Here is a 55,269-nt window from a genome sequence, read left to right on the forward strand (position 1 = left end):
CCCACGCGATGCACCTGAAGCATGTCGAGCGTGGCCAGTGCCCAGTCCTGTCGCTGGAAAAACACGTCGGCGTCGATCACGGCCAGATACTTCGCGTCGGCCGGCAGGCGGCTGACGCCATAGCGGATCAGCCCTTCCTTCAGCCAGTTCTCCTGCCGACTGTCGCCGCGGACCTGGAACAGGCGCACCCCGGCCAAGTCCGGGTCATCAGGATCCAGCACGAAATCGCGCTCGCCCATCACATGCTCGACCATCGTCAGGGTCACGCCCGACGCCTGCATATGGGGAATGAACCTGCGCAGCAGACGCTCACGCGAGCGCCAGCGCCGGTTGTTGGAGAAAACGGAGACAACGTGCAGGTCGGAAGGCTTGAGCATGTCAGAGATACCAGGAAGAGAGGACCATGAAAGCGGCGGCACCGAATACGGCACCCCCGACGAACGCCGCCAGCGCGACGCAGGCGATCAGCAACGTCAGCCCTTGACGGCGACCGGCGGCAGGCCATGCCGCGCAAGGATGCCGTTGACCTGCAGCATGCGGGCCTGCGTCGGGGTCAGCGTGCTCGCCTGCGCGCCCAGCGACAGTCCCGCCGTTGTCCGGACGATGCTGGAGACGATCGCCGCAAGCGACGCGATGTCCGACGATACGGAGGTGATTTTGGACGTCAGGGTGGTGCCGAGGGTGGCCGCCTCCGACGTCGCGACGTTTCCGATGGTCGTGGCGGCATTCTGCAGCGCTGCGATCACGCTGGACGCTTCCGTCGGGACGCTGGTGGCGTCAAAAACGACCGTCTGCTTGCCGCTGCAATATTTGTCCCAGGTGGCCAATGCCGCCTCGACACCGTCGATCGCATCATCCACGACATCAGCAACGGCCAGCGGCAGACCGGTGAACGCGAGAACGGTTTTGAGGATATTCAATGCGGCCGTGCCGTCGGTATCGATCTCGGACACGTTGACGGTGATGGTGGTGACGTTGCCATCCTTACTGGACGAGCACCCGGGCAGCGCCGCAAGGGAGGCGACGGCCAGGCCGGACAGGAACGCGAAGCCGAGAAAATTGCGGCGTGTGCCGCGCACGGCTTCGATTTTGACGAGATCGGGCATGATGCGGCCTCATGACGATGATGGGAACGGGATGCCCCAGCCTATCGTCACGATCCGCCGTTTACCGGCGATAACTGTTATTCTCGCCGGTTTTTATCAAAGGGTTATCTGTTTCGTCTTGAGATACCGGTCAATGTGGTTCCGTATCAGATCCAGTGCATGCGCTTCGCTCTCGGTCGTGCTTCCGCTTTTAATAGGTTTCGCGGCAGCACCCGTCCCGTTGTAGGCCGTCCATTCCCAGTAACTGCGTCTTATTTTCCTGATCGAATAATCACATTCCCTGTACTGCGGTGGCATCATTTCGTCCTTTCAGCCTGGGCAAGAAGCGCCGCGCGTTGCCCTTCATCCAGCATCTCCCAGACGATTATAATTGCCCGGAGATAGGCCGGAACACCTTTCTCCCACTCCCCGCGCAACCCGCGCGACACCGAGTTCGGCGCAAGGCCAGTCAGTGCCGCGAGTGTCTTCTGGTCAAGGCCTGCGTCGCGTGCGCGACGTCCCCACGGTGATGTCGGTGCTCGTCCCATTCCTCAACTCTATGGGCCAATAATAATCAACGCAACGTGTTTTATTTTCCTTGCCTTTTTAATATACGTCACGTATATAATGAGTATGCGGCGGACAGGAAATACCCTGATCCCCGGTTCTTCCGGAAATCATCGCCGCACCCCATTACCGACAATCGAAGAGGGGCAGAAAATGACCCAACAACTTGCCATCAAGGCCTCTGTCGATGAGCTGTGCGCGAACCGGGCGAAGGCGATCCAAGGCTTTCTGTCTGGCGTGGAACAGATCCGGCAGGCGCGTGCGGACATGCAGGGCGCCTGCGTGGGCACAAATGCCGTGGGCAGTAAGATCGACCAGGTGATCGAACGATCCCTGAAAGGCTGGTCGGACAACAAGTGCTTACCAGAGCAGGTCCGCATCGAGGTGGACCGGGCCATGTGGCGGTCATTCGTGATCGGCACCCCACTGTGGGGCATGATGGACGCAACCGCACGCGCCCAGTTCGAAAAAGACATGGAGGGCGTGCCGCCGGAGGCCAGTCCCGACAACCTGCGGGTCACGATGGAAGGGCTGTTTGCAGAGTCCGACATGATTTTCCGGCGTGGTCTGGTTGAGGTATTCCGGGGGCTCTGCCGGGAATACCGGTCCAACAACGGGTTCCGGCTGGCCAAGCGGATCGTCATGACCGGCGTCCAGACCTCCTACGGGTTGCTTAACTCCTACCGGGACGATTCAATTCGTGATCTGGACCGGATTTTCTATGTCCTGGACGGCCGGGAGCCACCCACCAGCTATAATGAAGGTCTGCGTGGCGCGCTGGCAGCAGCTATACAGACGTCTTCTTCCTTCTCTCCCGGTGCTGGCACTGTCGAGACCGACTATTTCCGGGTGAAGTTCTTCAAGAACGGCAATGCGCAGTTCTATTTCCTCCGGCCCGACCTCGTGGAAAAGGCCAACAGGATTATCGCTGAATTTTACGGTGAGACGATTGGTGCCGGACCGGATGCCGCAGGTGCCAGGCGAAAGGCGGACCCGACCGCCGGGCGCAAGGATACATGGTCGGAGGATTTCTACCCTACCCCGGTCGATACGGCCGAACGCATGGTCGATCTGGCGGATATAGACGATGGCATGTTCAAGGCGGCGGGCACGATGATCAGCACCCGGATCGTGGTGCTGGATAAGCCGACAAGCTCCGCATAGGGGCTTCTATCCGCGATAAGAGAGTTTCCCGTCGGCTGACATTCGATCAGCCGCGCTTCGACTTCATGATCAGAAACCATGGATATGTGAGAGATGCGATAAGCATACAGAGGCAACCGGCCGCCTGCACAATATACTCCCGACCTATGAAATCCGGCCGGCAGGCCAGTTCGTTCATTTTCTCACGCATGCCCATCTGGAATTTCTTTCTTGAAACCAGATACATGCCGAACGCCCAATACAGAGCAAATATGGTGGTGACATAGGGAGGACTGGTCATTTCCGTTCCTGCCATATTTTCATGACGTTTTCTGAGGAAAATAGCGCGACAGCAAAACATGCTGCGGTATTGACGTAGAAATACATCGCAATCCAAGGTCTCGAAAGCAAAATACTATTGGCTGCACACAGATCAAAGCTTCCGACCCATGCAGAAATTAAAACAAGCCACAAATAGAGGAATATTTTGTCAAACATCCCCGTTCTCCGCGTTCATGGCGGCGTCAATGGCGGCACGTAAGGTGTCGCCAGTTCCTATCGTTTCCGCCGTGTCGCCGCTCATAGATAGAATTTCCCATTGCCCATTTACCTTCATGGCATCGATCTGCGTATGTTCCATGAAGTCCAACCGGCAGGTATCATCCGTTTTTCTCTCCGCGCGCTCCTGTTCACGCCCGCGCTGGAAGGCTTCGTCTACCTGCTTGCGTGCATATTCCCGCACTTCCGATGGGCCGTTCCATATGGCGCCTCCTGCACCACTACCGGATAGACGCCGGTAGCATGGGAGGCATTCCGGATTGTTGTCACGAAAAACAAACTGACTGGTGAGTGTGGATGCAACCCCACAACGAGAACAGACCATGAGAGTGATCATCCCGCTGCTCCTTCGTCGCGAGTTGCGCGGGCGATCTCTGTCATTTTAGCACCAATCCCGTACCCGTCTTCGGGGCTGATTCCGCCGTCGTCGGGGACCGCCATGATCCGCGTTAATCCGTCTCGCAACCGCGCAATCTCCGCATCCTTCTCAGCCGCCACACGGGCAACCTGCGCCTCCATGTCGGTGCGGCGGACTAATTCATTTATTGGATAGTCAACCGGGTAAGACATTCCGGTCATCTCATCGACTTCAATACACGTTTTCATTTCATGGGTTATTGTCTCCACATCCGCGCACGGCTGGATGGGGGTGGCGATGGCCGTCATGTAGGCATGGAACTCGGGCCACGTAATTTGGTGCCCATACCTGTCAATTACGACTGTTTCCGCCCGATGTTCCTGCTCGGGCGTTGCTTGATCCGGCACGAGATACATCTTCACTTCGTTTGCCATGGTCATTACCTTCGGGAATATGAATTATCGTTGCCAGTCGGCGTTTATTCACACAGACCATATTGAGAGGAGCATTCGGATCTGGGCATAAAATGTTCGAGGTCGAACTGCTGACCACCGCGGCTTGTCTGCGACCAAGCGACCGCCTGCCGAATATTGTTGGCCTGATAATGCTCGATGTCGGTCCGTCCTTCTTTAGAGTCAAAGAAAAAGAAGGTTGCAAGCTGCCTTTTCGAGCATTTTCTAACAATAAACTCCCATTTTTCTATCTTTTCGATTACGAATGGCCAGCGTGACTGAACATTAGAAATTTCAGATTTGCTTGTATTGATGCACATCATGCATCCAACACGTGTACATCCAAACGAATAGAGTGGATTGCTCTTGATTCCGTGGCGGCGCGCAATATCAAACGTGTCCTGAGCTGTCCACGTCGCAATCGGCCGGTGAATCCAGAGACCACAATCCCCGTCCTCCCAGACCAGCGCATTTTTCCGGGCAGATGATTCGTCACGGCGCACGCCCTGCCAGTTTTCGACGTAGAGATTTGTGCTCCGGGCGATATCGAACAATGCGCGCGTGAGCGGCCTGGTTTTCAGTTCCTGTGTGCAAAACTGGGCACGGCGGGAGGGAAACCTCCCTTTCCATACGCACAGATCAAGAAAAGGAATGCCTGTTGGGACAAGAAATTCGAGCGCTGTTTTGATGGTATCTTCGGCGACACCTTCATCGCGCCAGACCGTATCAATGTATGTGCGTTTCCGTTCGATTTCCTTTGAAAAATCAGCACGCACCGTCTCGATTGTTACACCCAGTGCATCAGGCAGATATTCGTAAACATACTCCTCGACCAAGGGATGTTCGTTTCCTGTGTCCGCATACTGCAATCGCACCCGATCCCGGCCGTGCCGTTCGATCGCCAGCAATGCGGTCGCGAGGCTATCTTTCCAGCCAGATAGCGATACGACCGGCAGGGCCAGTTCACGGGGGTAAGAGGGGACTGGATTACCGTCATTATCGGCTGGTTTCATCGTATTTCCCTCACCTGGGCAATCTCCCGCTCCACGCGCGTCAAGATCCAGTGCAACACCGGCACGGGCATTGAATTGCCCAGTGCCTTGTATCGTGGGCCGTCTGCCGCCGGCCTGTTGCCATTGGGCACGTCGGTATGGTCGTCGGCGAAACCCTGCAGGCGTTCGCACTCGACGGGCATCAGGCGTCGTACGGCACTGGTCAGGACGTGCGGTTTGTCCGACCCGCCCTGACTGGCGCGCAGGGTGTGTGCCACATCGTCGCCAACCTCGATCTGGCTGCCACCGTCCCGGCCACGCAATGCGACGGAAAGCGGCTGCATGACCGCCAGATGACCGCCGCCGTTGGAATAGCTGCCTGCGTGCCCCATCGCGCGCATCGTGCTGGCAATATCGCCTACGCCAAAACCGTTTTGTCCCGACGCTTTGCAGTCGAACGCAACCGGGACCAGAGGTGTCCCGCGTCCGGTACCGTCTTCACTGGCGTCAAATCCTTCGCCGCGCAGGGTATGGGTGATGAACGTTTCAGTTTCAAAATCCTGATGAAGGCCACTCGTTAAAAGCGATCTCGCCACATCGATCGGACCCGAGCAGTTTCCGCCACCGAATGCGACCGGGTGTACCTGCAGGCTCTCTACCGTGTCGGCATCTAACCCGTAGACGCGACCGCCTGGAGAGCCGCGTGCAACTGTCGGGGCAATGTTTTCCCCCGTGCCGCGGCGCGGCGCAGGATTCCCCGGCAGGCTTTCGGGCTCAAAAAGTATCGCTGTGGGATCTGCCCCCCCCACAGCACCTGCCACAACGAACACACGCTCGCGTCGTTGGGCCAGGCCGAAATATTGAGCGTCCAGCACACGCCATGTGACTGTTCGTCGGGGTCCAGCAACCACACCCGCGCGGGTCCAGTGCAGTCCTGATGGCGGAACGATGGGGGTCTCGCATCCTGCAAGCGCTGCAATGATATTTCCGAACGCGTTGGTTTTGTCCGACAGGACGCCGGGAACGTTTTCCCAGACGTAGAGGGGCTCAGGGCGTCCAGCAGATCGGGCTGCATCACAGTGGTCCTCGTATATCTGGATTGCGCGCAGGCTCAGGTTCCCGCGCATGCCATCCAGCCCGTCGCGTGGGCCTGCCACGCTGAAATCCTGACAGGGTGTGCCGGCGACCACTACGTCGAGAGGCCCCAGCGCGCACGACCGGGCGCTGAAATCTTCTGCCATCAGGTCGCCCATGTTGACCGACCCGGGAAACCTGCGGGCGAGGACACGCGCAGGGAATGGCTCGATCTCGGCACACCAGCGCCAGTCCCAGCCGGGCATGGCCGCTTCTGGCGCGCCGATACCACTGCACATTGTCGCGGCATGGATCATCAGACGCGCATTGGCATGACAACGAACAGTTTGTTCGCATCATCCACGTCGCGCACCACGGCTGGCGCCGTTTCATTGTGCAGATGAAATTCAACGGTTTCGCCGACATGCTGCAGGACATCCAGCACATAGCGCGCCTGGAAACCGATTTCCGTCCGGCGGCCGCGCAGGGAATATCCTTCCTCCACGACGTCAACAGCGCTGCCGCGCTCGTCCTGCGACGCCACGGTCAGCGTATCGGAAAACGTCATCTTGACCGGTTTGCTGCGCTCCTGAATGACAGAGGACGCGGCCTGCACGCAGTGTTCCAGAGCACGCGCAGGCATCCGGGCCGTATTGGGGTGATCTGTCGGGATCACCCGCGCGTATTCGGGATATGTGCCGTCAATGACTGTCGAGGTCAGATAGTAATTCCCGATCCAGATCCCGACGCGGCGTCCCCAGATTTCCAGCGTAACGCTATCATCGCTTTTGTCATCCAGATGCGCCAGCATCTCGGTCACGAGCCGTGTCGGCAGGATCACCGGATCGGGCGCACTGGCCATCTTCTCGGGCACGTCCTGACACCACGCCAGGCGATGGCCATCGGTGGCGACGGTACGGACCATGGCCACGCCATCCGGACCGTCAACCGGGTGCAGGTACACGCCGCACAGGTAGTACCGTGTTTCTTCCGTAGACGCGGCAAACCGGACTGTTTTCAGCAGACGCACCAGCCGCGACTGGGGCAATGCGATGCCGATGGCTTTCTCCTGACCAACTGCTCCTGCCAGACTGGGGAAATCATCCGGCTCATAGGCGCTCAGGTGGCTGGAAAATTTCCCGCTGCGGACTGTGACACGGCCCGTCTGGTCCTCAATGCCAACGGATACCGTGCGATCGCGCGGCTGGGATTTCAGGGCCTCCAGGAGCGCCCCGAGCGGCACGGCCACGCTGCCATCCTGCGTCCTGTCCGCCTGGATGCGGATTTCCGCGCGGATCATCATGTCCGTAGCCGTCAGCACCACGCCCGACGGACGCACGGCGATCAGGACGCATTCCAACACCGGGATGGTGTGCGCCTTCGATATCGCCCCCCTGATCGCGGACAGCGCCCCGATCAGGGTGTCATTGCGCGCCTCAAGAAACATCGTCGCTCTCCTGCGCCTTTGACGCGAGCAACTGCTCCATCGCGACGCGCGACAACGTCGATACCTGCACACCCGAAGGGATCAGGCAAACGGATACGGAAAGCAGCCCGTGGGCCTGCAACTGCTTGGCGAACTGCCTGGCGAGGTATTCCATATCCTCCGGCTCCAGAGGACTGGGGGGCGTGACCAAAATGGCTCCGGCAAAATCCGTCGGGATCTGGTCAATGACCTTGAGGACGCTCCGCAGATCATCCTGTTTTTTACCGGCGAGAAGTTCACTTATCACCGCATTCCCGGAAACCGGTTTTGTCCGTGAGGACGCAAGGGCACTTCCGAACCTCCAGAGGAGGGGCCGGTTTACCTCCAGCGCATTGGTTAAACGAGATCGCAACATCCCATGCGACAACAACCAGTCCGTGGCACCCCTGAAATGCCCACAGATGCTGAGGACGTCCGATTTCGTAAGCACTGTCAGCGGGCACCGCAGTAGGTCAGCCAACATGGCAATTTCCGGCCAGCCGAACATGACGTCCGCCATCGGGCAGCTCATGGGATTTTCATCGGAATTTCGCGCCGGCTTCCCATCCTCGCCATTCCCATGCGCTTTCCCATTTTCCCATTCTGGATGGGAACCGTTCCCATTGCTCATGCTTTTGCGCCTGTTTTCAGTTGTTTACGTGCTATTTGAGTTGGGAATTGATGAAGGTCTGCGCCCGGCCATTCCTGCACGGCGGCCCACTCGTCCGAGTGCGGTCCAGCCATCAGATCGCGGTAGATCAGGGGCTCATTGTTCTCCAGCCAGACAAGCCAGATACGAGCAGAGCGGATTTCCTGCGGGCGCAGTTCTTCCGGTCCCCGCTGGATGGCGACACGTCGCCTCTCCATGACCCGCAGCCAGTAATTCCTCTTGCCGTCATCCGGCGCGGTCGCCGGGTCCAGTTCAAGCTGGTATTCCCGCAGGCGCTGCGCGATCACCTCGCACGCCGGGAAATATCCACGCCCCTCTCCAATGGCCGCCCGTTGCAGGGCAGCGTCCGTGAAGATATGGTCTCCGAACTCCGCTCCGAGTACCTTCGCGTAGAGGCGCAGCCGCTCCGGCGTCACAGCGCCATCCGCAATGAACAGGAGCGCCAGCTGCATCAGCCACTCGATCACGACACGACTGACGGTGGTTTTCTCTGCCACACTGTTCACGCGACACCCTCCAGACACTGGCGGCGCCACTCCTCGTTGCCCAGCGTGCGTGCAGTTTTCAGGGCAGGCGTCCGGTCTGCGTACGCGCCTTCCATCAGGCGCGTGAAGCGATCAGGCGTCAGCAGATCGTCCAGCGTGATTTTCCAGCCGTTGGCCCCGCCCCCTTTCAGGAATGCGCTGCCCGCGACCTTCTCCAGCGCTGCGTTCCATCCGGACAGGCCGCCGGCATCTGCCAACCGGGCGCGGATGGACCTGCTGCGCCGCGTCGTCAGGCGCTGTGCCACCGGCAGGCCTTCCCGTTCCGCCAGCGCGTTCCAAGCGGCAACGGCCTGCCGAACAGCATCGCCTACCTGACCTGTCAGGTTAATAACGTCGGCATCCACGCGCTCTCGGCCGGGAGAAGTATCTTCTATTCTGTTCTTATTCTTATCTTCTCTGGGGTTAACCCCCTTATTTAAGGCTTCGCGCACAGACTGAAGGTCATGCTTCTCAGTGAGGTCGAGTTCTTCCTGCGCCGCATGCGCGGCGCGCGCGCGACGACGGCCAAGCAGTGCCGGATTGCCGCCCGTGCGGCCGTTCGCCCGATCGCGCTCCAGGCGCTCACGGTCACGGACCATGCGGCGACTGTAGATCACGCCTTCTGCATCACGTGCGAGGACGCCCTGGTCCTCCAGTTCATGCAGCAGGGGCATAACCTCGTCCGCTGTGCCACCCACCACGCGTAGGAGGCGGTCAATCGGCAGGGCACGCCCCTTGTGAATCAGGTATCCATGCCGTTCCGCACGGGCCATGAAACACAGCATTCGCATCCAGAGCCCCTGCGCCGCGAACGAACACACGAGCAGATCGGGATCACGCTCGTAATCTGCCCAGTGGAATTTCGACCAGGGCAGTTGCTCCCCCAGGTCTGTATGTCCTGTCATAGATCAGGCTCCTTTCGGCACGGGCGCTGGCAGCGCCAGGCGCGCGGGGCCAAGGGATTGGTGAGGCTCGGGAGGATGTGGGACGGCAATGACACCGCATCCGTCGCATGCGTGGCAGATCGCGAGGGCTGGCACCGTCTTACGCGACAGGAGATCACCACCAGTCCATGTAGTGTGGTACCAGCCGTTACCTGCGCATGGCGCGCAGGTATTCATGACCGGGACCTCCCCGTCGCGCGGCACGCCAGCAGCAGCATGATCCCGTTCCCGGCGCGTTTCTGAGAGGTCAGATAGAGTCCCATTTCGCGCTGTACCGCCAGAACCGGCCCCAGACCCCGGAATGTGTGGGTCCATTTGTTGGTTTCCGGATCCAGAGCGCCAACAGCGACCCATGTTGGCCCGATCTGGTCGAAGCTATAGGCGGCCGGAAATGGACTGAAACCAGAAACCAGACTTTCAAAGGATGCAACCATTTGTTTCCCCATCAATAAAACCATTATGAACGTGGTTTTGACGTGATTTTCACGTCAGGGAGGTTCGTCACGGTCCGGATAGACCATTTCCTCGATCAGGATCTCTGTCCGCGCAGTCTGCTGGCTGCTGCGAAATCCGAGAGCAATCTGGAAACAATGGCGGGGGCTGTCGTCGCGGATAAAGCCGAGACCATACGGATTGCGCATTTTCACCGCTGTCGCACCTTTTTTCATGCGCATCGGTATGGGCGTCGTCAGGCAGTCGATCACCGGCTTCGCGCCGCCCTCCACTCCATCCTTGTCGGCGGTTCCAGGGGAGTAGCGGTGGATCGTGACACGGGCATAATCGAATGGCTGCGCATGGTCTGGCGGCGTCACGGTCGCCATTTTGATGTCCCACACCAGCGAGCGCATATATTTCCGCCGTGCTGACCAGTGCAGGCGCAGGTATGGGTTCAGCAGCAGGTAGGGCCGGGGCAATGTAAAGCGGAGGGATCGCGCTGGAATCCGACCCTCCAGCATCTGTTCGGCCTCGCTTTTCTCGTTGAGCTTGCGCTGACGAAATGCGTCCATGAACGCCAACACCTTTGCCCGGGTGCGCGAAAAATTCTCGCGACCGTTACGCAGATGCGCGACATAATGCTCGTCATTAACGGCCATTTTCCCAAACGTGCTGGGGGCCATCCCCTGCTCGGTCAGGAACGCATCGATCTGGGTTAATATATCGTCCATCCGTGGTTATTAAACCATTACGCCAACCATAACAATGTTATTTATGTCTGGTTTGATCCATCGTTCGCCCATATGACGGAACGCATGGAAACGAACGAAAAAAGCCTTGAAGGGCAAAAAAAACTGGATTCGGCGCGTCTGTTGATACGTGATGCCCTGGACTACAAACGCATGAGCCTGGTCAGCCTGAGTCGTGCGGTTGGCAAAAGCGACGGCTATATCCACCAGTATCTGACCCGTGGAGTGCCGCGATATCTTCCGGCGGAAATACGCGAGGCCGTTGGCGTAATTCTGGAACTTGATCCTGCAGACCTCGCGGACCCTGACGCGCACAAACAAATCCCGGTTTTCGCGTCGATCACGTCCGGACGCATCAGTGAACGCCCCATCGCGGAGGGGCGGCCTGTACCATCATCGGCAGGCGATATTCCCGCATTCCGTGAAACGGATAACCTGGACCAGCCTCCTCCCACATACGCTATAAAACCAGGTGCCCGTGTGCCTGCCACCGATCTGTTGGCCGTCTGGATCAGCACACCGCGCGGGAGACTTCGTGCAGGCGATATTGCGTACGTTGACCTGACCCGTTCTCCGCGCATCGGCGACACGGTCGTAGTCGTGCGGGACGGGAACATTGAGACGATAGGCGACCTGACAGAACAGACCGAGGGCATGGCCGTTGTCTGCCCGGCCCCCGGCAATGAAACAACGGTTGACCTGTCAGCCAGCAAGGCCCTCAAGGTGCGGTGGATTGAGGTACCCTGATCAGATCGGACTCTATCGTTTCCAGTAACTGGCCCACCTTGAAACTGGCATCAGGGTTGGCCAGCATGACACGGGCAAGCCCAAGTTTGGCCAGAATGTCCGCCCGACTGCCCGATGGCGCAGAGATCGCGGCATCCTCAATGGACGCCATCTCCCCACAGACAAGTTCTAGTTCGCTGCAGATATGCAGGCATGGCATCGCGCGATCAGAAGACGCACCCTCAAGTTTTTGTAGCCTCCGGTTCAGTTCAATCCATTTATTTTTCTGATCTATGAAATGCATAACTTCCCCGCATTGCAATAAACGTAAAATATCAGAAATACCGGTAAGTCTCTAAATTGAAATAACACCACATATTTACATCGTAAAGTGATTTTGCATATTTTTGTTTCATTTCTTTATTTTTTGTATCTGCCTATCTTTCTTTATAAAATATGCGCCCCATCTTAATTCTATATTTACGGCATGCTTTAATCGCAGCGTTCTTCCGCATACCCGGATTATATCGCTTCCACTTGCATGCATGCATGCAATCTGGCAGATGTGCTGGCATAGATTGTTGCTCGGAGGGCGGAATGACGGCTCGAATCATCGTGGTCGGAAACGAAAAAGGCGGGTCGGGCAAAACCACGATTGCCACGAACCTGGCCGTCCTGTCGGCGCTGAATGGTATCGACACCCTGCTGGTAGACGCGGACCCAGGCCAGAAATCGAGCGCATTGTGGGCGTCGCATCGTCTGGAAGGGCATCCGGACTATCCCCGCATCAGTTGCGTCGAGCGGTCCGACGGCCGCACGATCGGTCCCGTGATTGAAGATCTGGCGACACGGTACCAGACCCTGATTGTTGATACGGGGGCTGTGGATTCACCTGCCCTCCGGGCATGTGCAATGGTTGCCGATACCTTGGTCGTACCAGTGCAACCAGACGCGCTGGACGTCTGGGCGCTCCCGACGATCGCCAATATATATGACCGGGCACAGCAACTGAATCCCAAACTCCAGGCGCGCATTGTCGTCAACCGGATCCTGCACCAATCTGCGGAACGCGCACCCGCCGAACTGCGCGAATGGATGTTGCAGGAAACGCCCACGCTGGCCACCCACCCGTTTACCACCCTGGTCGCGCGCGCGGCGTATGGCCGCGCAACCGGAGAAGGGGTCGGTGTATGTGAATTGAAGGGGCGCGAGCTGGACGCAAAAGCGGCGAACGAAATGCGTGCTGTCTATGAGGCTATTTCACAATGAGCATCCCGAAAAAACTCCCCTCCCTTCCCTCTACGCAGCCCTCCTCTGCCGAGGCAGAGGCATTTATTGGCGGCGCTCCCAACAAGGAAATTTATCCATGGGAGCATCAGGACGTGCGTTCTGACCTGCTGGTCAGCATGAGCACGCGTGTGCCGGAAAAACTGATGCTGCAGATGGAGTGGCTCCTGAGTAAATCAGCAGGACGGCGGCTGCATGCCCGGCAGTACAAGCAAACGTTCGTGATTGCGGCGGTGGAGGCCTACGTGCACAAGGAATTGACCAAGCGCGGCGTCCCCTCCGACCGGCAGTAACACGGCATGCGTCCGCGGGTGATCGGGATCGGTCCTGTGATCTCGGGAAAAAAGGGCAGCGATGATGCGTTCCACGTTGATACACTCCATGCCGACGGTCGCGTGTGGCGTATCAGCTGGGCGCGCCAGGCGCATATTACCCGGGGCCACCTCAAACGGTCCGTGCAGATACAACGACAGCGCCTCATGCACGAGTGTCGGGAGAGTGGACCGGTGATTGTTCTGCAGGATCAGGCATCATTCGATGCGCTGGTGCAGATCACAAGCGCCGGTCAACCAAACGCTTTGTGCCAAACCCAGGTGCCGAACTCCCCCCAGCCGAGAAGTGCTCCGACAATTTCAATCAGCAATGTCAGCGCTCCGAGCAGAAATGGCACAGCCAGCGCAGCGAGCGCCCATTTGATCAGCAACAGCCCCCCGAGGATCTGATCCGTCTGGGTGGCGACTTTGCCGATCTTTTCATCCCGCGCGCGCGCGGCTTCAGTATCGTATTTTCTGGCCTCGTCCCAGCGGCCGCGCATCTCGCCCGCAAAATCTGCAAACGTGCGCCTCTGCTCCTCCTGACTGCGTTCCACGCGCAGTTCAATCTGCCGGAAGTCCTCCCGCAGTTCTGAAATGTTTCTGCGGTTATCATTGATTTCGTGGGAATGCCTTCCCACGACCTCGGCCAGATCGTCGTCGTCAGCCATTATGGGACACCCGCTCACGTCGTCGTGCTTGTCGCGGGATCATAAGTGCTGCCGATCGGGTATTTGCGATCGGGATCGGCGACGACGGCGGTCCCTTCCGGAGGCGTCCATGCGGACGCGCCATCCCACAGGACATTATCAACCACGTATCCAACAGAGTTGGTGCCGGTTGCCGTGGTCAGATATACGGCGTACGTTTCAACTGTTGCCATTTCAACGCTCCATCAGGGCAGCCATTTGTAAAGAAATTCCCCCGGCGCTCCGTTGCCACCAGGATAATTGTTCCCGGTAAAACCGGTATCGTAGGCCCCGCCGCCACCTGCTCCGGGAGCAGAGCCATTTTGGCCGCCCTGCAGGCCGGATCGCGCACCGCCGAGGCCTCCAGGTCCCAGACCGCCAGCACCAGACAGCTGCGCGGTCCCGGCCTGTCCATCCTGGCCGTCGTTTCCCGCATCGTTGCGGAATGTGCCGGACACGTCTGACGTACCCTGACCTGCCCCGGCACCACCCGCAGTGTTCGTCGTACTGGATTTTGTCCCGGGACTGGCGCTAGGGAGGGATTGCAGGCGTTCCCCCGCGCCATTCACGCACGATGTTACGCCCCCGGTATATCCTGAGCCTGGGCCAATGTTTCCGGCCCCTCCGGCACCGATCGTGAATGTCAGTTTATCGCCGGGAGTGACAGCGTAGATGCCCTCCATTTCTCCGCCGCCGCCGCCGCCCGCGCCAGAATAAGTCTGGGTGTTCGACGTCGCCGCACATCCCGTTGCGCCTGCGCCTGCCCCCTTGCCACGCAGGTAAACTTTTGTCACCCCGGCGGGAACGAGCACGGTCGTAGATGCGGTGATCGGATAGAACGTGTTGATGATGATGGTAATGTTTGATGCAAGAGCAGATTCCGCTGCTTCGGCACGGGTGGTTTCGGCGGAGATACCGCTCGACAGCGTGGACTCTGCGGCTTCCGCCCGCGTCGTTTCCGCCGACAGAGCACTCTGGAGGGAGGATTCCGCTCCTTCGGCACGGGTGGTTTCGGCGGAGATACTGCCCGAGAGCGTGGACTCTGCGGCTTCCGCCCGTGTCGTTTCCGCCGACAGCGCACTCTGGAGAGACGAGTATCCAGACGACAGTGATGCGAGCGATGCCTGGAGCGCAGTCGTCTGCTGCAACAGATACTTCGTTCGGTTGGCCAACCCCTGCGCCTGATAATTTGCAAGCCCCCCCGGCCCCCCCAGCACCGGGTCATCAGTCGCAATCTGGTAGATCCCCGCCTCAAAATCGGCAGTTTCGGTCAGCGAGGTAAAACCGGTCGGCGGGAGCGATGAAGATGTCGTGGATGACGTAGTGCTTGTAGTTCCCGACATGTCTTCGCTCCCGATCTATCTCTCCTGTCTATTCAGTCACGATATGGGATCAGCAATGGTCCCGAGAGCCGATTACGAATGTCAGGGTGTCGCCTGGCCGAACCTCGTAAACGTAACTTTCCCCTCTCTCCGCGCCCAGGAAGCCCGGACCTCCGCGACCATTCGCCACCATGACGATGGCGCCCCCGGAATGGTCTTTCATGTGACCTTGACCGCCATCACCACTCGACGCCATAAACTTTCCCTTCTTTTTACGATTGGCCATGCAGTTCTCTCCCTCTCTCTCTCTGCGTAAAATTCAGAACGTGATCTGCCATGTCCCGCTGAATGACAGGTCAGAGGCCTTCAACAGCGGCAGATCCCGCACCCTTCGCGCGAACAGCACACCGTTTGCTGACAGGAGGCCATATTCGGAAATACTGATTCCATTCGCCTCCGTCGCAGCCAGTGAAAAAGCCACGGTGAGCTGTCCCGTCGCTGAATTGGGTGTGATACCATCTACCGGTTTGACATATGCGCCAGTCAGCGCACTGTCCGTCTCCTGCGCAGCGGCGGCATTGGTCCCGAACCCGATCTGGGCTATCGCGTATTTCCCGGTTGTATCGCCCGACAGCAGCGCCGCTTTCATATTGGCTGCTCCCTCGACAATCAGGTTGCTGTCGGTTTCATGCGCGATCAGCACACCAGCACGCCAGATTTTCAGATCTACGCGCCCATGTTCCCTGCGCATTTTCTCGGATAAGTGCACCATATCAGTTTCCATCCTCCAGATCGCTGACGACCGCTTCTCCCCGGAACGCCGCGCTACCGTCGTATTTGCGCACGCCGTCATAGGTCGTGTTCCATGCCTCCGTCAGTGCGAATGCACTGTCCGACGTGACCGGGTCGGCATCGGTCAGGGCCGGATCTGCATTGTCGATAACCGTGTTCCGCAGGTACGTCCCCGCTGCCCTCAGGCTGTTCGCAATCCAGATGATGGCCGCCCGGAAATCAGTAGGGGACACGCCGGATGCGGCCGTATCGTAATTGGCAGCAATATCGAACAATCCATAAATCGGCGTTGTTGCCGGATTATCGTACGTCTGGCTTCCGTCGAAACGGAAAGTCCCGCCATAAACCACGGACGTCGCCGGTGCCTGGGCAGAATTGGTGACACGCGCCGACTGCCCGGAGTAAGCCTCTATCGCCAGTTCAAGCGCCTTGTTGTTGCACGCCGGGCGTAAAATGGTGGAAATGATGCGCGCCCCGTAGGTCACGTCTGGCTCATCAGTGTTGCGCGCAATATTCCCGTAGATCGCACCCAGATAATTCAGCCAATCGTCCTCGGCTGACGGAATGGCCATCTGGTTCGGAGCAATCCTGATCAGATCGCGAGCAGCCTGCAGTTCCGCCCTCGGGCCGTCCAGCAGTCCCCAGTTGTCGCTGGTGAACACTGTCAGTGTCTGGAGGGGGTACGAGGCGTCAACCCAGAGCGCCCCACCGAGGCAGTCATTTCCTCCAGGATATGCGGTATCCGAAAACCGGTATCCGGCGCTGCCCGTCACGCTGCCGGTTCCGACAATGCAACGCAGCGCGCTCATGGCGGAAACATTTGCCCCGATGTCATTCAGGACAAAAAAACCGGGCACCGCGCTGATCGCCATGGCAAGGCCCATTACCGTCAGATCGGTCAATGTGATCGTCACGGTTCCACGGCCGGAGGGAGACAGCACCAGCGCATCATCCGCCAGTTCCCAGCCAAAATCCAGCATGGCGCCAAATGACAGGGCCTGCCGCCCGCGTGGGGAAACGTCATATGCCCGGGTCAGACGACCGAGCAGTCGTTTCAGGATGCTCATGTATAGGTGCCCGTGCCGGGCATCGGCTTTGTCCACGCCGTAGTTGCCACGACATCCGCCGCCGGCGCGGTACGCACGAAATTCTGGACGCCATCTATTCCCATGGCCAGCGCATCGAGTTTTGCGACTTCAACCGTGGCTCCTAGCGGCAACGCCAGAATGTATGCCTGATGTGCGGCCTGCACCAATGCGTCCAGATCCGCGACCGTATATCCGGTTTCAGCGGTAATGCTCCCGGCTACGGCGACGAGCATCTCTGGCGCAGCCTGGGCGATAAACGTTACGCCCGCCGCCACGTAGCCCGGTACGGGTGTGCCATCAGTCTCGTAATAGCCGTCTATCGTCGATTGCGCCTCTGCCACCAGCGCCGTTGATGTGCTCCCGACGCCATTGTGGATATACCCGTAGATCTTCGCGGTCGGCTGCGTCGGATCGGTCAGATACGGCTCATACACGTACTGGAATTTGGCTGCCTCCGTGACATTCCCGTTTGAATCCGTCAACTGGACGGTGGACAGTCCCGTTGTCACGCCCGCCGTCGTGCTGCGGGCCAACCCAAGGATGAAACGCGCGAACCGCGCCTGTCGCGCCTGCGCCGTCTCTGCCGGCGCGCCATTGGAGAAAAGGGTGCCGTTGACCGCAGACACGAACCCCGCGACCGGTGCCCCCATGGAAAATGTCGTGCCTGCCGCCACATTCCCGGCGGTCCCCGTCGTGGTGCACGCGACCTGGACGATCCCCGTGGTCAGGCCGGCCGGAATCGTCACGGCCGCCACGCTGGCATAGGTCAACGTCCCCTCCGCCGGCGTGAAGACGCTCCCGGCCGGGATTACCGTATCGCTGGACTGCACGCTGATCGTCACGGTCAATGTACCGGACGCCGCCACGGCCGCAAGGGCGGGAAAATCAAAGGTCGTATAGGTCGAGGTCTGGATGGCATCCTTCAGGGCCAGGACCAGATCCTGATAGAGGCGATCAATCTCCTGCGCGACGGCATCCAGAAACGTCCGCATGACGCCGCCGACGTTATAATCTGTCAGCGAGCATACCATGCGGGCGCGGTTGATCATGGAGGCGAGGATCGAAAGCCGCGATTTGATCTGGAATGCCATCAGTTCCCCCCTCCGGTCAGTACGCCGCCGACCGGAACCGACTTGCCTCCGATCGTCATGTATTGCCCATCCACGTCCAGACTGCCTCCGTTCACCCCGACCGTGATCGACGTGATCGAATCAATGCGGGGATCGGCCGAGATGCAGCGTCCGACAAACACACCTGCCAGGTCGGCATTGATGGGATCGGTTGACCGTCCGAGCAGCGCGTAGACCCCGTTCCCGTAGGACGGCTCGTAGACGAGATCACCCGGCTGGCTGGCCATGCGGTTGTCAACTGCCTGCACCAGGTTACTGACCCCTGACACGGTCGCCAGATCTCCGTTCTCCCCAGTGGTAACGACGCCACCGGTCAGGGCAATATCGGTTCCGAACAGGTCACTGCTGTCCGCCACGCCGGTTGGCGTCGTACCCGTGGCCGGAACCACGATCTCATCCTGCCCTGCCAGAAGGACGGTGTCGGACCTGTGCGCCGGGTTGTCGGTGATATAGGGCGCGCGGAGGCCATTGAGCCAGATCAGCGTGTACCAGTTTGCGGCATCCCCGGTTTCACGCAGGGCGATGCGTTCGGGCGTATCGCCAATCAGGGTCCGGGCCTTGCGCGTGCCACTGAGCGGACCCGTCCACTGTGGCGTAGAGGTGTCTGTCGTCATGCTGCCACCTGCACACCGTTGCCCATTGCATCAAAATTGGAGATCACGTCATCGGAATGGCCGATCAGGAGAAGCGGGTCGAGGCGCAGCCCTGAGATAGCCGCCTGGGCCCCTGATGAGACGGTCAAGATTGAGGTGCCCGGGTCAAGCATCGATTCAAATGGCGACGTGTTGTCCAGCATGAACTGGCTTGCAGCGTCCCCTCCGCCGGTGGAGGAACACATCGATGCTCCGAACAGGGGCGTGATCAGCGGAATGGTCTGATTGACGTTGAACCCGTTGGCCATCGTGCATGCACCGTCCGCAAACGTGGACGCCGCCTGCATCAGCGCGATCCGGTCATCCATCGGCAGCGTGCTGTCGGCACCGAGCGCTTCAAGACCGCTGGTCGCTGCAAGCGCATATTGCGTCGAGAATTCCAGCAACAGGGAATTCTGCCCTGTGAAAATGCCCTCCGTCTCGCCCGCGATATCCGCCACACCCTGAAACAACTGGATGGCGGTATCCACCAACTGCGCGAGCACGCCGCGCGCTGCCCCCAGTATGTTCAGGCCCTGCGTCAGATAGTCCTGGAACTGCCCCAACATCGTCACGACGTTGCCCAGTCCTGTCTGAGCCAGCAGCCAGCGCAGGGGATTGGACAGGGCATCCGTGATCTCGTCCGACAGCGACAGCGCGGTGGTCGCGTCGCGCAGCACGTCCAACTGGATGCTGTACTGCATCAGCAGGGGGCGCGAGCGGCTCCTGTGCAGCGAGAACGTGCGCGGCACCACCACGTCGTGGATACCGTCGAGATTGTCCGTAAAAATCAGTTCTACCGCGGATGGATCCTGACCGGATGCCAGCAGCAGGCGACGCCGTTGGTGCCAGCCGTCATATACGGCCTGCCGTAGGGACAGGAACATGTCCTCCCCACTTTGCAGCAGGCCGCCCCGCCAGCCGTTATTCCCTGTCAGCGTGATGGTGCGGATGCCACGGCCGAACACGTCAGTCCACGCGCCGCCAAGGGTCTGGTTGGTGGTCAGGCGCGTGGGGTCGGTAACGCTCAGTTCCTCCGGCCGCAGGGCAAACGTGAATTGCACGTCCGCGCCCGATCCGCCTGTCAGCAGGAATGAAATCTGCCGATATCTCTGTGACGGAGGTGCTGCCATCCCTCAATGCTGCCGTCACGACAGTCATCCAGAAAGATCGATGTCCTGCTCGAAGGCATATTTGCATGCAAGCATGCAATTTCGCATGCAATCTATCCCGTTGGCTTGCTGGTTGTCCCGCCTGTGCTCTCGGTGTGCGTATGGTCGTCCAGACTGACGCCATTCGCCGTGACGTCTCCGCTGGCCGTAATGCTGTCTTTCACCGTCAGAGGGCCGTCTAGCTCGACCGGTCCGGTCATTTTCCACGACGTATATTTGGTGGTGACGTTTCCGCCCGGCGCTACGACAAACGAGAAATTCGGCGTCGCCAGCGTAACAGTTGGCTCCGGGGCTTCAGCCGGGGTGACCCATTTCGCAGCGCATAGAGCCGTGAGGTCCTCGTGCCCTCCCGTTCCGATCCTGAAGTACGTACCCGATGGATGCCATGCCTCGATCGACCCGTCGGGCGCGATGGTGGTGTAGGCCCCGCTTGCGGCATGGCGCGTGATGGTACGGTCCTGCTGTTTGAAAACAATCTGGCTGCCTGCAAACCGTGCAAACCCATGCACGACCGCCCGCGCCCCCGCCCCGAATTCGTACGCTGCGATCATGGTGCGACCGTCTGGGTTGATACCGCCAACCCTGCCGGCTGGCGGCCGCGGAACGTCAGGGATCGACCATGACCCCCCGTCGGTTGACCCGTCGGCCGACAGCACGATGGCATTGCCCACAGGTATCCCGGAATCCAGATCAACCAGGTCAACCCGGCCGATTTCAGGGTAGACGGCAACAACCTGCCCGAACCGGATCACGGCGTTCCTCCCGTTTCACGCACACTGACGCGCCCGCGTCGTGGCGCGTAAACACCCGGCCGCCCCTCCGCCCAACCGGGGCGCACACCGGCCATCGTCGCCCGGTCAACATAACTCATCCCGCGCTCCAGCTGGACGGAACACGTCCACGATGCCGTTGGCATGATCGTATGCTCCACCGCCGGCATGTAGCCACGCAGCGTGGTCGCCCCGAATGCGACCTCTAGTTCCTGCCCACAGGCCAGATCCTCGCGCCCCATGCATGTCAGCGAGCCGCTTTCAAACACCACATTGTCGCGGTTCAGCATCTTGAGATCGGTCGCCCGTTTCGTGATCCAGTCGTCAATCAACTGCGGTGCCTGCTGCTGCAGGTCCGCTGGCATCATCGACGGCGCACACGCAAACCCGGTTGGCAAGAGATAACTCGACGTGCTCATCAGGCGCAGCCCGAGTATTTCCGGGCGGTTGTTGGCGTAGGACATGTCGGACTGGCTGTCGATATAGGCGATCGTGGCAGCAAACTGCCCATCGAGGGAGGCGGCCCCGGGAGGAACCCAGAAATAGTTGGCCGCCCCGTCGTCGCTGCGCCCTACCTCGCAACTGCTCACCGTGCGGTCCGAAATGCTGACCAGGCCCGGGTCTGCCGCGCCGTCCATGATCAGTTTCCCGTTCAGATCCCGGAAAGGTACCGGCCTGAACACCAGTGACGGCCCCGCCTCCGTCGTACGGACGAACATTTCATTCCACGGCGCGTCGCGCGCGGCGGCCAGCAGGTCCGCAACCGATCCCTGGAAGGTCATGGTGTTGAACGGGCTGAACGACCCCTCCGCGACGGTAATGTCGGAGGTCAGGAAGGGCTTGATCGCGCCAGTTGAAAACGCGGCCATCTGGTTGATCTTGGGATTGATGATCTTCGTCACGACCTCACGCACGAAATCGCCCACCCCTTCGATCACCGGGGAAATGCCGAACTGCGCCTGCAGGGGAAACTGATCCAGATACTGCTCCCCCTTGGTATTGAGGAGCGGATAGAGGATCTGGTTGGTTTCCAGCAGCCGCCCGCAATCCTTCCCCTCAATCACCACCGTCTGCATGGGCGCCCCCTCCCCCTGCATGGCGCGGGGCCGGCGCACGCGGCGCACGAACCCGCGCATCAGCAGAGGCAGCTTCTGGCCCTGATATTTCCATGGCTTCCGGCTGGCACGGATCTCGATCAGGTCCATGGGCGCCACATAGGCATAGATGGAATCCGCCAGATCGGGAGGGATACGATCGGAGAACGATACGGAAAACACGTTTCCCACCAGGCTACGCACGGAGGTCGCCATGCGCACGCTCCCGCCGTCCCCCAGGTATGGCGTCAGGTCGTATGCCTGAATGACACGCCCTGGCGTTCCCCCCGCCGTCACCTTGTAGAGCATGACCGAAACGCTGAACGCGTGCAGGTCCACCATCAGTAGACCCCCTGCCGCCGGGGCTGTCCGTACGCACTGGCCTCGTGCGACGGCATCCCTGCGGGCGTAGGGGAGACTGGAGGACCGCTCGCGAGGGAGAACATGTTGAGCGGCACATCCTGCGTAGCCCCGTTGGGATATAGCAGAGTAACAGATCCCCTGACGTGGTGGGTGGTATCGCCCGATCTGCCACCACCAACACTCCCCTGCCCGGGCTGCCCTGAGGAGCGCATCGCCTTTGGCATCGCCGGATCCGCAGGACGCAGATCCCGCGGCAGGTTGTTCAGGACGTCTGCGTACCCTCCGCGCGCGCCTTCAATGCCGTATCCTTCATATCCATGACCAAACGAACGTGAGGCAGCCCCTATGTCTGCGTAAGGCCCCAAGGATTGCAGTTGATTTAACTGGGCTCGATATTTCGTATTCAGTTCGCGGTGGATAAAATCTAACTGCTGCTCCTCAGTAGAATGGCGCAGGTCTACGCCCTCGGCAACTGCAAACGCACGCACACGGCTGGGGTCTGTCCACTGGCCCAATCCATATCCAGAGCCACCGACCTCCGCACGGTTTGCCTGCAGACCAGATTCCTGCATCAGTCCTCCGACGAGCACAGATGCCCCAGCATGGGTCAAATGATCCCGCCGCTCGAAATACGTCATCATCTGACGTGCCTTAGCAATTTGCTCCGGGTTGTTCCGAAATGCCTGGATATTCTGTTGCTGCCGATAACTCTGGTATCCCCCCACCACGCCTGGAACAACGGCCCCCAACCCAACCCCCGCCGTCACCGCAGCGCCAGCCCCCACTGCGGCGCCTGCAGCGGCCGCGCCACCCTCGACGGCTTTGGCTCCGGCACCAGCAGCGCGGGCCGCACCGAACATGCCCCGGAAACCAGACGTCAGGACTTTTCTTGCAATCCCAGGCCCAAGGATCCCGGCGGCGCCCGCCGTCATCCAGCCCGCCACGGACGTAAGACTTTCGCCAGTTGTTCCGTCTCCCAGATGCTCGGCAATCGTCTGCACGGGTCCCTGCAGTTTGCCGATTTCCTCACGCAACTGGGTAATCGGCCCCACCAGTGTACTCGCCGCATTGGTCAGGACATTGGAAGCATCAGCACCGGAATCCGCGACACGACGCCCCATGGTATTTTCCAGACCGGAGTTGGCAAACGCACGCACCTCCGCAGCACGCAAGGCTTCAGGGTTATTCGTCCCGGCATCCCTGAGGGCGGTGCGGTCTGCCGTGCTCAGGTCTGTACGGGCCATCAGCCGCTGACGGATCGCCCCAAGGTCCGCGTGGCTGTCCATGGTCTGCATGATATCGTTCAGGCCGCTCATATTGAGCGTACTTGCGTCAACGCCGATTTTACGAAGATATCCGTCCACGCCCCCGTTCGCAGCCTGAGATGTCTGGGCACTCCTCCAGTACCGTTCGAATTGCTGGTAATGTGCGGGGCTCATGCCCATGTAATTGCCCCCACCGACGAACCTGTCCTCATCGGGGCGTCCACGATACATCTGGCTGATCGTGCCCATGATGTCGTCGAGCACCATGGAGCCATCCGGCGCGCGCGCGAACATGCCCTGCGACAAAAGATACTGGGACTGGTAGACACTGCGCGATCCGTGCCGCGACATCGACATCAGCGACATCACCTGCCCCGCCATCCCTGCCCCGCCGCCGTGGGAAATGGCGGCATTCGCTGTGTTGATCAGGTTCTCCCCGTTCTCACCACGCACCGCCGGATCGCCGCTGGCGTTCATGGCGGTCATCAGATGTGCGAAATCACCCAGTCCACGTTCCTGCCCCTGCCGGTTCGCGTTCTCCGACCAGCGCAGCATGGACTGCATGACGTTTTCCATCTGGCCGTTCATGTGGCCGTCCTGGACCGCGTCCGCCAGCATCAGCGCGAACCTGCGCGGGTCCTCCCCCGCGAAGCTTGCCCGGGCGAAACCCTGCACCATGGTGGAGGGGGCAACGCCATACCCGCGGGCGACATTCCCCGCCATCTCGACATTGGCCAACGCCGCACCGGACCGGCTTTCGTTCGCAATCCTGACCCACTCCTCGGTCAGGGACTGCCCCTCCGTCTGCAGGACATGCAGCGACGACGACACGTTGCGCACGTTATGCAACAGTTCCGCGAACCCGGTGCTGGTGTCTCCCATGCGCCGCATCAGGCTGTCATTCATGACCTGTTCGCGCTCGGCCTGCTGGACATGCGACGTGATGGACCGCAGGCCGCCGCCAATGCCCGCCGCCCCCAGCATCGCGCCGACAACGGGGCCGCCCCGGAAACGGGACAGGGCAGCGAGTTTGGGATCGACCCCGCCTCCGGCCCCTCCCGCGCCTCTTGATGCTCCCCCTGCTGCGCCGCCCGCCCCGCCAGCGCCGCCAGCATTGATGACGGTCGGTTCGGGCGCTGGCCCGGATCCAGACCGGACACGGTTTTCGGCCTCTCCCTCCTCCCGGTCGTTTTCCTTTTCCTCGGACGTCTCGGCAGGACCACTTCCGCCGGTTGGCGCGCGACGGGGAACAGGGGTCAGGTCGGGATCAAAACGCGTTCCCTCCAGAACACGCCCCAGCACATTGTCGATATAGGCCCGCTGCTGCGCGGGATCGGGCACCTGCCGGGCTGCGCCGGCAGGAAAGTCGAGCGGTCCCGTGAACGCGCCCTCCGCGACGCCCTGCTGGACCCGCTGGCTGGTCTGCCCCTGTTTCAGGCGCAGGACATCTTCCCACTGCTTCTGGATCCGGGTGAGGTCCGCCTGCAACTCCTTCAGTTCCGGGTGGCTGAAATCGACATCGGACAGCTTCTGCGCCTGCTGCCCGGCCCGGCTCAGGGCGGCCGCGATCTGGTCGATTTCACGGACGGACTGCTGGACGTCCGCCTCAATGGGGATCTTGACGCTCACGCTACTTCCTCACACCACCGGGTCGATGAAATCATCAGGGATATCCGTCCCTCCATCAGCAGGGGACGCCGGGTCCCTGGCAGCCTCTGCTTCCAGACGCGCCAGTTCCTCATCAAAGTCGTCGGTGATCATCGTGGCCCGGGTTTCGGGGTGGTCGAGGAACTGGTGGCACAGAAGGTCCTCCAGCATCTCGCCCACCGTCATTTCAAGGTATCGCGGGTCCGTCGGGGGCAGGTTGTACTGGCGCCGCCACCGGAACCGGATCTGATCGCACCGCTCCAGCGCCCGTTCCCGCGCCATTCGTGGCAGTGACGCCACGAAATTCGTCCTCCGCATTGCGGAGGGCTCCCCATACCTTCAGGATGTCCTTCGATGCGTCCCGATCCAGCGGGTCCAGGGCCTCCGCATTCCACCCCGGCGGCCCCTCCTGCAGAAGAATGGAAATCGTGGCGAAGGATTCCGCGCGCACCACCGCGACCTCCCCCACTTCACCCGCATCACCTCCCAGCAGTCGCCCGATCTCCGCCTGGATGCGGATATCGTCGCGCATCGTGCGATGGCGGAATACGAAATCACCGATCCCCTCGACCGGCACCGACAGCGTTTTGTTCACAGGTCAACCCCCGCTGCATCAAGGGCGTAGAGCGTCCCCTCCTCCATCGTGATCCGGTTGGCGCTGACATCAACCGCGCCACGCCCCCACGAGCAGCTGACGTATTTCCGCATGACCTCGCCACTGTCGCGGCTGAAGAAAAGGATGTCGAACACCAGACCCTGAAGCGCGTTATCGCCGTTGATGGTGGCAATCCCGAGATTGCGCAGCGACTGAGTGATCAGCATCATCCGGCGAACGGACAGGGTATGCCGCGCAAGCGTGGGCACCCACTCCGACACATGGATGTCACCCACCCCTGTCGCAGGTTCCAGACCGTAATCGTCGCTGGGGGAGCAGCTCTGGATCAGCCCGACCCGCGCGCCGCCCATCTCGATGATGATGCGGTTCCCCGACTGGGTATGGACGTTCGTCCGTGTGGTGATCATGACGCGCTCCCTCAGCTGCTGGTCGTGCCGCCGGAGGCGCTACCGGTGGACGAGACGTTGACGGTTACCGTGCCCGTGTAGGGGCGCAGGGCATTGTTGGTTTTGATGAAATTCAGCGGGATAACCGGCTGCGAATTGAACGTGATCTCAATGGTGTCGCCACTGGCAACCGCAGTAAGGGCATCCCATGCCGGGGAACTGGAATCGCCGACGATCACCCCGGGACCAAGCGGACGCGGCGTCGCGCAATAGTTCAGGGCCGTTTCGGCATCGGACAGGCAGCCGTTCATCGTGACAGGAGAAACGCCCGTTCCCTGCGCGGCATCCGACCCCAGGCGCGCCTCCACGGCGCTCCTGACCTGCTGGTTGGTGAAATCGGCCGCAGCCCCGGTGCTGACCTCGACCCGGTCGTAATAATTGTCGTTCAACCAGGAGGTAATCGCCCGCACCACAATCGTCGTGCCGCTGCGTCCCTGCGCAATGGGCGTGATCCCGGCCGGGATCAGCACGTCGGTATCCGTCGGGATGTTCACCGCGACCTCCGGCCCGATGACGTCCAGCGCGACGTTCGTCATAGTCTGTCCCGGCGAAAGGCCGGCAAATCCCGATGCGATCAGCGCCGCGGTCATATAGGGCGGATAGAGCGTCTCGTTGCCGTTCGCGTCGTAGCCGTAGAAACCGGGCCATGCGATGGACACGCGATCGCTGTTGAGCTGCACGCCGAGTGCCGCCGCATCCGACAGGGACATCCCCACATCCGGCCCGACCCACGCCCGCCGCTCCCGCTGTGCGGTCTTGGACATGTACTGCACATGCGCATCCACGGCGGCCCATACCGCCGGGTTCGGCGACAGGATCGCCAGCCAGTTCACGTCCGAGGACTGCAGCATCGTCAGGGCATTCGTCCAGTCCGTCACCAGTGGCGCAGGCACCGTGACCGGCGCGGGCGACTGCCATCCGGCGGGGGCCGCAGGTCCTGTGGCCGTGGTCGCGCGCGTCGCGGTGAAAATACCGCCGCCTGCGGTGCTGTTGAGGAAATCGATCTGTGCCTGCAGGTTGGCCGTGACAGCGTATGGCGTGGATGTCAGCGCCTCCGCCGTGACAGGATCGAGAGAGTTGAGCGCCGTCTGGTTGACCGCTGTCGCGACGATCGTCGCCTCAAACCCGGAGACGGTGTTGATGGCATCCACCAACTGCGCGATGGACTGATACTGGTTCAGGTCCAGTACGGTGGTAGTGGTGCCGACGGCGAGCGTCACGCTTTCGGACGCCACGGTGATCGTAGCACCCGTTCCCGCCCCCGTGTAGGCGACCCCAAACGCACCCCGGGCAATATTGTCCTGCGTGATGGCCTGCTGCCCGGCATAGCCCACGCTGATCTCGCTGCCCTGCACGGTCCCGGCATAAACCGCGATCTGAGCGGTATTGGCGACCGTCCCATACTGGTCCGTGACCAGATTGATCGCGTCGTTCCCGGCGGTGTCCTTCAGGGTCAGCGTCCCGGCAGGAGCCGATCCCACGTTGACCGCATAGATGGTCGAGGGCGCGTCCACCTGGTCGGAGACGGAAAAACATTTCTGGACCGCCGTCAGCAGTTCTCCGCCCACAAGGACGTCCGCTGCCGCCGCCGGCGTCGCGAACGGCCCGAGCAGCGTGTTCGGCTTTCCACCAGTGGAAATCCCCATCACGCATAGGATATTGCCTGTCCCGGCCGAAACCGGGTTCATCGCCGTGTCGGAGGTGGAGGAGAAAACGCCCGGCGTGTATGTCGCCGATCCGTTGATCAGGGTGCTGTCCGCCATATCAGGCCTCCGTCTTCAGGACGTCCGCGACACGCGCGTCAAAATCCGCCACCGTTGCAAAATGCAGGTTGTTTTTCGCGCAATAGGAGCGGAAAAGCCCCGCGATCTCCTGCCCGCGCGTTCGTGCAAGCCGCGCGCAGTACATGGCGGCCGACATGCGGGGCTGCGCCGGGGATGCGCCCGCGCGCGCCGCAGGGACCGCAGTAGATTGGGCGGCTGCGCCCCCCGTGCCGGAAGCAGAGGATGCTGCCGGTTTGGCATTCGCCGTTGCACTCGATGCGGCAGTGGCGGATTGGGTGGACTCATCGGTCATCGTGTGTTTCCCGGTCAGGCATATTTCACGGTAATTGACTGGAGTTTCGGCACGATCTCGGCTGTCCAGTGCATCATCTGGAAGGAGATGACCCCTTCCGAAATGAACAGGGGGCAGTTCTTCTGCTCAAGGTCCTCGGAATCCCGCTGCGACAGCGTGGCGTTCATGAACCCCAGATCAGCGAGCAGCAGGCGATTGGCCTCGAAGATGCGCCAGATCATCTTGCGCAATGACAGCCTCTCGACCTCGTTGGGAGACCATCCGGAGACCGTGACGTTGTAATCGTAGATCTCGCCCTTCCAGACCGACACAGTCCCGTCGCCGTTGTCGGTCGGAGGGCGCACCTCGTCACCCACGAACTGGGCAAACGGCGTGCTGCTGTTGAGGTGGACGACCACCATCGGCCACGTGGCGCGGCCGTCTGACATCAGCGGAGACGACACGACCTTGATTTCCCCGGAGGGAACCTGCATCCGGGCCGCCGCCAGTTCTGCCGCTACCCCTTTGCGGAATCGCTCCAGCAGAACGGAAACGGGCTCGACTGCATCGAAATCCATGGCCTGCGCAGGCGTTGCCTGGGCCGTATCCGGCGCGCTCCACTCTGACCCGTCCCAATAATAGACGGCGTAGCTGTAGGGCGTCCCGTCAGTCAGCCCCTGCCAGTCCAGCCGGTCCGTCACTGTGCTGCACGACGCCAGCACCGTGGCGGCCTGATCGTCAGGGCCGGTCGGGGCAACCGTGCCACGCAGCAACCGCCAGTACCGTGCCCCTATAGGAGGCGAAACAATCAGGCGCACGGCAGAACCACAGGCCAGGGGAGATGCGACAATGCTCATGCCCGCATGATGCCGTCACGACATGGCGGCCAACAGTCAATCAGTCCTCGCTGTCGTCTTGCTGGTTGGATTGCATGCATGCATGCAATCTTCCCGTCTCAATACCAAGCGGGCACCATGTCAGGATGCTTCGCCGCCGACCAGGCTGGTGATGTCGGTTTCCAGCGCCTTCGACAGAATCTCCTCCATCGCAGGCTCCATCTGTTCGGAGACCGTTCTGGCAGGCCACTTTCCGGGCTGCGCGGGCCGGATCCAGCCGGTTGAGCCCTCCGACATGACGCGGAACGTCAGGTATTTCGAATGCGCGCCGCCCCCGTTACCGCCGGGCTTTCGGAAATTCACCATGCCCGCCATGCGCGCACCCAGCTTCGTCCCGCCGTGGCCGAGTTGATCAAGGGTGTCTCCGGTCAGCCGGTCACCCCATTTATATTTCCAGGCATCGACCGTCACTCGCCGCCGGGTCCGCATGTCGTATATGCCGGTGCCCGACGGACGGCTGGTATGCAGGGTGATATGCGACCGCTCCCGCTTTCCCTTCCACCAGCCATGGACCGACTTGGGCATGTTGTTGCCCATCACGGACCCGGGTGTTCCCCACCGGAAAGGAATGATCAGGTACCGGCGGCCGGCCTTTGAGACGCGGACCTTGATCGAACTGTCCAGCATCTTCTTCATGTCATATTCGGGACAGCCTTCCTCAATCACCCTGGCGTAGGCCAGATCGGAATAAACCTCCGCAGAAAATGCGTTCAGCCGCCGGATATTGATCGAGCGCGCGTATTCCCCGGTGCGTGACCGGATCACGCCGCCGCCCGGCAGCGGGGCACCGTTCGCATACGACTTCCACATGTCCTGTGCCTGCTCCGCCAGAACGGAAACGGCGTGCGCGACAGTCGGGAACTCCCCCCCCAGGTCTCCGATACCACGCAGCAGGTTCAGGTCTGTCAGGACAGAGGCCCGGATGCGGCTCACCGCGTCACCCCCCCCTGCGTTGCACCCAGCAGGTCGAATTTGCGCAACACGACGCGGCGCGGCAATTGTAAGCCAGACGCGTGCTCGCGATCCTGGGGGAAGTCACGGAACAGGAAATACAGCGGCGACCGGCGACCGGTCATGGTGAAGGTCTGCCCTGCCGCCGGCACTGGCAGATCCGCAGGCCACGTCAACGTCCCGTCCGCGTTCACCACGGGAATGCCCCCCGTGATGATCTCGCTGCCATCGGCTGAGAGCCAGAACACACGATCAATGCTCAGGGGTGTGAACGCCAGGCGGTCGTTCTCTCCCACGGTAATGGTGCGCCCGAATGGCTCGCTCGACTGCGAGAGGGTGACGCGGTCATACTCTCCTGCTGCAAAAAATGGGGAATCGGACGGGATAGACATGACGATGTCGCCACTCATCCATTCCCCGTACTGCGCCCATTGCCGGACCAGTTTCATGGAGGTCATCGCCGACCAGGCAGCCTGCGCCGCGAACCAGATATGGCCGATGCCATGACATTGCGGGCAGTTGGGCTGCGGGGCGTTCAGCGTGCCGCCAATGCACGGGCACGGCGCAGACGGTTCCCACGAAATGTTCTGCCCCAGACCGCCGGTGGAGGATAACAGGGCATTGCATACCGCGACATTCGGCAGCATCACACAAACCCCATGCGGATTCCGTTCAGCCGTCCTTCGATCACGCTCTCACGCCCCTCCAGAGACTGCGCCAGCCCCGCGACCTGAACGGACAGGCTCTGCGAAATCCCGTCGATTGAAACTGATCCGGACTGGGGCAGGAACTGGTCCTCGATCAACGACAGCACGGCGCGCTTGAGCACGTAATCTGGCACCTCCGGACATGTCAGGAACGGGTTGGTCAGGCCTGCCTGATAAACGACCTGCAGCATCAGGGGGATGGTGCGGCCGCCCGACAGTGCCCCCATGACAAATACGTTCAGCGGCAGGCTGGACGGCGTCTGGGTGGCGACGATGTTGATCCGGCCATATTTCCGGTCATACCTGATCCAGTCCGACGGAACGACGTAGAGCGGCGCCTGCGGATTGGGGTAGCAGAACCGCAATTCCTGCACCGTCACGATGTGCGTCCGGCGCAGCTGGAGGAACCCCCACTCGTCACCCGAGAAAAATCCCGGATCGTAATCGTATCCCGGCTCCTCCAACGTTGGATAACCCGCCGTGTTCAGGGCCGCCAGAGCCGTCTGGTCGTAGCCCTGGGGAAACATCTGCCTGGGATGGAAGAAGGTGCGGAAACGCGCTTCCGCCAGTGATTCCTCCGCCCGAAGCTTCTCCCACAAGAAGTCGTCGCTGATTTCAACCTGCGGAAAATAACGCGCGGCGACGGACAGCAGGCGGTTCTGTCGCAGCAGTGGCAGGGCCTTCGCACGATCAAACATGCTGGGCTCCTGCGCGACGGTGCCCGTCGTGCCCGCTGCCGTCGTGCTTTCGCTCACTGAGGATCAAACCCCGGCAGTGTCAGCGGCGTGGGCAGCGTATCGGCCGTGATGCCCGTGATCCCGGCCGCAGCCAGTTGCTCAATGATGGCATTCTGGTTCTGCACCAGACCAAACAGCAGGTCACCCAGCCCCACGGACCGGGCGATCGGCATGCAGCGGTTCAGTTCGTCCTGCAGGGTCGCGGTCGGCTTGAACGTGTTGGACGTCATGAAGGCGGCTCCTCGTTAAATACGCGTTACGCAGCGGGCGCAGCCGGTTCTTTGCCGCCGGCGGGGTCGTCCTTGCTGGCGTCGGTTTCACTGTCCGTCCCGGCCTCGCCGCCCGTTCCTGCGCCGTCGGTCTTCCCGGCGGCCTTGCTTACAGCGGGCGTGCTCTTCTTGTCCTCGACCACGCGATAGCCCTTGATCCCCTTGAAATGGGCGGCGACGTCGTCGCTGACCTCCTCGGAAACCATCTGCCCCTTGTCGGGGCTGAACTTCACACCGTTCACCTCCGACGAGGTATGCGGGATCTTGCTTACAATGCGCGGCATCGGCGCGTCTCCTCAGGACTGGTGGGGAAATCGGAAAAGGGGCGACCGATGCCGCCCCCTCCCCGTCAGCTATTGGCGTGCGGGCGCCAGACGTCGTTGTTCGACAGGATGTTCTTGAACACCGCGATCTGCTTGCGCTTGGACAGGCGCAGGTATCCGAACAGCATCTGGGCCCACGGGATCACCGCCTGGTTGGTCGGATACAGCGGGAACTTGATCATCGGTAGCAGCTGACGCCAGACCACCGCGCTGTTTCCGGGCCGCATCGGCAGCAAGAATGCCTTGGACGTGCCCGGGATATCCTGGTTCAGGTCCGTCCAGACTGTCGTGGCTCCGGCGCAGGGGATACGGCAGACCAGACGGAAATCGCTGCCCTGCCCCGGCACGGACCCGGCAACCACGCCCGGACCGTTCTGGCGGGAACGATAGATCGCATAACCGGTCTCCTGGGCACCTGTGCTGCGCTTGATCGTCAGGGTCGCCCCCATGCCAGACGCGATCGCTACCTGGGCGGAGATGACGCCGGTGGACTGCCCGGATGCATTCACGCCCGCCACCAGATAGTAGTAGTTCCCCGCCTGCGCCGCCGTAAACTGGGACGAAACATCCGCGTCCGCCAGCGCAACGGGCGTGACTGCCGACGGTGCGATGGAGGCCTGCGCCGCCGCAATCGCCGGATAGATCACCTCGAACGGCTGCTGCATCTCGGAATCAGGGATGAACACGTCCGGGTCGTTGGAGATATTGCCGAACGAGGTCCGGATACCGTTGACGGGCGCACCCAGCTTCAGGCCACCATCCGAAACACCCGTCAGCGGCACGCGATAGGCCGGGTCGAGGTTCGTGTCGAAATCCGCCTGCGTGTTGTAGGAGCAGAACAGGTTGGTCGCGCGACCGAAGTTTCCGTACCCGGCCACCTTCGCTGCTGCCTTGTTGACCAGGTTGACGCTGGCCAGCTGCTGCCCGCGGCAGTCAAGGATATTGCCGGGATCGACCTGCCCCGCCGCTACGCCATAACGGATCTGCGCCTCAATGCCGTCGAACTCGGTCGGCACCACGGCGGAATCACCGCTGAACGACAGGTATTCAGCGTCGGTCAGCAACTGCAGCGCGCCGTTGTTCTGCTCAACGGCCTGTGAATCGGAAATCGTGTTCTGCAGGGTCTGCACGAACGACACCTGACGCTGGGTCATCAGGAATTTGACCATGCCCACGCGCCGGTTGTAATCACCAACAGAGTTGGGAATGTTCCCCATTTCCGAATTGGTGCTGCCGCCGAGGAAGCCGCCGACGCTATCCTGTTCGGTCCATTCGTCAACGGTTGCCCCGGCCCCCTGCTTGAGGAGCATGTTGAACAGGCGGAAATCCTCGTTCGACTGGATGGTGGACTGCATCGTCATATCCAGCGACTGGATACGCAGCGCGGCACCCCCGGTCAGCTGCGAGACGTCGGTGCCGTATCCCGCCTCAAGGGCTTTGCGAAGCCCTTCAAGGTCTTTCACCGACATCATGCCGGAACGGGCATCACTCGGCTGGATCAGCGCAGGGTTGAAATTCATGGTCTGTATTTCCTTGCTGTGATCAGGCCGACGTCAGACGGACTGAATCGCCTTGACGAGGGGTTCGGGGATCTCGGCGCCCTGGTTCAGGCACCCTTCGATCATCGACACGTCCACGGCCGAGATGAGGCCCTTCTTCATGGCCTGCATCGACGCCTGCATGATTTCGGCCCGCGACGCGCCCTGCGGCTGGGCCGGGGCACCGGCAGGCTGGCTCTTTTCCATGATGCTCAGGACCGAAGCGCGCCCGCGGCCCTGCGCGCCGAACGTATCGAGACGATCGGACAGGGACTTGATGACCGTGTCCTGATCCTTCACCAGCCGCAGTAGCGACTGCATGCCAGACAGGGCCTTGACCATCTCGCCGGCATTCTCTGCGCGAACGGCTGCCAGTTCGCTGGCCAGCGCCGTGTTCTGCCCCTTGAGGAAACGCATGCCCGTGACAAGGGCCGCACCGTCAACAACTTCGGCTGTCTCGCCGCCTTCCAGCGTCACGGTCAGCGACTTGCCGAACATCTCGGCGTCATCGTCATCCTCTTCCCCGCCTTCTCCGGCCTTGCGGCGCGCTTCCTCGGCCGCCCTGGCCTCCGCCTCTTTTTTCTTGCGGGCCTTTTCAAGTTCCTCCTCGGTCAGGGGCTTTCCCCCTTCCTTCGGATCGTCCTTGCCCTTATCCGTGGTGCGCGACTTGCGCATTTCCTCGATCCCGCTCAGATCATTGAGCAGCGCGTCAAAGCCCCCCGCCGTGGGCGCCGGGTTGGTTTTTTCAGTCATGTCTTGTCCTTTGTTCTCGGCCCCTCTGGAGGTCGCCCAGGAACCGTTCGACCAGCTCCGAGGCCCGGTCCGGATCCACGTCAAAAGCCTGCGCGACGTGCGCGACGAGCGCATCGACGGACGGCTTCACCCGACCGGCGCGGATGTCCCCCGCCAGCCTGTCCCTGAAATCCCAGTAATTCTGGAGGTGCGGATCCGGCATTTCGGAGCGCAGCGCTGCCCCTCCGCTCAGTTCCGCCATGTCCGTGCCGTAGCCAGCTTCCAGCGCCTTACGCATGCAAAACGCCCCGGCGGCCATGCTCTTGGCCAGCGCCCCGAACGGCACGACCGCCACGGTGGGCACGTGCAGGTTCACCGGCGTCCCGCTCATCCCGATATTGGTCCAGCGCACCCGATCGATGACCGGGCGCTGCCGCCCGGTTTTCGGGTCCGCGATCTTGCTCCGGTGGCAGTCTCCTCCCACCGACGGGAACCAGTGCTTCGGCGGACGCTGGCGCGTCAGGGAATCCCAGAACATGTTCGCATGCTCGACGGTCGGCCCCTCCCCGCCATAGATTTCGGCCTTCACGAACGTCTTTTTGCCATCTGCCCGTACGTCCACAGGCTTGCCGATCTCGAACAGATGGTGTGACGGCTGCCCGGCCACCGGCCCCATCTGGGTGCGATGATCGAGGTCTATGTTCCCGTATTTCAGGAAGTAGGGCGCGCTTTCCTGAAGCGCTTTCGACAGGACAACTTCGCCCTGATGATCCACGCTCTCGTCCGACGCCTGCATGTAGACAAAGCGCCGGCCACCCTCTTCACGCGGCTGGGCCTTGAACATGCTGTCGATGCAGAAAAACTCTTGATCGCTCATGCCCCAAGGCTGCCGTCACGATATGAGTCATTCCAGCCGGAAGGTCATCTCGGATCGCAGCCTTATGCCTTTCCGGCGAGGCGCACTGCCGTCATTCTTGTTTGCATGCATGCATGCATGCATGCAATTTATCGGGCTGGATGTCTGTCAGTCGCGGGTGCCTGGGTGCCTGGGTGCCTGGGTGCCTGGGTGCCTGGGTGCCGCACCCTTCCGGCCTGATTGGCAAGTTGCAAGAAAGGCGTCGGAAGGAAAATTCCGACGCCTTTCTTTTTACCCCTCCCACACAAGCGGCAATTCCTCAGGTGCCAGCGGCCTCCAGCGCGGCCTGGGCGTCCGCGATGACCAGCAGCAGTTTGCCTCTCTCACGAATCAGATCCAGAAACCTGTCGCGGCCTTCATCGCTCAGTAGGGATGCCATCCGGGCTGATTCGATCCTACGCTCCACGACCACAAGCTGGTTCTGCGCCGCCGAAAGAATGGCCTGGTCAGCCGCCCGGATCCGTGCCTGCCTTTCCCCAAGGCTCCCCAGCATTCCGCTGATTTCGGTTGCGGCCTGGGTGGGGTTATTGCGCTCTGTCATATGTGCTGCCTTTCTTTCTGATTTGCTTGCAAGCTTGCAAGCAAGGCGTCGTGGCGGGTTGCTTCGGAGGCATGCACTATGCCGCGCGCGAGGCATGATCGCGGCGTTCGGAGCGTGCCTGATGCAGGTATCCGGCGATTCCCGTTTCATCCAGCCCCTCAAGGGGTGACGTCACGATATCGCGGAGATTGTATTTCTCCGTCAGCCGCCGTCGGTTGCGGCGCTCGACCGGATGATCTGCAAGGATGTCGATCAGTTCGACATCACTGGTCTGACCCACACGGTTGATGCGCCCGTCGCGCTGCGCATGCAGCATTGCCGTCTGTGGCGTGTCATACTGCGCCAGCCATTTCCCGCGCTGAAGGTTCGCGCCCACTGCCGCAGCATCACTGGCAACCATGATGTCATGCTCGCCAGCCTGGTAGGCCCTTTTTTTCCGGTCCTTCTCGGCAGAGGAATCAGCCCCCGTCAGGGTCACGACCCGGTGCCCTTCCGCGCGCAGGCGTGACGCGATGTCATGGACCCGGTCCAGCGACCGCGCGAACACCACGCCCGGCCTGCCGCGACGCTGTTCCGCAACGGTGACGGTGCGATTGGTTTTCGCTTCGCCCCCCAAAGCCTGCATGATGGCGGTGTTGCGCAGGATCCCGATGGAGGGGTTCATCCGTTCGGCAATCGCGCGATGGTCGGCATCGTCGGCCGCGCTGAACGCGGCGGGCGCCAGCTTTTTCATCGCCTCCACATCCACATCGCCCTTCATGCGCGCGATCCGCGCCCTGGCCGACGCCTGCTCGACCTCCGCCAGACGGGACCTCTCCGCCGCGCCCAGGGGCACGACTTCCTCCGTCTTGGTGGCGTTCACGCCCGAGGCGATGCGCCCGGTGTAGAAGTGGCGGGCCATCTCGCGCCGCAGGCCTTCACGCGCGGCGCTGGTATCGCCGCCGTATTTGCGCATGAAGGCATCCCGGTCGCCGTAGCGTTTGCGATCCATCTTCGACAGCACGTCAAACGCCTCGGACGCGTCATTCTTGACCGGGTCTGCTGTCATGTTGACGTAGTACGGGGTGCTGTCCGCCACGGCGTCAACCACGTTCGCCAGGCTGGAGTTTTTCTTGCCTGCCCGGTTGAGCAGGTTATGCCCCTCGTCCACGTTCAGGTAATCGTGGTGGATGCCCTCCCGGTCCAGAACGCCGCGCACGTAATTCATCCGCCCGTCGGCATCCATGCCATCCAGTTTCTGGGTGATCTCGGCAGGCGATACGCCTTCCTGCCCCGCCGCCATGTGCAGGACGTCATCGCGGAACGCCTGATGGGTGACGACCGAAAAATGCACGTCCGGGTTTTTATAGGCCGCGATCCGCTGCTCCCGGTTTGCCGACGGATCCGCATGCCAGCGGAATTTCCCGGGCTGGAGCAGGGTAAGGGCCTCTCCATGGAACTGCCCCTGCACGATGGACGGTACCAGAAATAGCCCGCGCTTTGCCTTCCCCTGACCCTGCAGATGCGTGAACCCCGCCAACCCGATGGAGGTCTTTCCCGAGCCCACTCCCAGGCCGGCGACCACCCGCCTGTTGTGCTCGATCAGCTTGACCGCCCGCTGCCGCCCGACGAAACGTCCGCTCATGTCCGGGCGCCACAACTTCACCGGCTGCCCGGCACGGAACTGGGAACCGACATGCGGCATCATCTGTGCGATCGTCTGTTCCGCCGCATGACCCACAGACCACCGTTCCCCAAGCGCCGGCCCCTCCGCACCGACAGGGGAGGGGGCCGCGTCGGCACCAAAGAACTGCATCTGCGCTTCGCCGCGTCCCTCCTCCGCCGCACGCGCGGCATCCAGCCGGTCCGCTACGCCGCCCGCGGCATATCGCCCGTTCTCGCGCTGGCGCAGCGCATCAATGCGCTCGCGGTGTTCGGCCATGCGCCGTTCCCGCGCACCGGGATCGAGCGCATCCAGATGGCGCAGGTCGTGCGCGATGACCGTCTTTCCGACCGCCAGCGGCGCATCGGGGCGCAGGCGGTTGTAATGGTCCGCGAAACGCCCGATCACATGCGAGCGCGCCACGTCCTGCATGGCGGCGTAGGCGTTCGCGGGGCCGCCCATGGCATCGCTGTATTTTCCCCACGACATCGTGGCCCGGTCCAGCACGGCCGCCTTCTCGTCGTGCGCCTTCTTCCAGTCACGCCACTGCGGATTGACGGACGTGCCGAACATGTCCTGCGTCTCGCGCTCGGGCTCCTGCCCGGCATGCGCCTCCAGATCCGCGCGCATCTGCGCCACCTTCGGGTCGGAGCGCGCGAAATCCTCCGCAAAGCGCGCACGCAGGCCCCGCCGCTCCGCATCCGTGAGATCGCCAATCGGCTTGAACGCTGCCGCCCCGTCTGGATGCTCCGCCAGCGCGCGATGCAGAGCATCCACAGATGTCTCGTCCACCGGGAAATTCTGACGCTGCAGGGATGTCCGTGCCCCCCCGAGGGAGGCGACATGCTCATCCGCCATTTCCTCGAAACGGGGGCGATGCTCCTCCGCCCGGACCATGTTCCCGGCGGCGTCATACTGGGGGGCCTGCCGCCCCAGCGCCTGCATGAAGGCCTGCCGGTCGCCCGCGCGCCGCATGGTCGTTTCCGACAGCAGGTCGGCCAGCGCCTTCGCCGGGGTTTCCCCGTCGGCAATACGACTGCCGATGAACGAACGGATCGCCGCCTCGTGCCCCTCAACCGACGTCGTATCGTCCGGGGTGGCATAGGGCGCGGCCAGGCGCGGCAGCACGCCCGGCTGGCTGTCCATCGCCATATCTGGCCGGTTGGCCACGCCATGGGGCAGCCATCCATCCTCGTCGTGCCGCCCCTCGATGATGTCGAGCGCCCCGCGCACATGCGCCAGATCCTGCGGATCGACAGGTTTCGTCAGGCGCTCGATGCCCGACCGGTTCAGCGTGACGATGGTGGATGCCCCCGCCTTGCCCACCTCGTAATCGCCCTTCTGCAGGCCCAGCGCATGCAGCTGCACGATCGCGGTTTCCAGGGAGGTCTTGCCCATCGGCACCTGGACGTGATCCTTGCGCCCCTGCTTCATGGCCATGACCATGGCGGCGTTGGCCTCCATCTCGCCATAGGCAGTGCCAAGCCTGCGCTGCGCCCCGCTGACCAGATCCTTGCGCTTCGTGTTGAGTTCCTGCGCAACGGTCAGGTCCGAGGCGTCCATGGCGGGCGAAAGGTCGATGGCCTGCGCCTGGTCGTGCATTTCCCGCGCATCGGCCAGCGCGCGGCGTGACGTGTCCATGTAATGGTCGGTGTGGAACCTCTCCATCGCCGTGGCGGCGTCGGCCATGTCCCCGGGCGACAGGTCGCCATGCATCCGCTGCGCCAGCACCTGCGCCGCGCCCGCGATGCCCAGCACGTCCACCACGGACCGGTCCATCTGCGATGCGCCCGTGCTGGCCAGCGACAGGGCGTTCATGGCGTTGTAGGCCCCGGATGCAACATGGCGTTCCAGCGCCTCCCGGCCGCCCATGCGGCTGGCCTCGTTCAGGAAGGACCGCGTGCCGATGGTGCGCAGGTCCTTCTCGATGTCCGCCGCCACCGCGCCGTGGCTGGCCGGCTGCGCCTCGATGACGAAGGACTTGGGCTCGACCGGGGCCTCGGACGTGGAAATTTCGCGCAGTTTTTTCCGCGCGTCGGCCTTTGCCGTCTTCAGGGTCTTTTCCGCGCGCAGCAGGTCGATCGCCCGCCTCCCGTCAATCTCCCACCCTGCCTTCAGCGGCGGCGGGTTCTCGCGCACCTTGTCCAGTTCACGCCCGATCCGGTCCGCTGTCACCTTCGGGAGGCCTTCGGGCAGGGAGGCCTCCCGCGCTTCGTTGACCTCCTGCTCCAGCCCCTCCGGCGTCAGGCCGTTCGCCTCCGCCCGGTCGCGGTAATGCGCGGTGAAACCAAGCCCGCCCCCCGACGGCGCGGACGGGTCCAGATCCTGCATGCTGATGGTCTGGTCGCTCTCCGACGCCATCGGCACTTCGCCCAGCCCAGCCTTGCGCCGCAGGTCCGCATCCGCCAGCAGTCGCTTGCGCTGCATGCCCACCGCCTCCCGCGCGCGGGACAACAGCATCTGCGCATGCGCGTTGCGCGCCCGGGTCTTCTCCGCTTCGGTCGCGCCGCTGAACTGTTCCTCCGGGAACCGTGTCTCGGCCTCGGTCCAGCCCAGCGCATCGCCAACCTGCTTGACGAACGCGTCTTCATGCGCGCGTTCCTGCGCGCGCACGGCGTGGGTAGCTTCGTCCTTGGAGGGGGTCAGGCCCTTTTCGCGGTCGGCCTTGCGCCGTTCTTTCTCCCGCGCGCGGTGCTCCTGCGCCCGCTGGGCCGCTTCCTCGCGGTACTGCGCCTCGCTGCGCACGCCGGTCAGGCGCAGGTGGTTCAACGCCCCGCCCGCGCCGCCGATCACCTTGGCGCTGCCGTCCTTCTGCACCTGCACAAGGACGTGCACACCCTTGTCATCCCGCCCGTTGGGATGAACCGTCAGCCACCGCTCCCCCGGAGCCAGGGCCTTGAGAAGGCTGGTGCCGATCAGCACCAGCCTCTGCTTCACATCGCGGAATACCTGCATCCCGGCAGGATATCGTCACGATTTTTTTTGCGATCTAACATAATTCACTCATAACGATGGACGAGACAATTAATAAATTTATCTATTTTCTTTATACCAAAGGACAAACTGCGTAGGAGTTCCACCCGTAACTTCGCATATTTTATTCATGATATCCCTATATTCTGGCAGAATTCCGCCAGAAGGTGCGGGTGCGCTAGTAACGGTGCCATACACCGGCCTTCCAAATTTATCATGCCCGCTGGGGGGTGGAAATAAAGCTTCATTGTATTCTTTAAATACATCGTTTACTTTTTCTTTTGTATATTCCTTCTCGATTTTTGTTATATTTTCTTCCATAATTTGTTTTACTACCCAAGGGGAATATTCTCTTTTTCCAACTTCGATACTTAGCTTTTTAAGCTCATCCTCAATCAAATCCATTTTTTTTATCAATAATTTGCACGCCATGTATGGATCAAAATCTATATGCAGATTATTTATCGTCAGTTTCTGATCTCCGGGACTAAATGTATAAATCACTCTACCAAGTTCCTCTAGCTCTAGAGCAAGGGCATTAGCTTTACGCAATTCAGAAATATTCATTTATTATCTTCCTTTTCACAAAAACGCTGAACCAGCGTGGTTCCTGAACAGATCCGCATCCCGCACATACGCGTTCAGCGTCTCCAGACTTTTGTGCCGACTGACGTCGCGCATCTTGAAGATCGTCGCCCCGGCGCGCGCCGCGCTGGTCAGAAAGCCTGACCGCAGGGAGTGCCCCGAAAACTGCGCCGGGTCTTCGTTGATCAGCAGGCACCGTTCCTTCACGATCTCCGCCACGGCCGCCGGGCGCAGGGGTTGCGCGCCGACCTTGCCGCCCCGGCGCACGCGGCGGAACAGGGAGCCGCTTTCGATCCCGGCCGCCGCCATCCACGCCTCGATGGCCGGGCCGGGGCGCAGGCGGTTGCCGCGCGGGATCGCGATGGTCTGGCCCTGCCCCTCCTGGTCGGTCTTCGACTTGCGGATCAGCACCCGGTATCCGTCATCCGTGCGCGACAGATCCTCCACGCGCAGCGCGACCAGCTCGCTGCGCCGGAACGCCCCGGCAAAGCCCAGCGCGAGGATCGCCCGGTCGCGCAGCCCCTTCAGGCTGTCATCGCAGGTGTCGATCATGCGCTCCACGATATCCGCCGTGGCGGCGGCCTTGCGGTCCGGCGCGCCGCCCATCTCCCGCCGGATGCCTTTCAATGTCTTCGACACCAGTTCGGACCGGGTCGGCGTTTCCTCGTCCGCCAGCCGGTGCAGGTAACGGATCGCCGCCACCCGGCGCCCGATCGTGGACGGCCGCAGGCCCTGCTCCGCTGAATCGGCGATGAAATTGGCCACCGTCTCCGGCGCGGCGGGCATGGGGCTGACCCCGCGCGCCGTGCACCAGGTGGTGAAGGTGTTGATGTCGGTCATGTAGGCGCGGCGCGTGCTCGGGGCCTCGGCCTCCAGGATGAAGCGGCGGGCGCGCGCGGACGGCACGATGGCGATGGCGGTGTCGGGCTGGGTCGGAACAATAATCTGGTTCATCTCGAAATCCTGTTCGTATCTGGGTGCTCCCCCGCCGTGGCGGGGAAGCGGGAAGGGGGATCAGGTCGGGTTACGTTCCGTGATCCGACCCCTCCGCCAGCAGACGCCGCATGTCATCCTCAATCGATGCCACCATATCGCGCACCAGATCAAGACAGTCCGGGTTGCGGGACAATGCCCGCACTACGCCGATTTTCAGCATGACGCCCCCGAACGTGGGCGATGCGGTGTCCATGATGTCGCGCTCGACGGCCTTCATCTCCGCAAAGACCTGCGTCAGCTCGTCGTCGCGCCAGTCCTCTGCATCCGGGCGCGACAGCATCGCCTCCAGCCGCGCCGCGGCCTCTTGCGTCAGCGTCCACAGCGGCGCAAGGAAGGAGAGGGGATAGTTCGCCGCCAGCAGGCCGGGCGGCATCGTGGTATCGGCGCTCATCGTGCCACCCCCCATCCGTGCAACATCTCCCCCAGGCGGGAGATGCCTTTCGCGGTCACCCGCAGGCGGGTCACAATTTTCGTCCTCCCTGACTCCTGATGCAGGGTGACCAGCTTGTGCTCCAGCAGGCCACTGTCCAGCTTGGTCTGGTACGCCAGCCAGTGCTCGCCCTTGCGGTAGATCCAGCGCCGGTCGCGCATGAAATTGCGCAACAGGATCGGCTTGACCTGCAGGTTCTTCGCCGCCTGCCGCATATCGATCGACCCCTCGGTCCCCGCAATGCGCGCCAGCGCGGAGACCTTGGGCGCGTCACGTTCGATCCGCACCTGCTGCTGCGCGATCGTGTCCGCCTGCGCCGCGATCCGGTCCTGCTGGTCGGCGGCAAGGCGCAGCGCCTCCGACAGGGTGCGCGGCACACGCGGGTCCGGGATGGGCGACGTCGAGGCCTCCAGTTCCAGCCAGCGGTCGATGATTTTCAGCCGCATGTCCGCCCGGTAGCCGGTGATGAGGTTGAGCGTCAGGTTTTTGGGGAGATTGTAGCACTCACGTGCCTTTCCTTGGGCATCGAGATAGGTCGATCCAAACTTGGATTGGCCCTCTCCAACCTGTTCCAGCATGGCACGGATGTCACGCATAACATGGGCATGCTGTTTCCCAGTCAGTTCCGAGATCTCACGACTGGACATAGTAAGGGAAGCTAAATCGCCAGTGTCAGGCGCAATGCTGTCAAAAAGGGTGGGCGACGAACGCCCCTTGGAAATGTTATGAAAATGATCAGCCGGTGGCATGGGGTACTTTCCCTTGCTGTTGGTTAGGGCCGGGGCAAGGGGGCAACCTTGCTTCGGCCTGTTTTTTTACGTAGACATAAAATATGAAGCCGTCAATTACCGTGCACGTAAAAAGAAGAGGACGCCCAGCAACGGGAACCAACCCCCTTATCTCGGGAAGAGTCCCTGCTGAACTGGTGCAGGCCGTTCATGCTTACGCAAAAGAAATGAACATCACGCGATCAGAAGCACTTCGTCGCCTGCTCCAGTTAGGGCTTGAAGCAGCAAAGCTGCATCCAGCATAAGCATCCCTGTCATGCCGTCCTGTTAACGCGCTCCCGAAATGTTCTGTGATATCGGAAGATCAGAACAGTAGGGAACATGGATCATGGCGATGGATGGTAGGATTGATGCACGGTATCTCTTGCAGATGATCGGCTGAACTCCATGCAGTTGTCCCCCATGAGATTCGCAGCAATCATCACTGCCAGCCTCATAGCAGGAGGCGGTCTGACATATGTGTCGTGGACGGCTCTATCTACACATATGACCGCGCAACATACGACTGCACGTGCAGGTGCCGTCAACATACGCGCATCCCACGAGGAACCCGCATCGGGACATTCCAGCGCTGCAGTTCCAGGAATTCCTCGGCCCCTTCCTGAAGCCAAAATGCACTTCAATAATTATGTCCCGTATTATATGAAAGTCCCAATAAACGAGACAAATTTTGAAGGTGACCGAGTAATAGAAAGCACGGGATTTTGGGATGTCATGATGATGTCTCAATCCCATGACCTTGCTTTACATGGTCATTTTGGGCCAATCAATCTCTATATTCTTTCTGAGGGCCTGCATGGAATATATATAAATCTTCTTATAAATGGGACCTCAGACCCAACACATATACTTCAGATCGGAAATGACAGCATCGTCCTGAAAAGGTCTAATTTTACAACAGAGTCTAATATAGTATCATCATTATACGAAAAAACACTGTTTGGTGACGATGCTTATAAGTTCGCAAAATCCATAAAAAACAGTTCATACATTACTGTCGGGCCAAATAAGAAAGTTTTTATGCCACTAATCGGAAATGGATTATCACAGGCAGCAACAGACATGGTATATTATGCCGTGAAGAATAATATTATTATGTCCGATAAATTTTTTTATACGTTCTCGCCTTATTTTCTCATAAGCGACGAGAAAGATGACCCGTCTGAAACAGACAATGGCTGTATTGGAACCATCACAAAGCCTATTGAAAACAATGACTATTACAAAGTCGGCATGAAAGCAGATCATCTGAACCTGCTTGAAGCTACTCCAGACGGCTCTCCGATAGCATATGGACAACATGGGGGCATCGTGTTCCCGGCGGGGACCATCCAGTTACAGAACTGCCACGTCGTGCATGCTCCCAAGGTGTACCCTGACGATCTGGGTTTCAGCCTATATTTCGACCATCCAGAACAGCACAAGACAGAAATTCGCGCCAATGATGCAATCGAGAAACTCATTGACGCCGGCATGTGCACTGCCTGTGCCTCTCAGGGTGCATATGCTTACCTTGATCGCGAACCAAGTGACTGTGGTGACGTTGCGCGCGCAATTCTAAGCGGTGCCATACAGTCTGCGCCTTCTTCGAATTGCAGTTCACACTGAATACCGACGAACGGGGATGCGTACAGGCGGACACTCACGAGTGAAGCTACCCCACTTGACGGTACGTCAAAAAATACCTATTTTCACGACGAGGACTTGATAACGGTGCCGCACGATGCAGAACGTCGCAGATTGCAGAACGCTATCACGCAAGGGGCAAGGATCGTATGGACGCACCATGCGACACAGCGTTCACGGGAACGCCATATCTCCAAGCTGATTGCTGAGCGCGTGCTCCGTCGCGGCAACATTGATCAAATCGAAGCACCACTGGACGGTGATGAAACCTGGCGCGTGGTCGGGACCGACAATGACGGTCGCCGGATAGGCGTGGTTGTCACTTTGAAAGATGACGTCTGTATCATTCGTATCATCACGGTCATGGCGCTCCGCTGAAAGGAAGAATTCATGTTCAGAACACTGCCCTCGTACGAGGAAGACGGCCTGGGGCTGCCTTACGCGGTGACGCTGATTGACGCCGCGGAAGAGGAAATTGACGAAACCACCGGGGAAGTGATCGGAGTTTCCGTGCCCGACATGGAAGGGCTTGCGGCCGCCGTGGCGATGGCGCGTGTCCTGATCCCGACCGGCCTTCTGCCGCTGGAGATCCGGTTCCTGCGCGACGTGCTGGACCTGTCTTCGGGGGATATGGCAAAGATCCTGATGATGAACCCGGCCACCTATTCCCGTTGGGAGAATGGCAAGCAGGAAGTCGGCCAGTGGGCTGACAAGCAGCTGCGCATGGTGGTGGTGACCACGCTACGTGACCGTTTCCCGCATTTCAGCGTGGACCCGAAAACCGTGACATCGCTTTCCCCGCTCAAGCCACGTGCCAGCCAGACCGCTCCACGGATCCGGATGGTCCGGCGCGCCCTACCCGCTGAGGTCACACAACTGGACGAGTGGGATACGGTTCCCCAGGCCATCGCTGCCTGATCTCAGGCGGTATTGGAACTGAGGCAGCCAGATTATTCCTCAATCTTGCGCGGGCTTGTCGGCTTCAGATGATGCTTGCGCAGGATCTCATCCATCCATTCCACGAACTCCGGCGATACGCGCGGGTCGGCTTTGGGGATCGCTGACCAGTTGCCCCGGCACCCCACATGCTGCAGCCCTGCGGCCGGGAACCAGTGCGGCTGCGCCCACGCCTGATCGTATCCTTCATCGTCTGGACCATATCCCGGGCCGGGCACGCAACCGATATTAGATTTCCCTACCCAGACATCCGTCCGGGCATTCCTGTCCGGGCTATCCGGCGCGACGACCCTGAATGTCTTGCCATTGAGCGCCGTGCAGCTGGGACAGCCGTCGCAGGCGTCACGCCATCGTACATGTGCTCCCGGCTCCTGCGCCGCGATCATGCCCTGATTGCGCGCCTCTCCCATTTCCGTCGCAGCGATTTCCTCGAAATCCAGATTCAGGACCGCGAACTCCGCGAACAGGGCGGACGCCAATGCCCGATGCGTGCCCTGCTTCATCCCGAAGGCATCCGCCTTGACGTGCTCCACCAGGAGCGCCTTCATCTGCGCCCTGTCCGCACCGGACACGTCCTCCACGCTACGCATGCCGAAGACCTCGGCCATTTCGATGGTTTTCATCTCGGCACGTGTCAGCGCCTTTTCGGGCGCGCGACCGATGTTCGATTTTCCGACCCAGACATCCATTCGGGCGCTCCTGTCCAACTGTCCGGCGCGTCCTACTCTTATAGAATTAATTTTTTTCCTTTTCCAATTCACTCGCAATGAGACGAAAATCGTGATCTGAAATATTCATTATATTTCCTTCACATAATTGCGCTTTTAACAATAAAATTTCTATTTCCTTTCTTTTGGGTCCTATTTCTTCGATTCCTGAAATTTTTTGCAGTCTATTAAAAATAACTAACAAATCAGCATCACTGTTTTGGAGTGCTGCAATGCAGGCGTCTTCAACGCGTTTTTTACAAACGGGAACTTCTGTCATTAGATATCACCATATGTCATTATTGTTTCCGAATTATCCATGATCGTACACATCAAACGCGCGGTCAATCCAGACGACATAGAAAACCCGGCCGCCCCGATAACCGACCATCGGCGCCATCCCCGCACATCGAAAAGCGATTATTGGCGTTTCTTCAGTGATGAATGGCGGAATAGCCACCTTCATGGATGATCGGCCGATCTTCTCGTATCCAAGTCCGTGACGACCGGATGCGCGCAGTTCGTTCCACGTTAATTTGGAGCGTTTGGCGATTGCCACAGCGAACCTTGCCCGCTCATTCTCCTCGCAGCATTCGATATCATGCGATGGCTGCAGGTTTTCCAGACTGAAATGGGGCTTCAGGTGATCAGTACTGCCGCTTGATGACTGCGGCGCAGCAATTCTTCCCGATGTCCGCGCTGGGGCACTGGCGATACGCTTTTTGTTTTTCTTGGCCGACAGGACGCTAGTCCTTCAGCCGCCTCTTGAAGAATTTTTTCATAGCTGACTGGGAGATCACGTTATTTGCACCGCTCTTGTCAGCGTTGCGCCACGGCGCTTCCTCATGCGTCATATTGCGCAGTTTCCACGCGGAAAACTGCCCATACTCGTCATAGACTTCGTTCAGCAGTTCCCGGTCATCCTCGTCATATACCGAGAAATCCAGCCCCACAGGACATGGAATCCCTTGTGACCCATATATCTTGAACGCATGGTAAATTGATTCCACCACGGGGCCATGCTGCCAAGCGACAATCGGCTCCATAAACAGGGGCGTGTCGTTCAAAGCCAGGCTGAACCCCTGCGCGTAATAGCAGAGCTTCTGGAGCTTCAGATTGGAAATCTCATCCCCAACGTCTGGATCCGCCAACGTCAGAAAATAATCAGCGACCTGCCTCGCGCTCAGCATAACCGTGCCCCCAGTCTTGATACGCGGCGACGGAGATGGTCCGTGATACCACGATGATCGTAATAGGTAGTGGTCGTCGCCGGTCTGGTCAACATACCAGACAGCCTGCCAGCCCCCTATTTTTTACGACCCGGGCGCCGCTGGCGACGGGACGCCTCTATGATCGCGGCCCATGCCCGTGTCCGTGCGCGTTCCTCGCGGACCAGCAGCCAGATCAGTGCGCGCCACATTCTATGACGCGGCGCAATCATGCCGGGCTCTCACGCCCAAGCACGATAAAGCATTTTCTCACCGGTTTCGGACCCCGCAGTTTTCCTCCGTTCTCCTTGGTCGCCATGACCTGTCGCTTGAAGATGTCGAACGGCATCTCGCGGATTGCCCCCAGGAAGGCAGGATTGTCGTAATGACGCAGGAAGCTGGCCCGGGCCTCGCTTTCGCTGCCAAAGCCGAGCATCGCCTTTTCCTCGTCCTTCTTGCGAAAATCAGGCGGCGCCATGGTCTGGATGATCCAGACACGCCGTGACTTTTCGTCCGGGCCGATGAACACGTCATAATGGTCGCCGTCCGCCCCCACGGTGCCCCGGATATATCCGTAATGGCACGTCATGGTGGTGGCCCATTCCTTACCGCCATGATCGCGACCGCGCCGGACACTTCCGGCCTCGTTCTCGATGGTGATCGGCAAGCCTCCGAAATCGGTTTTTGTCTTACGATAATTTCCGGCCCGCTTCTGCCCCTCCGTGGGTTCATGGAAGCATGACAGGGGATGCTGCGGCATGGCTTTGAGGAGGATCAGCATGGCAGAATGCCTCGGCGCTTGCCGATTTGCTTGCAAGCATGCATGTCAGCCTCCAAACGCGCTGTAGGTCTGGCCTGCTTTCGCGCCATAGACCGTAATGGGGCCGCTGACTGGCCCCCACCGGAATATGCCGGGGTTCGTCGCCGATGCCGGATAGACGGCAATCGCTGTGGAACCAAGATCGCCCCCCGCGCATCCCGTCAGACAGATATACTCCACCGCCGCAGAGGTGTTCTGGAACACGCCGCCATGATTTTGGGTGCCAGCCGGGAAAATCTCCTGCCACGTGGCTGCGGCCATGATCGCCGGAGCCTCGGGCATCATGGGACTGGACGGCCCCACGCTCGCCGCCAGGGCAAGCACAGGGCAGGCCAGAACCGCAAGGAAAGTCAGAAAACCGCGCATAATCGCTCCGCTGCATGATGATGTCCCATCATGCCGTCACGACAGACGCGTGTTTTGCATGCATGCATGCAATCTGGCTACGTTGGTTGCTGCCCGCTTGGTCTGCCGACTGGCTTGAGACTATGCTTGCGCAGGATTCCGTCCATCCAGTTGACGAATTCAGGGGAAACATCAGGTCCCGGATCCGTAACCGTGACCCAGCTGCCCCGGCAGTTCGGGTGCTGGACGCCGGCGGCTGGCCACCACATCTCGTTTTCGCTGCGGGGCATCAGCCCTTCGTCAGTGCGACGCCGCGAAGCGGCAGAGCGCCCGATATTGGTTTTCCCGACCCAGACCTGCGTCTGGCCATTCTGCTCCGGCGCGTCGGGCGCAACGACGGTAAAGATTTTCCCGTTGATCGATTTGCAGAACGCGCACGCGCCGCGATAAGCTTCCACGCGCTTGACCCGCTGCCCGGGCGAGAGGGTGGCGATCAGGCCCTGGTTGCAGGCCTCCCCCGCCTCGGTCACTGCAATGCGCCGGAAATCTCGGTTCAGTTCCCCGAACGCATCAAAAAGGCTCTGCCGCAGTGCGGTGAACTGACCCTGCTTCATCCCGAACATCTGCGCTTCCATGTGCTGGATGATCAGGTTCTTCATCTTGTGGCGCGCCACGTCGGTGACGGCGGAGATGTTCTCGGCCGCGCGTGCCCGCGCAATCTCGATGGTCTTCATCTCGACTGGCGTGAGGATCTTGCGCGGAACCGCCCCGAACCCCGTGGGCATGTATTCCGCCATTTTCGCGATGCTCTCGGCATCCCGGATGCCCCGCGCCTCGAACGCAGCCTGCGCCTTTCCCGCGAGCGTAGCCCGTACCGTCAGCCAGTCCCCCCAGTCCACCGCCACGTCATGCGGCAGGTATTCCTGCATCAGCAGCTCGACCAGCAGCATCCAGTCATCAAGGGTATAATCTTCGGGAGGATGCCGCTCCAGATGCGCCCGGGCCTCCTGCTCCTGTTCAGGCGTCCACCGTCCCCATCCAGGGGATAGCGCCTTCTGGAGCGAGCCTGTGCCCTTCCCGGTAAGGATCTGGCCAAAGCGGTCCTGCAGTTGCTTCAGGACCGCCTGATATTTCTGGGTGAACAGTTCGACCAGCCTGCGGATGATCGGATTGGGAACGTCATCCCACAGCATGGTGGGGTTCCGGGCTGGCGTTTCCGTCGCGGCCTTGAACAGGCTTTCCAGCGCATCATCGCACTGGCATGACGCTATACCTCCAATATCGACCAGAATTTCCGCGCGCCTGGTCATGCACGCCGACAGTCAGGAAGCAGCACCAGAATACGGGCTGAAGGGATCAGTCCTTTCGTGAGGCGGTCGCGTCGGCTTCCGCCCGCATCTGCCGCGCCTTCCTGACGCGTTCCTCCCAGGCCGTCTCTGCCTCCGGAGACAGCTTCACGCGGCTCTCCCTGGCTATGTCCACCGTGTCCGGATAATCCCACGTTTCGGGATTTTTCAGTACGGTCATCTTTCTTCTCCGATATCAGGGCAGGCGGACTGCCCCGCGCCACCAGATTGCTGCGAAATGACCAGCTGTCCGCCAGGTCTTTCACGGCATCAAAACTTGCTTCGTTTGTCAGGTTTCCGAGCACCACGGAAGGAGGGACCAGCCGCCCGTCTTCGATATATCTGCTCACGGCGCGACGTGCTGCATCAAGCCGCGGCAGAAACATGTAATGCACTTCCAGCCGATAATGATCCGCTTTCATCGACTTTGCAAGGGCTACAGCCCTGGCTGTCGTGCGCATGGTGGAATCATAAACGATATTGGCTTTGATCGCCTTCAGACGCCGCATCAATTCTTCTGCGATGTCTGACGATTCCTCATGATAGAGATGTGCGTTCGTCCCGTCATAACCAGGCAGGCGCGCCTTGATGCCGTCTGCATCGATGACAAGCGCGTCGTCGCCATATGCGATACCCCGCAACGCGGATTTCCCGGAACCACCACGGCCGCCAAGGAAAATGAAGGTCGGCGCTTCCCCTTCGGCAGGGAAAGCCTTGGATAGGCGCTCTGCCGACGTATAATCGGCCAGTATCCTCTCATGAAGTGCTGCACGCTCAGGCGTGTAGACACCGTCATGGCAGAACAGTTCAACCGTCGTCGGCTTCTTGGCAAGTTCGTCAGCAGACTGATCCAGCCGGGCCTGCGTATCGGCCGGAAATCCGTGATAGACCTCCGGCAACGACACAGCATGATCGTTATAGGGCGCTGCGAAATCCACCGCGTTGAAATGTTCCGGCGGAATGGAGCGATGCACGCCACCTTCCTTTTCGGCTGCGGCATGGACATGGGCGGGGGGAGCATCCGGCGCGGCGACCCGCTTCCAGCGCCGCATGCGCCGCCCGCGGCGATCCGTCCCGTAAACCAGCGCCATGCCGGGCCGGTTCGCGATCGTGGCTTTTAGAAGGATGTAAATTCTCACCGTCGGGAAGTCCTGTTATCGGGCCTATTCGACCGTGTAGACAGTGGCCAGGGATTTCCTGACCGGCTCGGGATCATCGGTTTCTAGAGGCGTATCCGCGTCACCATCGGGAGGAGGATCGGACGGACGGCCGGGATCGCCCGGGCGCTGATCATCGTCGGTACCTGCGCCTGCGAACCGCTGTTTGTTCAGTTCCATCCATGGCTGGATCAGGCTGGGATTGAGCGGCGCGTTGCCCAGCACGGGGTCAGGGAAGGGCGCGTCACCGCGGCGGCCACGCAGTTCGTTGACCGTCATGACAGACTCGTCTTCCTTCGCCTTGGCCCCGGCATCCTCGCTATCCAGCCCGACGAAGCGGAAACACCAGTCATCGTTGAAGGCCGACACGATGAAATCGCTGAACGTAGCCTCATAGAACGCAAGCAGTGGCAGCAGCCCCGTGTCCTGCCCGTTCTCCAGCTTGGCCTCCGTATCGCTGCCAGACAGGGAGGACTTTGACGCGGAGAAACTCTCGAAATTGATCTCGTCCGGTGCCATGCCGTAGATCGCGCATGCGATGGATGTCAGGAACGTCATCCATTTGGCGAAATGCATCTCGTTGAAGTCGGTGTCGAACTTCTCGAACGCGACCTTGCTCTGCGCGTCCTTCGCCACCATGACAGGAAGGGCCCAGGTGTTGGCCGTCCCCTTGACCATGGCGTTCCAGTATCGCTTGAACGCCGCGATATCTTCCTGCCCGTAATCGCCGATCAGCTGCAGGATGCCCTTGGGGATGGAATTTTCGTCGAACCCGGCATTGTTGTAGGACATGGCGTTCAGGATGCCCGTGATGACCTTGATCATCACCTCCGGCTCCGCCTCACCGTATCCACCCGTGTCAACGTCGGTGCGCGGATTGCGAACCTCGTAGATCAACTGATCAATCGTGTAGGTGGTCCCGATGCGCCCATCGATGACCTGCAGGGCATAAATCGGGTCATCCCCCTCGTAATGCTGCTCGGAACACAGCCGGATCGTGGCACCGTCCACGGCGTAGAACCCGTCAAGCCCCAGTTCAGCGTTCCGACGCATCTCCGTCTCGATGGGGCATGAATCCAGCGTCAGGGAATCCCGCACCGACTTGGCCATGAACTGGCGGAAATTGTCGCGGTGCATCAGCTTGCGCCGGCGTGGATTGAACTCCCAGCCGCAGTTGAGGAAAAACCGCGCCAGATGCGCGGCGGCATCGGCCTCCGTCCCCTTGAGCAGATGGTTGCGATCCTTGTGCCGGATTTCAAACCCGAGGCCGCCATCCTCGCTGATCTGGGCAAACCTACTGACCTGGCGCACACGCCGGCGCACGATGGCGCTGAGGATCGGCGTCTGCGCCACGATCGCGCGCAGTCCGGTGAAATCCAGCGCGGACGGCCTCTCAAAATACCGCGCCTGGGAAAATATCTTCTGGGGGTCCAGCCGCACTGACCGCATGCGGCCGCCCGTGTCATTGCCGTCGCCCAGCCGGATGATCTGCCGCGGGGTTGCCTTGTAGAACTCAGCGTCCATCAACCCATTGTTGATGTAGTCAATCACAGGGCGCAGGTTTTCAGGCGGGATCAGTTGGGACGCCAGCGGGCGATACGCCTTGTGCATCTCCACGGACGCGTCGAAACGTTCGTCAGGCGGGGTATCGAGGCCGAGGGCCAACTGTCGCACGGTTTCGTTCATGCCGTTCAGTGTCGCATCACGATGTCACGTCGTCCGCAGCGGGCTCGTAGAACACGCAACCCGGGTCCAGCGCACCAACGCGCAGATCCCGTTCCGAACAGGTGCCCCCTCCGAAATACCGGCATTTCCCGCAGGCACCCTCCGGGGCGCTTCCCATCATTTCTGCCAGCCGCGACGTCAGGTTCTGGGCTGCGGACGGAGACGGCGACTGGGCGGTACCCACGCCTGCCAATCCAGCATCAGGAAGGATGAACGTGGAATTGCCCTGCACACGTGCCCATGCCGCATCACATAGCATCAGTGCAAAACTGAAATGCGGGTCCAGCCCGATCTTCTGGACAGTGCGCCGTGTCTTCCCTGTTTCCGGATCTGCAACCGTGACCAGGGCAGTACGGGAAAAATGCAGGAAAACCCAGTCGTAGAGGATCGCGATGCGCCGCTTCCTGCCGTTCTCGATGACTTCCTGCTCCAGCCCGTTGGGGTCGGGAAACAGGCAGATACCGTCGCGAATGCGGTACAAGGACGTCTGCATGCATTTGTATCGGTCCAAGCGAACTGTGTAGCGCGTCCGTTCTTCCTCGCTGGTCATACGCTCCGACCGCGACAGGCTGTCCCCCCAGTGCATGGATTCATCGCCCATGTCCTGATAGCCGGTGCACAGGAACACGCGGCCGGGGAAGCGGTTGGCGAATTTGCGCGCATCGTTGAAATTCGGCAGCTGTTCGACGACACAGACCTCAACCCCGTACTGCCGCATCAGATCAGCACACCGGTCAAACGGGGACAGGTCGAACACAGCCTCCACATGGATCACCGCCTGCCGGTTGTCAGGCAGCCGCTTCTTGATGATGACGGCGTTAAAGCCCCCCATCTGGTCGATCCCCATGTAGGTCCCGCTGCCCGTTTCCTCCCATGTCACGCCAGCGGCACGTCCGCGCTCCACGCCCGCCTGGCAGACCTCGTAGGAAACTGGGATCTGGTCTGGATCAACATAGGGGCGCGCCAGCGTGCGATTGAAGAAACTCTGTTTCTGCGCTCCTGTCGATGCAAACCCGAAATCGGTGAACATTTCCCGGGCGGTCATCCTCGGGCTGATCGTCCGGGGCAGCAGGAATGAGCGGATATCATTTCCAGCACCGGGATTCTGGGCAATATAGTCACCATATTGCGGGTCGGGGATGTAGCCCTGGCACTCCGGGCAGACCCACACATAATCATCAACAGGCGGCGCGTGCTGGGCCGTTTCGCCGGGATATGGCGGGGCAGGGCGGACCTGACCCTTGTTGAAAACGATCGAGCGCGACGGGAATATGCCGTTGGGATCGGACAGGTCCGACAGCGCCCCGCAACCGGGACATCGCGTGTGCCACACCTCCTGCGTGCCACGCTTGTACCAGTTGTTGATATCCTCGTCCGGCATGTTCGCCGTGGACAGCAGCATCTTGAAACGCACGTCGCTGTCACCCATTCGGGCTGCGACCTTGTCAATTTCCTCCAGGCTCATACCCTGGACTTCGTCCAGACTGACGATATCCATGGGCCGGGATTCCGTGGAGACCTTGCCCGACGTCCACAGGAACATCAGGAGCGACCCCGCGATCTCGCGCGTCAGGACATTGCCTTCACCGATCTTCTGCCGGCCGCCCTTGCCGTCATAGCGATAGATCAGTTCCGATAGCAGCTGTGGCGACGACCGGATGATCGGCATGAACCGTCGTTCGGACTTGAACGCCGCCGTGTTCTGGTCGGGCAGGAACATCCCGATATTCACCGGCGACCATTTCTTGGCCATGTAAAGGTCGGCCAGCACTTCCCACACGGTAAGGCCCAGCTGGGTCGCCTTCTGGATCACGAGAGTCTTGCCATAGGCCTGCTGGCGGGTGGTCGGGATTGCATCGTAGATCGGGCGCAGGGCCGGCCGGTTGTCCAGGCGGAAAGGGCGTCCGTCAATTTTCAGCCCCTTTGCCGCCAG

General features: G+C 60.8%; 63 protein-coding genes and 1 pseudogene (1 of these 64 only partly in view). 8 read left to right on the forward strand and 56 right to left on the reverse strand.

The genetic code is table 11. The features are described 5' to 3' along the window. The 3 genes and pseudogenes from B7G66_RS07540 to B7G66_RS07555 form a co-directional block, all read right to left on the reverse strand. Positions 1-377 (reverse strand): annotated as a pseudogene (locus B7G66_RS07540) (hypothetical protein); the annotation flags it as partial. Between the two features lie 96 nt (positions 378-473). Further along, on the reverse strand, positions 474-1,106 hold the full coding sequence (locus B7G66_RS07545) for a hypothetical protein (RefSeq protein WP_048858980.1): 633 nt from the start codon (positions 1,104-1,106) through the stop codon (positions 474-476). A 296-nt stretch (positions 1,107-1,402) separates the two neighbouring features. Beyond that, entirely contained in the window at positions 1,403-1,633 is a 231-nt protein-coding gene (locus B7G66_RS07555; RefSeq protein WP_048858982.1) for a hypothetical protein, read from the reverse strand. Between the two features lie 172 nt (positions 1,634-1,805). On the opposite strand from B7G66_RS07555, the gene B7G66_RS07560 reads away from it, so the two are divergent. Further along, positions 1,806-2,816 carry a DUF4942 domain-containing protein gene (locus B7G66_RS07560; protein ID WP_048858983.1) on the forward strand — a complete coding sequence of 337 codons (1,011 nt, stop codon included), beginning with the start codon at positions 1,806-1,808 and terminating at the stop codon, positions 2,814-2,816. A 46-nt stretch (positions 2,817-2,862) separates the two neighbouring features. Here the strand turns inward: B7G66_RS07560 and B7G66_RS07565 are convergent, their stop codons facing one another. From B7G66_RS07565 to B7G66_RS07620, 11 genes are all read right to left on the reverse strand, one after another. After that, positions 2,863-3,096: a hypothetical protein gene (locus B7G66_RS07565; RefSeq protein WP_048858984.1), complete on the reverse strand. Its 234-nt coding sequence runs from the start codon at positions 3,094-3,096 to the stop codon at positions 2,863-2,865. Between the two features lie 189 nt (positions 3,097-3,285). Further along, a complete protein-coding gene (locus B7G66_RS17185) occupies positions 3,286-3,690 on the reverse strand; it encodes a hypothetical protein (protein WP_139312901.1) in 405 nt (134 codons plus the stop codon). Then, a complete protein-coding gene (locus tag B7G66_RS07580) occupies positions 3,687-4,145 on the reverse strand; it encodes a hypothetical protein (RefSeq protein WP_048858987.1) in 459 nt (152 codons plus the stop codon). Before B7G66_RS07580 ends, B7G66_RS17185 begins: the two co-directional genes overlap by 4 nt. Positions 4,146-4,189: 44 nt before the next feature. Then, positions 4,190-5,176 (reverse strand): phosphoadenosine phosphosulfate reductase domain-containing protein, encoded by a 987-nt coding sequence (locus B7G66_RS07585; protein WP_080937636.1) that lies wholly within the window; start codon positions 5,174-5,176, stop codon positions 4,190-4,192. After that, a complete protein-coding gene (locus tag B7G66_RS07590) occupies positions 5,173-6,546 on the reverse strand; it encodes a DNA cytosine methyltransferase (protein WP_048858988.1) in 1,374 nt (457 codons plus the stop codon). Before B7G66_RS07590 ends, B7G66_RS07585 begins: the two co-directional genes overlap by 4 nt. Further along, positions 6,546-7,676, reverse strand: coding sequence for a DNA polymerase III subunit beta (gene dnaN / locus B7G66_RS07595; protein WP_048858989.1), 1,131 nt, complete (start codon positions 7,674-7,676; stop codon positions 6,546-6,548). The genes B7G66_RS07590 and dnaN overlap by 1 nt, the downstream gene beginning before the upstream one ends. Then, the gene (locus B7G66_RS07600; protein ID WP_141312850.1) at positions 7,666-8,325 is read right to left on the reverse strand and encodes a hypothetical protein; all 660 of its coding nucleotides are present in this window, start codon (positions 8,323-8,325) and stop codon (positions 7,666-7,668) included. Before B7G66_RS07600 ends, dnaN begins: the two co-directional genes overlap by 11 nt. Next, positions 8,322-8,870 (reverse strand): hypothetical protein, encoded by a 549-nt coding sequence (locus B7G66_RS07605; RefSeq protein ID WP_048858991.1) that lies wholly within the window; start codon positions 8,868-8,870, stop codon positions 8,322-8,324. The genes B7G66_RS07600 and B7G66_RS07605 overlap by 4 nt, the downstream gene beginning before the upstream one ends. Continuing rightward, on the reverse strand, positions 8,867-9,793 hold the full coding sequence (locus B7G66_RS07610; RefSeq protein WP_052955175.1) for a hypothetical protein: 927 nt from the start codon (positions 9,791-9,793) through the stop codon (positions 8,867-8,869). The genes B7G66_RS07605 and B7G66_RS07610 overlap by 4 nt, the downstream gene beginning before the upstream one ends. A 212-nt stretch (positions 9,794-10,005) precedes the next feature. After that, positions 10,006-10,266, reverse strand: coding sequence for a hypothetical protein (locus B7G66_RS07615; RefSeq protein ID WP_141312852.1), 261 nt, complete (start codon positions 10,264-10,266; stop codon positions 10,006-10,008). Between the two features lie 54 nt (positions 10,267-10,320). Further along, entirely contained in the window at positions 10,321-10,998 is a 678-nt protein-coding gene (locus B7G66_RS07620; protein WP_052955176.1) for a hypothetical protein, read from the reverse strand. Between the two features lie 171 nt (positions 10,999-11,169). Here B7G66_RS07620 and B7G66_RS07625 point away from each other — a divergent pair, with 171 nt between their 5' ends. Continuing rightward, positions 11,170-11,763, forward strand: a complete 594-nt coding sequence (locus B7G66_RS07625; protein ID WP_141312854.1) for a hypothetical protein — start codon at positions 11,170-11,172, stop codon at positions 11,761-11,763. Here the strand turns inward: B7G66_RS07625 and B7G66_RS17190 are convergent. Further along, entirely contained in the window at positions 11,735-11,914 is a 180-nt protein-coding gene (locus tag B7G66_RS17190; RefSeq protein WP_141312856.1) for a hypothetical protein, read from the reverse strand. The genes B7G66_RS07625 and B7G66_RS17190 overlap by 29 nt on opposite strands. Positions 11,915-12,339: 425 nt before the next feature. On the opposite strand from B7G66_RS17190, the gene B7G66_RS07635 reads away from it, so the two are divergent. Both B7G66_RS07635 and B7G66_RS07640 read left to right on the forward strand, forming a co-directional pair. After that, on the forward strand, positions 12,340-13,011 hold the full coding sequence (locus B7G66_RS07635) for an AAA family ATPase (protein ID WP_159107950.1): 672 nt from the start codon (positions 12,340-12,342) through the stop codon (positions 13,009-13,011). Then, on the forward strand, positions 13,008-13,322 hold the full coding sequence (locus B7G66_RS07640) for a hypothetical protein (RefSeq protein WP_048858996.1): 315 nt from the start codon (positions 13,008-13,010) through the stop codon (positions 13,320-13,322). Before B7G66_RS07635 ends, B7G66_RS07640 begins: the two co-directional genes overlap by 4 nt. A 272-nt stretch (positions 13,323-13,594) precedes the next feature. On the opposite strand, the gene B7G66_RS07645 is transcribed toward B7G66_RS07640, so the two are convergent. The 31 genes from B7G66_RS07645 to B7G66_RS07805 form a co-directional block, all read right to left on the reverse strand. Next, complete coding sequence (locus B7G66_RS07645; protein ID WP_064478783.1) at positions 13,595-14,011, reverse strand: hypothetical protein; 417 nt, start codon at positions 14,009-14,011, stop codon at positions 13,595-13,597. A 14-nt stretch (positions 14,012-14,025) separates the two neighbouring features. Further along, complete coding sequence (locus B7G66_RS07650) at positions 14,026-14,223, reverse strand: hypothetical protein (RefSeq protein ID WP_048858998.1); 198 nt, start codon at positions 14,221-14,223, stop codon at positions 14,026-14,028. A 12-nt stretch (positions 14,224-14,235) separates the two neighbouring features. Further along, the gene (locus B7G66_RS07655; protein ID WP_048858999.1) at positions 14,236-15,372 is read right to left on the reverse strand and encodes a glycine-rich domain-containing protein; all 1,137 of its coding nucleotides are present in this window, start codon (positions 15,370-15,372) and stop codon (positions 14,236-14,238) included. A 298-nt stretch (positions 15,373-15,670) separates the two neighbouring features. Further along, a complete protein-coding gene (locus B7G66_RS07665) occupies positions 15,671-16,123 on the reverse strand; it encodes a hypothetical protein (protein ID WP_048859001.1) in 453 nt (150 codons plus the stop codon). Between the two features lies 1 nt (position 16,124). Continuing rightward, positions 16,125-17,210: a hypothetical protein gene (locus B7G66_RS07670; RefSeq protein WP_048859002.1), complete on the reverse strand. Its 1,086-nt coding sequence runs from the start codon at positions 17,208-17,210 to the stop codon at positions 16,125-16,127. Continuing rightward, positions 17,207-18,322, reverse strand: a complete 1,116-nt coding sequence (locus B7G66_RS07675) for a baseplate J/gp47 family protein (RefSeq protein ID WP_048859003.1) — start codon at positions 18,320-18,322, stop codon at positions 17,207-17,209. Before B7G66_RS07675 ends, B7G66_RS07670 begins: the two co-directional genes overlap by 4 nt. Further along, entirely contained in the window at positions 18,322-18,975 is a 654-nt protein-coding gene (locus B7G66_RS07680) for a hypothetical protein (RefSeq protein WP_048859004.1), read from the reverse strand. The genes B7G66_RS07675 and B7G66_RS07680 overlap by 1 nt, the downstream gene beginning before the upstream one ends. Beyond that, positions 18,972-20,126: a hypothetical protein gene (locus B7G66_RS07685; RefSeq protein WP_048859005.1), complete on the reverse strand. Its 1,155-nt coding sequence runs from the start codon at positions 20,124-20,126 to the stop codon at positions 18,972-18,974. Before B7G66_RS07685 ends, B7G66_RS07680 begins: the two co-directional genes overlap by 4 nt. 92 nt (positions 20,127-20,218) lie before the next feature. Beyond that, a complete protein-coding gene (locus tag B7G66_RS07690) occupies positions 20,219-20,917 on the reverse strand; it encodes a hypothetical protein (RefSeq protein ID WP_048859006.1) in 699 nt (232 codons plus the stop codon). After that, positions 20,914-22,371: a hypothetical protein gene (locus B7G66_RS07695; RefSeq protein WP_048859007.1), complete on the reverse strand. Its 1,458-nt coding sequence runs from the start codon at positions 22,369-22,371 to the stop codon at positions 20,914-20,916. The genes B7G66_RS07690 and B7G66_RS07695 overlap by 4 nt, the downstream gene beginning before the upstream one ends. Then, positions 22,371-25,286, reverse strand: a complete 2,916-nt coding sequence (locus B7G66_RS07700; RefSeq protein ID WP_048859008.1) for a phage tail tip lysozyme — start codon at positions 25,284-25,286, stop codon at positions 22,371-22,373. Before B7G66_RS07700 ends, B7G66_RS07695 begins: the two co-directional genes overlap by 1 nt. A 9-nt stretch (positions 25,287-25,295) precedes the next feature. Then, positions 25,296-25,586 carry a hypothetical protein gene (locus tag B7G66_RS17200; protein ID WP_141312860.1) on the reverse strand — a complete coding sequence of 97 codons (291 nt, stop codon included), beginning with the start codon at positions 25,584-25,586 and terminating at the stop codon, positions 25,296-25,298. Next, positions 25,492-25,899 (reverse strand): hypothetical protein, encoded by a 408-nt coding sequence (locus B7G66_RS07715; protein WP_048859010.1) that lies wholly within the window; start codon positions 25,897-25,899, stop codon positions 25,492-25,494. The genes B7G66_RS17200 and B7G66_RS07715 overlap by 95 nt, the downstream gene beginning before the upstream one ends. After that, the gene (locus B7G66_RS07720; protein ID WP_048859011.1) at positions 25,896-26,327 is read right to left on the reverse strand and encodes a hypothetical protein; all 432 of its coding nucleotides are present in this window, start codon (positions 26,325-26,327) and stop codon (positions 25,896-25,898) included. Before B7G66_RS07720 ends, B7G66_RS07715 begins: the two co-directional genes overlap by 4 nt. Positions 26,328-26,338: 11 nt before the next feature. Next, on the reverse strand, positions 26,339-28,129 hold the full coding sequence (locus B7G66_RS07725; protein WP_048859012.1) for a phage tail sheath subtilisin-like domain-containing protein: 1,791 nt from the start codon (positions 28,127-28,129) through the stop codon (positions 26,339-26,341). 1 nt (position 28,130) lies between these two features. Then, positions 28,131-28,442, reverse strand: coding sequence for a hypothetical protein (locus B7G66_RS17205; protein WP_064478782.1), 312 nt, complete (start codon positions 28,440-28,442; stop codon positions 28,131-28,133). Positions 28,443-28,456: 14 nt separating this feature from the next. Further along, positions 28,457-29,278 carry a hypothetical protein gene (locus tag B7G66_RS07735; RefSeq protein ID WP_048859014.1) on the reverse strand — a complete coding sequence of 274 codons (822 nt, stop codon included), beginning with the start codon at positions 29,276-29,278 and terminating at the stop codon, positions 28,457-28,459. Between the two features lie 120 nt (positions 29,279-29,398). Next, positions 29,399-30,250 carry a hypothetical protein gene (locus B7G66_RS07740; protein ID WP_048859015.1) on the reverse strand — a complete coding sequence of 284 codons (852 nt, stop codon included), beginning with the start codon at positions 30,248-30,250 and terminating at the stop codon, positions 29,399-29,401. Next, entirely contained in the window at positions 30,247-30,915 is a 669-nt protein-coding gene (locus B7G66_RS07745) for a hypothetical protein (RefSeq protein ID WP_048859016.1), read from the reverse strand. Before B7G66_RS07745 ends, B7G66_RS07740 begins: the two co-directional genes overlap by 4 nt. Beyond that, positions 30,915-31,730: a hypothetical protein gene (locus B7G66_RS07750; RefSeq protein WP_048859017.1), complete on the reverse strand. Its 816-nt coding sequence runs from the start codon at positions 31,728-31,730 to the stop codon at positions 30,915-30,917. The genes B7G66_RS07745 and B7G66_RS07750 overlap by 1 nt, the downstream gene beginning before the upstream one ends. Beyond that, complete coding sequence (locus tag B7G66_RS07755; RefSeq protein ID WP_048859018.1) at positions 31,727-31,942, reverse strand: hypothetical protein; 216 nt, start codon at positions 31,940-31,942, stop codon at positions 31,727-31,729. The genes B7G66_RS07750 and B7G66_RS07755 overlap by 4 nt, the downstream gene beginning before the upstream one ends. Positions 31,943-31,968: 26 nt before the next feature. Beyond that, positions 31,969-32,265, reverse strand: coding sequence for a hypothetical protein (locus B7G66_RS07760; protein WP_048859019.1), 297 nt, complete (start codon positions 32,263-32,265; stop codon positions 31,969-31,971). A 65-nt stretch (positions 32,266-32,330) separates the two neighbouring features. Continuing rightward, the gene (locus B7G66_RS07765) at positions 32,331-33,824 is read right to left on the reverse strand and encodes a hypothetical protein (RefSeq protein ID WP_048859020.1); all 1,494 of its coding nucleotides are present in this window, start codon (positions 33,822-33,824) and stop codon (positions 32,331-32,333) included. 33 nt (positions 33,825-33,857) lie between these two features. Then, entirely contained in the window at positions 33,858-34,595 is a 738-nt protein-coding gene (locus tag B7G66_RS07770; protein ID WP_048859021.1) for a hypothetical protein, read from the reverse strand. Continuing rightward, a complete protein-coding gene (locus tag B7G66_RS07775; protein WP_048859022.1) occupies positions 34,588-35,451 on the reverse strand; it encodes a PqqD family protein in 864 nt (287 codons plus the stop codon). The genes B7G66_RS07770 and B7G66_RS07775 overlap by 8 nt, the downstream gene beginning before the upstream one ends. A 298-nt stretch (positions 35,452-35,749) precedes the next feature. Then, positions 35,750-36,031: a hypothetical protein gene (locus B7G66_RS07780; RefSeq protein ID WP_048859023.1), complete on the reverse strand. Its 282-nt coding sequence runs from the start codon at positions 36,029-36,031 to the stop codon at positions 35,750-35,752. A gap of 76 nt (positions 36,032-36,107) precedes the next feature. Beyond that, a complete protein-coding gene (locus B7G66_RS07785; RefSeq protein ID WP_159107951.1) occupies positions 36,108-40,610 on the reverse strand; it encodes a helicase-related protein in 4,503 nt (1,500 codons plus the stop codon). A 96-nt stretch (positions 40,611-40,706) separates the two neighbouring features. Continuing rightward, entirely contained in the window at positions 40,707-41,213 is a 507-nt protein-coding gene (locus B7G66_RS07790) for a hypothetical protein (RefSeq protein WP_048859025.1), read from the reverse strand. Between the two features lie 15 nt (positions 41,214-41,228). Continuing rightward, positions 41,229-42,185, reverse strand: coding sequence for a site-specific integrase (locus B7G66_RS07795; RefSeq protein ID WP_048859026.1), 957 nt, complete (start codon positions 42,183-42,185; stop codon positions 41,229-41,231). Positions 42,186-42,255: 70 nt separating this feature from the next. Further along, a complete protein-coding gene (locus B7G66_RS07800; protein WP_048859027.1) occupies positions 42,256-42,618 on the reverse strand; it encodes a hypothetical protein in 363 nt (120 codons plus the stop codon). After that, the gene (locus B7G66_RS07805) at positions 42,615-43,406 is read right to left on the reverse strand and encodes a phage antirepressor KilAC domain-containing protein (RefSeq protein ID WP_064478779.1); all 792 of its coding nucleotides are present in this window, start codon (positions 43,404-43,406) and stop codon (positions 42,615-42,617) included. Before B7G66_RS07805 ends, B7G66_RS07800 begins: the two co-directional genes overlap by 4 nt. Before the next feature lie 426 nt (positions 43,407-43,832). Here B7G66_RS07805 and B7G66_RS07810 point away from each other — a divergent pair, with 426 nt between their 5' ends. The 3 genes from B7G66_RS07810 to B7G66_RS07820 all read left to right on the forward strand — a co-directional run bounded on the left by B7G66_RS07810 (position 43,833) and on the right by B7G66_RS07820 (position 45,989). Further along, positions 43,833-45,053, forward strand: a complete 1,221-nt coding sequence (locus B7G66_RS07810; RefSeq protein WP_148424785.1) for a hypothetical protein — start codon at positions 43,833-43,835, stop codon at positions 45,051-45,053. A gap of 105 nt (positions 45,054-45,158) precedes the next feature. Then, complete coding sequence (locus tag B7G66_RS07815; protein ID WP_048859029.1) at positions 45,159-45,449, forward strand: DUF4258 domain-containing protein; 291 nt, start codon at positions 45,159-45,161, stop codon at positions 45,447-45,449. A 12-nt stretch (positions 45,450-45,461) separates the two neighbouring features. After that, entirely contained in the window at positions 45,462-45,989 is a 528-nt protein-coding gene (locus B7G66_RS07820) for a transcriptional regulator (protein ID WP_048859030.1), read from the forward strand. A gap of 32 nt (positions 45,990-46,021) precedes the next feature. On the opposite strand, the gene B7G66_RS07825 is transcribed toward B7G66_RS07820, so the two are convergent. From B7G66_RS07825 to B7G66_RS07850, 8 genes are all read right to left on the reverse strand, one after another. Continuing rightward, positions 46,022-46,717: a structural protein gene (locus tag B7G66_RS07825; protein ID WP_048859031.1), complete on the reverse strand. Its 696-nt coding sequence runs from the start codon at positions 46,715-46,717 to the stop codon at positions 46,022-46,024. 46 nt (positions 46,718-46,763) lie between these two features. After that, positions 46,764-47,015 carry a hypothetical protein gene (locus B7G66_RS17210; protein WP_141312830.1) on the reverse strand — a complete coding sequence of 84 codons (252 nt, stop codon included), beginning with the start codon at positions 47,013-47,015 and terminating at the stop codon, positions 46,764-46,766. 33 nt (positions 47,016-47,048) lie between these two features. Further along, the gene (locus B7G66_RS17215) at positions 47,049-47,294 is read right to left on the reverse strand and encodes a hypothetical protein (protein WP_081380245.1); all 246 of its coding nucleotides are present in this window, start codon (positions 47,292-47,294) and stop codon (positions 47,049-47,051) included. A 187-nt stretch (positions 47,295-47,481) separates the two neighbouring features. Next, positions 47,482-47,925: a Panacea domain-containing protein gene (locus tag B7G66_RS07830; RefSeq protein WP_048859032.1), complete on the reverse strand. Its 444-nt coding sequence runs from the start codon at positions 47,923-47,925 to the stop codon at positions 47,482-47,484. Positions 47,926-48,172: 247 nt separating this feature from the next. Then, complete coding sequence (locus B7G66_RS07835; protein WP_048859033.1) at positions 48,173-48,724, reverse strand: hypothetical protein; 552 nt, start codon at positions 48,722-48,724, stop codon at positions 48,173-48,175. Positions 48,725-48,769: 45 nt separating this feature from the next. Beyond that, the gene (locus B7G66_RS07840; RefSeq protein ID WP_048859034.1) at positions 48,770-49,129 is read right to left on the reverse strand and encodes a hypothetical protein; all 360 of its coding nucleotides are present in this window, start codon (positions 49,127-49,129) and stop codon (positions 48,770-48,772) included. 77 nt (positions 49,130-49,206) lie between these two features. Next, entirely contained in the window at positions 49,207-50,418 is a 1,212-nt protein-coding gene (locus B7G66_RS07845; RefSeq protein ID WP_048859035.1) for a hypothetical protein, read from the reverse strand. Beyond that, positions 50,415-51,428: a zeta toxin family protein gene (locus tag B7G66_RS07850; protein ID WP_196760711.1), complete on the reverse strand. Its 1,014-nt coding sequence runs from the start codon at positions 51,426-51,428 to the stop codon at positions 50,415-50,417. Before B7G66_RS07850 ends, B7G66_RS07845 begins: the two co-directional genes overlap by 4 nt. Here B7G66_RS07850 and B7G66_RS17800 point away from each other — a divergent pair. Further along, on the forward strand, positions 51,423-51,575 hold the full coding sequence (locus tag B7G66_RS17800) for a hypothetical protein (protein WP_159107953.1): 153 nt from the start codon (positions 51,423-51,425) through the stop codon (positions 51,573-51,575). The genes B7G66_RS07850 and B7G66_RS17800 overlap by 6 nt on opposite strands. Positions 51,576-51,617: 42 nt before the next feature. Here the strand turns inward: B7G66_RS17800 and B7G66_RS07855 are convergent, their stop codons facing one another. Both B7G66_RS07855 and B7G66_RS07860 read right to left on the reverse strand, forming a co-directional pair. Then, on the reverse strand, positions 51,618-53,297 hold the full coding sequence (locus tag B7G66_RS07855) for a phage portal protein (RefSeq protein ID WP_048859037.1): 1,680 nt from the start codon (positions 53,295-53,297) through the stop codon (positions 51,618-51,620). Between the two features lie 16 nt (positions 53,298-53,313). After that, positions 53,314-55,269, reverse strand: partial view of a phage terminase large subunit family protein gene (locus tag B7G66_RS07860; RefSeq protein ID WP_048859038.1) — the 3' portion only. 126 nt of this gene lie beyond the right edge of the window; only the last 1,956 of its 2,082 coding nucleotides appear in the window; its start codon lies beyond the right edge, outside the window; the stop codon is at positions 53,314-53,316.

Origin of the sequence: Novacetimonas hansenii JCM 7643, from assembly GCF_000964405.1 — a bacterium.
In the GTDB taxonomy this organism is placed as follows: Bacteria; Pseudomonadota; Alphaproteobacteria; order Acetobacterales; family Acetobacteraceae; genus Novacetimonas; species Novacetimonas hansenii.

What these genes read in the sequence shown, in the direction of transcription:
- B7G66_RS07670 (WP_048859002.1), bottom strand. Translation starts at nt 17,210, where the DNA reads ATGAGCATCCTGAAACGACTGCTCGGTCGTCTGACCCGGGCATATGAC.
- B7G66_RS07855 (WP_048859037.1), bottom strand. Translation starts at nt 53,297, where the DNA reads ATGAACGAAACCGTGCGACAGTTGGCCCTCGGCCTCGATACCCCGCCT.
- B7G66_RS07780 (WP_048859023.1), bottom strand. Translation starts at nt 36,031, where the DNA reads ATGACAGAGCGCAATAACCCCACCCAGGCCGCAACCGAAATCAGCGGA.
- B7G66_RS07830 (WP_048859032.1), bottom strand. Translation starts at nt 47,925, where the DNA reads ATGCTGAGCGCGAGGCAGGTCGCTGATTATTTTCTGACGTTGGCGGAT.
- B7G66_RS17185 (WP_139312901.1), bottom strand. Translation starts at nt 3,690, where the DNA reads ATGATCACTCTCATGGTCTGTTCTCGTTGTGGGGTTGCATCCACACTC.
- B7G66_RS07560 (WP_048858983.1), top strand. Translation starts at nt 1,806, where the DNA reads ATGACCCAACAACTTGCCATCAAGGCCTCTGTCGATGAGCTGTGCGCG.
- B7G66_RS07590 (WP_048858988.1), bottom strand. Translation starts at nt 6,546, where the DNA reads ATGATCCATGCCGCGACAATGTGCAGTGGTATCGGCGCGCCAGAAGCG.
- B7G66_RS07790 (WP_048859025.1), bottom strand. Translation starts at nt 41,213, where the DNA reads ATGAATATTTCTGAATTGCGTAAAGCTAATGCCCTTGCTCTAGAGCTA.
- B7G66_RS07625 (WP_141312854.1), top strand. Translation starts at nt 11,170, where the DNA reads ATGAGCCTGGTCAGCCTGAGTCGTGCGGTTGGCAAAAGCGACGGCTAT.
- B7G66_RS07745 (WP_048859016.1), bottom strand. Translation starts at nt 30,915, where the DNA reads ATGCTGCCGAATGTCGCGGTATGCAATGCCCTGTTATCCTCCACCGGC.
- B7G66_RS07765 (WP_048859020.1), bottom strand. Translation starts at nt 33,824, where the DNA reads ATGAATTTCAACCCTGCGCTGATCCAGCCGAGTGATGCCCGTTCCGGC.
- B7G66_RS07650 (WP_048858998.1), bottom strand. Translation starts at nt 14,223, where the DNA reads ATGGCAACAGTTGAAACGTACGCCGTATATCTGACCACGGCAACCGGC.
- B7G66_RS07600 (WP_141312850.1), bottom strand. Translation starts at nt 8,325, where the DNA reads ATGAGCAATGGGAACGGTTCCCATCCAGAATGGGAAAATGGGAAAGCG.
- B7G66_RS07685 (WP_048859005.1), bottom strand. Translation starts at nt 20,126, where the DNA reads ATGGCAGCACCTCCGTCACAGAGATATCGGCAGATTTCATTCCTGCTG.
- B7G66_RS07675 (WP_048859003.1), bottom strand. Translation starts at nt 18,322, where the DNA reads ATGGCATTCCAGATCAAATCGCGGCTTTCGATCCTCGCCTCCATGATC.
- B7G66_RS17800 (WP_159107953.1), top strand. Translation starts at nt 51,423, where the DNA reads ATGCACGCCACCTTCCTTTTCGGCTGCGGCATGGACATGGGCGGGGGG.
- dnaN (WP_048858989.1), bottom strand. Translation starts at nt 7,676, where the DNA reads ATGTTTCTTGAGGCGCGCAATGACACCCTGATCGGGGCGCTGTCCGCG.
- B7G66_RS07800 (WP_048859027.1), bottom strand. Translation starts at nt 42,618, where the DNA reads ATGAGCGCCGATACCACGATGCCGCCCGGCCTGCTGGCGGCGAACTAT.
- B7G66_RS07645 (WP_064478783.1), bottom strand. Translation starts at nt 14,011, where the DNA reads ATGGCTGACGACGACGATCTGGCCGAGGTCGTGGGAAGGCATTCCCAC.
- B7G66_RS07735 (WP_048859014.1), bottom strand. Translation starts at nt 29,278, where the DNA reads ATGAGCATTGTCGCATCTCCCCTGGCCTGTGGTTCTGCCGTGCGCCTG.
- B7G66_RS07805 (WP_064478779.1), bottom strand. Translation starts at nt 43,406, where the DNA reads ATGCCACCGGCTGATCATTTTCATAACATTTCCAAGGGGCGTTCGTCG.
- B7G66_RS07810 (WP_148424785.1), top strand. Translation starts at nt 43,833, where the DNA reads ATGCAGTTGTCCCCCATGAGATTCGCAGCAATCATCACTGCCAGCCTC.
- B7G66_RS07655 (WP_048858999.1), bottom strand. Translation starts at nt 15,372, where the DNA reads ATGTCGGGAACTACAAGCACTACGTCATCCACGACATCTTCATCGCTC.
- B7G66_RS07545 (WP_048858980.1), bottom strand. Translation starts at nt 1,106, where the DNA reads ATGCCCGATCTCGTCAAAATCGAAGCCGTGCGCGGCACACGCCGCAAT.
- B7G66_RS07770 (WP_048859021.1), bottom strand. Translation starts at nt 34,595, where the DNA reads ATGACTGAAAAAACCAACCCGGCGCCCACGGCGGGGGGCTTTGACGCG.
- B7G66_RS07580 (WP_048858987.1), bottom strand. Translation starts at nt 4,145, where the DNA reads ATGGCAAACGAAGTGAAGATGTATCTCGTGCCGGATCAAGCAACGCCC.
- B7G66_RS07840 (WP_048859034.1), bottom strand. Translation starts at nt 49,129, where the DNA reads ATGCGCGGTTTTCTGACTTTCCTTGCGGTTCTGGCCTGCCCTGTGCTT.
- B7G66_RS07725 (WP_048859012.1), bottom strand. Translation starts at nt 28,129, where the DNA reads ATGGCGGACAGCACCCTGATCAACGGATCGGCGACATACACGCCGGGC.
- B7G66_RS07585 (WP_080937636.1), bottom strand. Translation starts at nt 5,176, where the DNA reads ATGAAACCAGCCGATAATGACGGTAATCCAGTCCCCTCTTACCCCCGT.
- B7G66_RS07635 (WP_159107950.1), top strand. Translation starts at nt 12,340, where the DNA reads ATGACGGCTCGAATCATCGTGGTCGGAAACGAAAAAGGCGGGTCGGGC.
- B7G66_RS07665 (WP_048859001.1), bottom strand. Translation starts at nt 16,123, where the DNA reads ATGGTGCACTTATCCGAGAAAATGCGCAGGGAACATGGGCGCGTAGAT.
- B7G66_RS17210 (WP_141312830.1), bottom strand. Translation starts at nt 47,015, where the DNA reads ATGACAGAAGTTCCCGTTTGTAAAAAACGCGTTGAAGACGCCTGCATT.
- B7G66_RS17200 (WP_141312860.1), bottom strand. Translation starts at nt 25,586, where the DNA reads ATGGCGCGGGAACGGGCGCTGGAGCGGTGCGATCAGATCCGGTTCCGG.
- B7G66_RS07640 (WP_048858996.1), top strand. Translation starts at nt 13,008, where the DNA reads ATGAGCATCCCGAAAAAACTCCCCTCCCTTCCCTCTACGCAGCCCTCC.
- B7G66_RS07775 (WP_048859022.1), bottom strand. Translation starts at nt 35,451, where the DNA reads ATGAGCGATCAAGAGTTTTTCTGCATCGACAGCATGTTCAAGGCCCAG.
- B7G66_RS07555 (WP_048858982.1), bottom strand. Translation starts at nt 1,633, where the DNA reads ATGGGACGAGCACCGACATCACCGTGGGGACGTCGCGCACGCGACGCA.
- B7G66_RS07820 (WP_048859030.1), top strand. Translation starts at nt 45,462, where the DNA reads ATGTTCAGAACACTGCCCTCGTACGAGGAAGACGGCCTGGGGCTGCCT.
- B7G66_RS07845 (WP_048859035.1), bottom strand. Translation starts at nt 50,418, where the DNA reads ATGACCAGGCGCGCGGAAATTCTGGTCGATATTGGAGGTATAGCGTCA.
- B7G66_RS07720 (WP_048859011.1), bottom strand. Translation starts at nt 26,327, where the DNA reads ATGATCACCACACGGACGAACGTCCATACCCAGTCGGGGAACCGCATC.
- B7G66_RS17205 (WP_064478782.1), bottom strand. Translation starts at nt 28,442, where the DNA reads ATGACCGATGAGTCCACCCAATCCGCCACTGCCGCATCGAGTGCAACG.
- B7G66_RS07680 (WP_048859004.1), bottom strand. Translation starts at nt 18,975, where the DNA reads ATGACGACAGACACCTCTACGCCACAGTGGACGGGTCCGCTCAGTGGC.
- B7G66_RS07795 (WP_048859026.1), bottom strand. Translation starts at nt 42,185, where the DNA reads ATGAACCAGATTATTGTTCCGACCCAGCCCGACACCGCCATCGCCATC.
- B7G66_RS07620 (WP_052955176.1), bottom strand. Translation starts at nt 10,998, where the DNA reads ATGGACGATATATTAACCCAGATCGATGCGTTCCTGACCGAGCAGGGG.
- B7G66_RS07695 (WP_048859007.1), bottom strand. Translation starts at nt 22,371, where the DNA reads ATGGTGGACCTGCACGCGTTCAGCGTTTCGGTCATGCTCTACAAGGTG.
- B7G66_RS07835 (WP_048859033.1), bottom strand. Translation starts at nt 48,724, where the DNA reads ATGCTGATCCTCCTCAAAGCCATGCCGCAGCATCCCCTGTCATGCTTC.
- B7G66_RS07615 (WP_141312852.1), bottom strand. Translation starts at nt 10,266, where the DNA reads ATGGTTGCATCCTTTGAAAGTCTGGTTTCTGGTTTCAGTCCATTTCCG.
- B7G66_RS07755 (WP_048859018.1), bottom strand. Translation starts at nt 31,942, where the DNA reads ATGACGTCCAACACGTTCAAGCCGACCGCGACCCTGCAGGACGAACTG.
- B7G66_RS07760 (WP_048859019.1), bottom strand. Translation starts at nt 32,265, where the DNA reads ATGCCGCGCATTGTAAGCAAGATCCCGCATACCTCGTCGGAGGTGAAC.
- B7G66_RS07825 (WP_048859031.1), bottom strand. Translation starts at nt 46,717, where the DNA reads ATGGATGTCTGGGTCGGAAAATCGAACATCGGTCGCGCGCCCGAAAAG.
- B7G66_RS07565 (WP_048858984.1), bottom strand. Translation starts at nt 3,096, where the DNA reads ATGACCAGTCCTCCCTATGTCACCACCATATTTGCTCTGTATTGGGCG.
- B7G66_RS17190 (WP_141312856.1), bottom strand. Translation starts at nt 11,914, where the DNA reads ATGGCGTCCATTGAGGATGCCGCGATCTCTGCGCCATCGGGCAGTCGG.
- B7G66_RS07610 (WP_052955175.1), bottom strand. Translation starts at nt 9,793, where the DNA reads ATGACAGGACATACAGACCTGGGGGAGCAACTGCCCTGGTCGAAATTC.